General features: G+C 69.7%; 53 protein-coding genes and 9 pseudogenes (2 of these 62 running past the window's edge). 31 read left to right on the forward strand and 31 right to left on the reverse strand.

The window, feature by feature from the left end; genetic code table 11:
- From BN118_RS06945 to BN118_RS06955, 4 genes and pseudogenes are all read right to left on the reverse strand, one after another.
- Window positions 1-132, reverse strand: a pseudogene (locus tag BN118_RS06945) (IS481 family transposase); its annotated part reaches 816 nt to the left of the window's first position; the annotation flags it as partial.
- 95 nt (window positions 133-227) lie between these two features.
- Window positions 228-377, reverse strand: a pseudogene (locus tag BN118_RS20120) (DHCW motif cupin fold protein); the annotation flags it as partial.
- A 31-nt stretch (window positions 378-408) separates the two neighbouring features.
- A complete protein-coding gene (locus tag BN118_RS06950; protein WP_014905659.1) occupies window positions 409-957 on the reverse strand; it encodes a DinB family protein in 549 nt (182 codons plus the stop codon).
- A gap of 18 nt (window positions 958-975) precedes the next feature.
- Window positions 976-1461, reverse strand: a complete 486-nt coding sequence (locus BN118_RS06955; protein ID WP_003819814.1) for a GNAT family N-acetyltransferase — start codon at window positions 1459-1461, stop codon at window positions 976-978.
- A 177-nt stretch (window positions 1462-1638) separates the two neighbouring features.
- Here BN118_RS06955 and BN118_RS06960 point away from each other — a divergent pair, with 177 nt between their 5' ends.
- The 4 genes and pseudogenes from BN118_RS06960 (at window position 1639) to BN118_RS20720 (ending at window position 3887) form a co-directional block, all read left to right on the forward strand.
- Window positions 1639-2577 carry a DnaJ C-terminal domain-containing protein gene (locus BN118_RS06960; RefSeq protein WP_010930139.1) on the forward strand — a complete coding sequence of 313 codons (939 nt, stop codon included), beginning with the start codon at window positions 1639-1641 and terminating at the stop codon, window positions 2575-2577.
- 2 nt (window positions 2578-2579) lie between these two features.
- The gene (locus BN118_RS06965; protein ID WP_003809467.1) at window positions 2580-2897 is read left to right on the forward strand and encodes a chaperone modulator CbpM; all 318 of its coding nucleotides are present in this window, start codon (window positions 2580-2582) and stop codon (window positions 2895-2897) included.
- Window positions 2898-3020: 123 nt separating this feature from the next.
- A pseudogene (locus BN118_RS21345) lies at window positions 3021-3371 on the forward strand (AzlC family ABC transporter permease); the annotation flags it as partial.
- A gap of 156 nt (window positions 3372-3527) precedes the next feature.
- Window positions 3528-3887: an AzlD domain-containing protein gene (locus BN118_RS20720; protein ID WP_224019508.1), complete on the forward strand. Its 360-nt coding sequence runs from the start codon at window positions 3528-3530 to the stop codon at window positions 3885-3887.
- A 20-nt stretch (window positions 3888-3907) separates the two neighbouring features.
- Here the strand turns inward: BN118_RS20720 and BN118_RS06975 are convergent, their stop codons facing one another.
- Window positions 3908-5383: an inorganic phosphate transporter gene (locus BN118_RS06975; protein WP_010930140.1), complete on the reverse strand. Its 1476-nt coding sequence runs from the start codon at window positions 5381-5383 to the stop codon at window positions 3908-3910.
- A 184-nt stretch (window positions 5384-5567) separates the two neighbouring features.
- Here BN118_RS06975 and mog point away from each other — a divergent pair, with 184 nt between their 5' ends.
- The 3 genes from mog to BN118_RS06990 are packed head-to-tail and all read left to right on the forward strand — an operon-like array spanning window position 5568 to window position 7464.
- Window positions 5568-6218 (forward strand): molybdopterin adenylyltransferase, encoded by a 651-nt coding sequence (gene mog / locus BN118_RS06980; protein WP_010930141.1) that lies wholly within the window; start codon window positions 5568-5570, stop codon window positions 6216-6218.
- Window positions 6219-6271: 53 nt separating this feature from the next.
- Window positions 6272-6607 carry a hypothetical protein gene (locus BN118_RS06985; protein WP_003809479.1) on the forward strand — a complete coding sequence of 112 codons (336 nt, stop codon included), beginning with the start codon at window positions 6272-6274 and terminating at the stop codon, window positions 6605-6607.
- Window positions 6604-7464: a M23 family metallopeptidase gene (locus tag BN118_RS06990; protein ID WP_014905660.1), complete on the forward strand. Its 861-nt coding sequence runs from the start codon at window positions 6604-6606 to the stop codon at window positions 7462-7464. Before BN118_RS06985 ends, BN118_RS06990 begins: the two co-directional genes overlap by 4 nt.
- A 16-nt stretch (window positions 7465-7480) precedes the next feature.
- Here BN118_RS06990 and BN118_RS06995 read toward each other — a convergent pair whose 3' ends face one another.
- Window positions 7481-7762: a hypothetical protein gene (locus tag BN118_RS06995; RefSeq protein ID WP_003819817.1), complete on the reverse strand. Its 282-nt coding sequence runs from the start codon at window positions 7760-7762 to the stop codon at window positions 7481-7483.
- Window positions 7763-7835: 73 nt separating this feature from the next.
- Window positions 7836-8099, reverse strand: a complete 264-nt coding sequence (gene infA / locus BN118_RS07000; protein WP_003809486.1) for a translation initiation factor IF-1 — start codon at window positions 8097-8099, stop codon at window positions 7836-7838.
- A 243-nt stretch (window positions 8100-8342) separates the two neighbouring features.
- Here infA and BN118_RS07005 point away from each other — a divergent pair, with 243 nt between their 5' ends.
- Window positions 8343-9293, forward strand: coding sequence for an IS481-like element IS481 family transposase (locus tag BN118_RS07005; RefSeq protein ID WP_005012067.1), 951 nt, complete (start codon window positions 8343-8345; stop codon window positions 9291-9293).
- Here BN118_RS07005 and BN118_RS07010 read toward each other — a convergent pair.
- Complete coding sequence (locus BN118_RS07010) at window positions 9290-11155, reverse strand: sigma-54-dependent Fis family transcriptional regulator (RefSeq protein WP_010930768.1); 1866 nt, start codon at window positions 11153-11155, stop codon at window positions 9290-9292. The two genes, BN118_RS07005 and BN118_RS07010, sit on opposite strands and share 4 nt — an antisense overlap.
- A 257-nt stretch (window positions 11156-11412) precedes the next feature.
- Here BN118_RS07010 and exaC point away from each other — a divergent pair, with 257 nt between their 5' ends.
- Window positions 11413-12942 (forward strand): acetaldehyde dehydrogenase ExaC, encoded by a 1530-nt coding sequence (gene exaC, locus BN118_RS07015; RefSeq protein WP_014905661.1) that lies wholly within the window; start codon window positions 11413-11415, stop codon window positions 12940-12942.
- A 111-nt stretch (window positions 12943-13053) separates the two neighbouring features.
- Here the strand turns inward: exaC and BN118_RS07020 are convergent, their stop codons facing one another.
- Window positions 13054-13704, reverse strand: a complete 651-nt coding sequence (locus BN118_RS07020) for a flavodoxin family protein (RefSeq protein WP_003816959.1) — start codon at window positions 13702-13704, stop codon at window positions 13054-13056.
- Window positions 13705-13835: 131 nt separating this feature from the next.
- Here BN118_RS07020 and BN118_RS07025 point away from each other — a divergent pair.
- Window positions 13836-14760 (forward strand): annotated as a pseudogene (locus BN118_RS07025) (LysR substrate-binding domain-containing protein).
- Window positions 14757-16052 carry a DUF445 domain-containing protein gene (locus BN118_RS07030; protein WP_010930766.1) on the forward strand — a complete coding sequence of 432 codons (1296 nt, stop codon included), beginning with the start codon at window positions 14757-14759 and terminating at the stop codon, window positions 16050-16052. The pseudogene BN118_RS07025 and the gene BN118_RS07030 overlap by 4 nt, the downstream one beginning before the upstream one ends.
- Window positions 16053-16073: 21 nt before the next feature.
- On the opposite strand, the gene BN118_RS07035 is transcribed toward BN118_RS07030, so the two are convergent.
- Window positions 16074-16958 carry a LysR substrate-binding domain-containing protein gene (locus BN118_RS07035; RefSeq protein WP_010930765.1) on the reverse strand — a complete coding sequence of 295 codons (885 nt, stop codon included), beginning with the start codon at window positions 16956-16958 and terminating at the stop codon, window positions 16074-16076.
- Between the two features lie 98 nt (window positions 16959-17056).
- Here BN118_RS07035 and BN118_RS07040 point away from each other — a divergent pair, with 98 nt between their 5' ends.
- Complete coding sequence (locus BN118_RS07040; protein WP_014905662.1) at window positions 17057-17932, forward strand: PhzF family phenazine biosynthesis protein; 876 nt, start codon at window positions 17057-17059, stop codon at window positions 17930-17932.
- Here BN118_RS07040 and BN118_RS07045 read toward each other — a convergent pair.
- Window positions 17922-18278 (reverse strand): DUF1428 domain-containing protein, encoded by a 357-nt coding sequence (locus BN118_RS07045; protein WP_003816964.1) that lies wholly within the window; start codon window positions 18276-18278, stop codon window positions 17922-17924. The genes BN118_RS07040 and BN118_RS07045 overlap by 11 nt on opposite strands.
- Before the next feature lie 130 nt (window positions 18279-18408).
- Between BN118_RS07045 and BN118_RS07050 the strand changes: the two genes are divergently transcribed.
- Window positions 18409-19383, forward strand: a complete 975-nt coding sequence (locus tag BN118_RS07050) for a GlxA family transcriptional regulator (RefSeq protein WP_010930763.1) — start codon at window positions 18409-18411, stop codon at window positions 19381-19383.
- Window positions 19384-19512: 129 nt separating this feature from the next.
- On the opposite strand, the gene BN118_RS07055 is transcribed toward BN118_RS07050, so the two are convergent.
- Window positions 19513-19692: a DUF3008 family protein gene (locus BN118_RS07055; protein ID WP_003812228.1), complete on the reverse strand. Its 180-nt coding sequence runs from the start codon at window positions 19690-19692 to the stop codon at window positions 19513-19515.
- Window positions 19693-19834: 142 nt separating this feature from the next.
- Here BN118_RS07055 and BN118_RS07060 point away from each other — a divergent pair, with 142 nt between their 5' ends.
- Complete coding sequence (locus BN118_RS07060; protein ID WP_010930762.1) at window positions 19835-20314, forward strand: DUF302 domain-containing protein; 480 nt, start codon at window positions 19835-19837, stop codon at window positions 20312-20314.
- Window positions 20315-20324: 10 nt separating this feature from the next.
- On the opposite strand, the pseudogene BN118_RS07065 reads toward BN118_RS07060, so the two are convergent.
- Window positions 20325-21161 (reverse strand): annotated as a pseudogene (locus BN118_RS07065) (alpha/beta fold hydrolase).
- A 112-nt stretch (window positions 21162-21273) separates the two neighbouring features.
- Between BN118_RS07065 and BN118_RS07070 the strand changes: the two are divergent.
- Together BN118_RS07070 and BN118_RS07075 are read left to right on the forward strand one after the other, a co-directional pair.
- Window positions 21274-21645, forward strand: coding sequence for an ArsR/SmtB family transcription factor (locus BN118_RS07070; protein WP_003816971.1), 372 nt, complete (start codon window positions 21274-21276; stop codon window positions 21643-21645).
- Entirely contained in the window at window positions 21642-22193 is a 552-nt protein-coding gene (locus tag BN118_RS07075) for an SRPBCC family protein (RefSeq protein WP_010930760.1), read from the forward strand. The genes BN118_RS07070 and BN118_RS07075 overlap by 4 nt, the downstream gene beginning before the upstream one ends.
- Here the strand turns inward: BN118_RS07075 and BN118_RS07080 are convergent.
- From BN118_RS07080 to BN118_RS07090, 3 genes and pseudogenes are all read right to left on the reverse strand, one after another.
- Window positions 22180-23868 (reverse strand): annotated as a pseudogene (locus BN118_RS07080) (SulP family inorganic anion transporter); the annotation flags it as partial. The gene BN118_RS07075 and the pseudogene BN118_RS07080 sit on opposite strands and share 14 nt — an antisense overlap.
- Window positions 23869-23916: 48 nt before the next feature.
- Window positions 23917-24597: a GntR family transcriptional regulator gene (locus tag BN118_RS07085; protein WP_003816977.1), complete on the reverse strand. Its 681-nt coding sequence runs from the start codon at window positions 24595-24597 to the stop codon at window positions 23917-23919.
- 247 nt (window positions 24598-24844) lie between these two features.
- Window positions 24845-25309 (reverse strand): hypothetical protein, encoded by a 465-nt coding sequence (locus BN118_RS07090; protein ID WP_014905663.1) that lies wholly within the window; start codon window positions 25307-25309, stop codon window positions 24845-24847.
- Between the two features lie 169 nt (window positions 25310-25478).
- Between BN118_RS07090 and BN118_RS07095 the strand changes: the two genes are divergently transcribed.
- Window positions 25479-26408 (forward strand): zinc transporter ZIPB, encoded by a 930-nt coding sequence (locus BN118_RS07095; RefSeq protein WP_010930758.1) that lies wholly within the window; start codon window positions 25479-25481, stop codon window positions 26406-26408.
- 12 nt (window positions 26409-26420) lie between these two features.
- Here BN118_RS07095 and BN118_RS07100 read toward each other — a convergent pair whose 3' ends face one another.
- The 3 genes from BN118_RS07100 to BN118_RS07110 form a co-directional block, all read right to left on the reverse strand.
- Window positions 26421-27068: a hypothetical protein gene (locus tag BN118_RS07100; protein ID WP_019247659.1), complete on the reverse strand. Its 648-nt coding sequence runs from the start codon at window positions 27066-27068 to the stop codon at window positions 26421-26423.
- Between the two features lie 73 nt (window positions 27069-27141).
- On the reverse strand, window positions 27142-28959 hold the full coding sequence (locus BN118_RS07105; RefSeq protein ID WP_023997035.1) for an ABC transporter ATP-binding protein: 1818 nt from the start codon (window positions 28957-28959) through the stop codon (window positions 27142-27144).
- 83 nt (window positions 28960-29042) lie between these two features.
- Complete coding sequence (locus tag BN118_RS07110) at window positions 29043-29993, reverse strand: IS481-like element IS481 family transposase (RefSeq protein ID WP_005012067.1); 951 nt, start codon at window positions 29991-29993, stop codon at window positions 29043-29045.
- Window positions 29994-30010: 17 nt separating this feature from the next.
- Between BN118_RS07110 and BN118_RS07115 the strand changes: the two genes are divergently transcribed.
- Window positions 30011-30547 (forward strand): GNAT family N-acetyltransferase, encoded by a 537-nt coding sequence (locus BN118_RS07115; protein WP_049805771.1) that lies wholly within the window; start codon window positions 30011-30013, stop codon window positions 30545-30547.
- A gap of 98 nt (window positions 30548-30645) precedes the next feature.
- Window positions 30646-31596, forward strand: a complete 951-nt coding sequence (locus BN118_RS07120) for an IS481-like element IS481 family transposase (protein ID WP_005013747.1) — start codon at window positions 30646-30648, stop codon at window positions 31594-31596.
- Between the two features lie 18 nt (window positions 31597-31614).
- Here BN118_RS07120 and BN118_RS07125 read toward each other — a convergent pair whose 3' ends face one another.
- The 3 genes from BN118_RS07125 to BN118_RS07135 are packed head-to-tail and all read right to left on the reverse strand — an operon-like array spanning window position 31615 to window position 33844.
- Window positions 31615-31962: a GFA family protein gene (locus BN118_RS07125; RefSeq protein ID WP_003812199.1), complete on the reverse strand. Its 348-nt coding sequence runs from the start codon at window positions 31960-31962 to the stop codon at window positions 31615-31617.
- A gap of 28 nt (window positions 31963-31990) precedes the next feature.
- Complete coding sequence (locus tag BN118_RS07130; RefSeq protein WP_014905664.1) at window positions 31991-33430, reverse strand: DHA2 family efflux MFS transporter permease subunit; 1440 nt, start codon at window positions 33428-33430, stop codon at window positions 31991-31993.
- A gap of 18 nt (window positions 33431-33448) precedes the next feature.
- Window positions 33449-33844 (reverse strand): VOC family protein, encoded by a 396-nt coding sequence (locus tag BN118_RS07135; protein ID WP_014905665.1) that lies wholly within the window; start codon window positions 33842-33844, stop codon window positions 33449-33451.
- 174 nt (window positions 33845-34018) lie between these two features.
- Here BN118_RS07135 and BN118_RS07140 point away from each other — a divergent pair, with 174 nt between their 5' ends.
- Both BN118_RS07140 and BN118_RS07145 read left to right on the forward strand, forming a co-directional pair.
- Entirely contained in the window at window positions 34019-34627 is a 609-nt protein-coding gene (locus tag BN118_RS07140) for an LON peptidase substrate-binding domain-containing protein (RefSeq protein WP_003812191.1), read from the forward strand.
- A gap of 12 nt (window positions 34628-34639) precedes the next feature.
- Complete coding sequence (locus BN118_RS07145; RefSeq protein ID WP_010930753.1) at window positions 34640-35458, forward strand: ParB N-terminal domain-containing protein; 819 nt, start codon at window positions 34640-34642, stop codon at window positions 35456-35458.
- Here the strand turns inward: BN118_RS07145 and BN118_RS07150 are convergent.
- The 5 genes from BN118_RS07150 to BN118_RS07170 form a co-directional block, all read right to left on the reverse strand.
- Window positions 35410-36384 (reverse strand): AraC family transcriptional regulator, encoded by a 975-nt coding sequence (locus BN118_RS07150; RefSeq protein WP_010930752.1) that lies wholly within the window; start codon window positions 36382-36384, stop codon window positions 35410-35412. The two genes, BN118_RS07145 and BN118_RS07150, sit on opposite strands and share 49 nt — an antisense overlap.
- Before the next feature lie 28 nt (window positions 36385-36412).
- A complete protein-coding gene (locus BN118_RS07155; RefSeq protein ID WP_014905666.1) occupies window positions 36413-37480 on the reverse strand; it encodes an XdhC family protein in 1068 nt (355 codons plus the stop codon).
- On the reverse strand, window positions 37477-39693 hold the full coding sequence (locus tag BN118_RS07160) for a xanthine dehydrogenase family protein molybdopterin-binding subunit (RefSeq protein ID WP_014905667.1): 2217 nt from the start codon (window positions 39691-39693) through the stop codon (window positions 37477-37479). The genes BN118_RS07155 and BN118_RS07160 overlap by 4 nt, the downstream gene beginning before the upstream one ends.
- A gap of 13 nt (window positions 39694-39706) precedes the next feature.
- Entirely contained in the window at window positions 39707-40165 is a 459-nt protein-coding gene (locus tag BN118_RS07165) for a (2Fe-2S)-binding protein (protein WP_010930750.1), read from the reverse strand.
- A 157-nt stretch (window positions 40166-40322) separates the two neighbouring features.
- On the reverse strand, window positions 40323-40667 hold the full coding sequence (locus tag BN118_RS07170; protein WP_003812179.1) for an I78 family peptidase inhibitor: 345 nt from the start codon (window positions 40665-40667) through the stop codon (window positions 40323-40325).
- 156 nt (window positions 40668-40823) lie between these two features.
- Between BN118_RS07170 and BN118_RS07175 the strand changes: the two genes are divergently transcribed.
- Window positions 40824-41729: a LysR family transcriptional regulator gene (locus BN118_RS07175; RefSeq protein ID WP_010930749.1), complete on the forward strand. Its 906-nt coding sequence runs from the start codon at window positions 40824-40826 to the stop codon at window positions 41727-41729.
- Window positions 41730-41815: 86 nt separating this feature from the next.
- Entirely contained in the window at window positions 41816-42829 is a 1014-nt protein-coding gene (locus tag BN118_RS07180; protein ID WP_010930748.1) for a pyridoxamine 5'-phosphate oxidase family protein, read from the forward strand.
- A 7-nt stretch (window positions 42830-42836) separates the two neighbouring features.
- Here BN118_RS07180 and BN118_RS07185 read toward each other — a convergent pair.
- Window positions 42837-43974, reverse strand: a pseudogene (locus tag BN118_RS07185) (3-deoxy-7-phosphoheptulonate synthase).
- Window positions 43975-44059: 85 nt separating this feature from the next.
- Window positions 44060-44558, reverse strand: a pseudogene (locus tag BN118_RS07190) (LysE family translocator).
- A gap of 265 nt (window positions 44559-44823) precedes the next feature.
- On the opposite strand from BN118_RS07190, the gene BN118_RS07195 reads away from it, so the two are divergent.
- Window positions 44824-45840, forward strand: a complete 1017-nt coding sequence (locus tag BN118_RS07195) for an IS110-like element IS1663 family transposase (RefSeq protein WP_014905421.1) — start codon at window positions 44824-44826, stop codon at window positions 45838-45840.
- A 142-nt stretch (window positions 45841-45982) separates the two neighbouring features.
- Here the strand turns inward: BN118_RS07195 and gorA are convergent, their stop codons facing one another.
- Window positions 45983-47335: a glutathione-disulfide reductase gene (gene gorA, locus BN118_RS07200; RefSeq protein ID WP_010930747.1), complete on the reverse strand. Its 1353-nt coding sequence runs from the start codon at window positions 47333-47335 to the stop codon at window positions 45983-45985.
- Window positions 47336-47509: 174 nt separating this feature from the next.
- Here gorA and BN118_RS07205 point away from each other — a divergent pair, with 174 nt between their 5' ends.
- Both BN118_RS07205 and BN118_RS07210 read left to right on the forward strand, forming a co-directional pair.
- Window positions 47510-47806 carry a hypothetical protein gene (locus BN118_RS07205; protein WP_003812172.1) on the forward strand — a complete coding sequence of 99 codons (297 nt, stop codon included), beginning with the start codon at window positions 47510-47512 and terminating at the stop codon, window positions 47804-47806.
- 98 nt (window positions 47807-47904) lie between these two features.
- A complete protein-coding gene (locus tag BN118_RS07210) occupies window positions 47905-48855 on the forward strand; it encodes an IS481-like element IS481 family transposase (RefSeq protein WP_014905668.1) in 951 nt (316 codons plus the stop codon).
- A gap of 485 nt (window positions 48856-49340) precedes the next feature.
- On the opposite strand, the pseudogene BN118_RS21350 reads toward BN118_RS07210, so the two are convergent.
- A pseudogene (locus BN118_RS21350) lies at window positions 49341-50079 on the reverse strand (Crp/Fnr family transcriptional regulator).
- A gap of 122 nt (window positions 50080-50201) precedes the next feature.
- Here BN118_RS21350 and BN118_RS07220 point away from each other — a divergent pair.
- The 5 genes in view from BN118_RS07220 to BN118_RS07240 are tightly spaced (at most 31 nt apart) and all read left to right on the forward strand, a layout consistent with a single transcriptional unit that may run on beyond the window.
- Complete coding sequence (locus tag BN118_RS07220; RefSeq protein WP_003812044.1) at window positions 50202-51173, forward strand: tripartite tricarboxylate transporter substrate binding protein; 972 nt, start codon at window positions 50202-50204, stop codon at window positions 51171-51173.
- A gap of 3 nt (window positions 51174-51176) precedes the next feature.
- On the forward strand, window positions 51177-52031 hold the full coding sequence (locus BN118_RS07225; protein WP_014905669.1) for a polysaccharide deacetylase family protein: 855 nt from the start codon (window positions 51177-51179) through the stop codon (window positions 52029-52031).
- A gap of 18 nt (window positions 52032-52049) precedes the next feature.
- Complete coding sequence (locus BN118_RS07230; protein ID WP_003812040.1) at window positions 52050-52868, forward strand: alpha/beta fold hydrolase; 819 nt, start codon at window positions 52050-52052, stop codon at window positions 52866-52868.
- A gap of 31 nt (window positions 52869-52899) precedes the next feature.
- On the forward strand, window positions 52900-54348 hold the full coding sequence (locus BN118_RS07235; RefSeq protein WP_014905670.1) for an amidase: 1449 nt from the start codon (window positions 52900-52902) through the stop codon (window positions 54346-54348).
- A protein-coding gene (locus BN118_RS07240) for an SDR family NAD(P)-dependent oxidoreductase (protein ID WP_019247851.1) crosses the window boundary here: on the forward strand, window positions 54306-54656 show its start. 483 nt of this gene lie beyond the right edge of the window; the window shows 351 of its 834 coding nt (coding positions 1-351); it begins with the start codon at window positions 54306-54308; its stop codon lies off the right edge, out of view. The genes BN118_RS07235 and BN118_RS07240 overlap by 43 nt, the downstream gene beginning before the upstream one ends.

Below are 54656 nucleotides of genomic sequence, written 5' to 3' on the forward strand. Positions count from 1 at the left end.
TTTGCGCACAGTCGGCGCGGTGACCCCATAGGCGCGGGCCGCTTCAGGCACACAAACTTGATGGGCGATCAATTGCTGGACCATTTCGAGTCGACGTAGGAAGGTCAATCGGGCATGCTTATGGGTGTTCATCCGGCCGGGCTCCTTGAGTGAACTGGGGGGGTGGCGATTTCCAGTTTCTCAAATCCGGTTCGGATGAACCATGCATACAACCTATTGAATCTTCACAGGTAGCCGGGCGTGTATTCGACCACGCGCACCCGGATGTCGCCGAACTGGCGGGTGCGCCACAGCGCCTTGCCGGATTCGCCCGGATGTTCGGTCTCGGGCACGGTCGACCAGTCGGTGGTGCCGAAGGGGATGTCGTGCATTTTCATGGGCATCAAGTCCTTTGCGATGAGAGGGGATTCAGGCCGGGGCATCGCCGGACGCGGGCACGCGCAACACGAGGTCGGTGGCGCCCATGTCGATGCCGGCTTGCGACAGCAGGGTGGTGGCCTGGCCGCGGTGGTGGGTCTGGTGGTTGAAGAAGTGCAGGACCAGGCCGCCGAACGGGCGCCGCGCGGCTTCGCCGGCCAGGCTGGTGTACGCCAGTTCGCAGGCCAGGTCGTCCGGGCGCAATTGCGCGGCCCAGTCGACGATGCACCGGTCCAGCCAGGCGCGGTGCGCGGCCAGCGGCCCCAGCGCCGGGTAGAGGACCTCGTCCAGCCGCGCCGGGGTGGGCAGCGCCAGCACGGGCTGCAGGGCGGCCGGGCGCGCGGGGTGCGCGGCGAAGCGCTGCAGCCAGACGCGGTCGCTCACCGCCACGTGGTTGAGCGTGCCCAGCAGCGAGCCGAAGTAGGCGCCGCGCTCGCGGGCCAGCTCGTCCGGCGGCAATTGCGCGGCACAGGCATACAGGCGCTGGTTCATCCACTGGTTGTAGTCGGCGAGCAACTGCAGGTCGGCGGGGGTGGGCATGCGGGCTCCGGAGGGTGTTCAGGCGCTCAGCTTCTTCTGCCAGAACATGGCGCGGCCGGTATCGGCCGCCAGTTCGTAGCCGGCGTAGCCGAGGCGGCGGTACAGCGCCTGGGCGCGCGTATTGCCTTCCAGCACCTCCAGTGTCACCTTGCAGCAGTCCAGCCGCGCCGCCAGGGCTTCGAGCGCCTCCAGCAGGCGCGTGCCCACGCCCTGGCCGCGGAAGCGTTCGGCCACCGCCAGGTCGTGCAGGTTGAGCAGGGGGCGGCAGGCAAAGGTGGAAAAGCCTTCGATGCAGATGGCCAGCCCGGCCGGCTCGCCGTCCTGCCAGGCCAGCAGCGCGCGGGCATGGGGCCGGCGCGCCAGCTCGGCCACCAGGTTGGCGCGCGCATGGGCCGACAGCGGTTCGCCGCCGCCCATGGGGCCGCGGGCGTACTCGTCGAGCAGGGCGATGATGGCCCGGGCATGGGCGGCGTCGTTGAAATCGGCTTCGATGATTTCCAGCACGGAGTGTCCTGTAGGGATGCGTGAATGCGGCGCGCAGCGCGCAAACGATCATTATGCCGCGCCCGTTCGGGGCCTTTGCGCCGGCGCATTGAAAAAAGGGGTGCCAGCGCCTATCTTTAACCTATTCGACCGGCCGCGGCGCGTACCCGGCCGTCCCATCCCCTACGAGGCCGGAATATGGAGTTCAAGGACTACTACAAGATTCTCGGCGTGCAGAGCGACGCCCCCGAAGACGAGATCCGGCGCGCCTATCGCAAGCTGGCGCGCAAATACCATCCGGACGTCAGCAAGGAAAGCGACGCGGAAACGCGCATGCGCGACGTCAACGAAGCCTACGACGTGCTGGGCAACCAGGAGAAGCGGCAGGCCTACGACAACCTGGCCGCCGGCGTGGCGCCCGACGGCGGATTCCAGCCGCCGCCAGGCTGGGACCAGGGCTTCGAGTTCCACTACGCGCGCGATGGCGAGGGCGACCAGCAGTTCAGCGATTTCTTCTCGTCGCTGTTCGGCGGCCAGGCGCGCCGCCGCGCCGCGCAGCAGGATTTCCGCGCGCGCGGCGAAGACCACCACGCCGCCATCGAGGTCGATCTCGAAGACGCGCTGCGCGGCGCCACGCGCGACATCAGCCTGCGTTCCATGCAGCCCGACGAGCACGGCCAGCCGCAGGTGCGCACGCGCACGCTGAGCGTGCGCATCCCGGCCGGCGTGCGCGAGGGCCAGTACATCCGCCTGGCCGGGCAGGGCATGCCCGGCTACGGCGGCGCCGAGAACGGCGACCTGTACCTGGAGGTGCGCTTCAAGCCGCATCCGCGCTACCGCGCCGAGGGCCGCGATCTCTACATGAACCTGCCGGTGGCGCCCTGGGAGGCGGCGCTGGGCGCGCAGGTCGAGGCCCCCACGCCGGGCGGCGCGGTCGAGGTCGCGGTGCCGCCCGGTTCGCGCAATGGCCGCAAGCTGCGGCTGCGCGGCCGCGGCATTCCGGGCGACCCGCCCGGCGATCTGTACCTGGTGCTGGACCTGGTGCTGCCGCCGGCCGATTCCGAGGCCGCGCGCGAGGCGTACCGCAAGATGGCGCAAGACCTGGCGTTCGATCCGCGCCGCAATTTGGGAGTCTGAACATGAGCAAAATCGTGGTGACCCAGGCGACCGTGATCGGCAAGACGCGCGCATTGAGCGCCGAGGAACTGGCCCATGCCTGCGACGCGGAAGTCGAGTGGGTGGCGCGCCTGGTCGAAGTGGGCATCGTGCCGGCGCGTGGCCGCCAGCCTGCCGAATGGCGCTTCTACAGCCTGGACCTGCGGCGCGCCCGCGAGGCGCGCCGCCTGGAGCGCGACATGGGCGCCGGGCTGGATGCCGCCGCGCTGATCCTCGACCTGTGCCAGGAAGTGCGCCAGTTGAAGGCGCGGCTGCGCGCGCTGGGCGAGCCGCCGGCATAGGCCTGCGTACAATCGTCAATCCGTCACTCTCTTGCTACCCATGCCATGCGCAGCAAGCCTATTGACGCGCCCGGCACGCCGGGCGCGCCCGTTTCCGCCGGCCTGAAGGCCTGCGTCCCCGTCATGATCGGCTACTTCCCGGTGGCCGTGGCCTTCGGCATCGCGGGGCTGGCCGCCGGCCTGCAGCCCTTGCAGGTCATCCTGATTTCGGTGTTCGTCTACGCGGGCGCCAGCCAGTTCCTGCTGCTGGCCTCGATCAAGGCCGGCACGCCCTGGCTGTGGGTCGTGGCGCTGTGCTCGCTGCTCAATGCGCGCCACCTGCTGTACGGCCCCTTGCTGGCGCGTTTCCTGCCCGAGTCCTTGCGCGAGCGGCTGAGGATCGCCTTCCTGTTGACCGACGAGGTGTTCGCCACGGCCTTCAACCGCCTGGGCGCGGTCGAACCGGCCAGCCGCGGGCGCTGGATCACCGGGCTGGGCCTGGGCGCCTGGGCGACCTGGATCGCCGGCACCGCGGTCGGCGTCTATGCGGGCGAAGGGCTGGAGCGCCATTACCCGGTGCTGTCGCAGGTCATGCGTTTTGCGCTGCCGGCGCTGTTCCTGGCGCTGGTGTGCCAGAGCATGCAGCCCGGCATGCGGCGGCCGGTGCTGGCCGCGCTGGTGGTGGGCGGCGCGCTGGCGGCGGCCGCCATGGCGGTGATCACTTTTCTCACGCGCGCGCTGCCGTTCATGCTGTCGACGCGCAGCTGCCTGTTGCGGCGCCTGTCGGAGGAAGGTTCGGCGCTCGCGGCGCTGGGGCCGTCGCTGCTGGCCGGCATCGCCGCGGCGGTGATCGTGCCCGACCTGGTCGGCGCGCAGGCCGTGGACGGGCGCGGCGCCTACATAGGCGGCCTGGTGGTCACCGCCGTGGCCGCCCGGCTGGTGGGCAACAGCGGCGCGGCGGTGATCCTGGGACTGGCCGGTTACGGCCTGCTGCTGGCGCTGGGCCTGTAGACGGCCCGGGCGCGCGCGGCCTACGCGGCGAGCAGCGTGCCCACCCAGAACAGGCCGGCCGACAGCAGCATCGAGGCCGGCAGCGTCAGCACCCAGGCCATCAGGATGGTGCGCACGGTGCCGCCCTGCAGGCCGCTGTTGTTGGCGACCATGGTGCCGGCCACGCCGGACGACAGCACGTGGGTGGTCGAGACCGGCAGGCTGAACACGTTGGCCAGGCCGATGGCGCCGACCGCGGTGACCTGGGCCGCCATGCCCTGGGCGTAGGTCATGCCCTGCTTGCCGATTTTCTCGCCCACGGTCAGCACCACGCGGCGCCAGCCCACCATGGTGCCGATGCCCAGCGCCAGCGCCACCGCCACGATGACCCACAGCGGCGCGTATTCGGTGGTGGTGGTGAGATCGCCGCGCAATCGCTGCAAGTCGGCGCGCTCGCGCGCCGGCAGGCCTTCCAGCCGCGCGACCTTCTTGGCCGTGTCGTCCAGGCACAGCAGGTAGCGCCGCACATCGATGCGCTTGTCGGCCGAGAGATCGGCGTAGTTGGTCACGCCGCGCAGGTCGTCCTGCAGGGCGGCGATGGTGGGCATGGTTAGCTTGGGATCGCAGCGGAACGTCTTGGGCAGGTCGGCGCCGTTGCCGCCGCGCGACAGGGCCAGGAACTCGCCCAGCGTGGCTTCGTTGCGGTGGTAGAACGCGCTCAGGTGGCTGGCGGCATCGCGGGTGCGGTCGATCTGGTAGGTGGTGCTGTTGACGTCGAGCACGAACTTGGCGGGCACGATGCCGATCAGCACCAGCATGATCAGCCCGATGCCTTTCTGGCCGTCGTTGGAACCGTGCACGAAGCTGACGCCCATGGCCGACAGGACCAGCACCAGGCGGTTCCAGAAGGGCGGGTGTTTCTTGGCGTCGATGGCGCGGCGCTGCTCGGGCGTCTTGTGCATTTTCGACAGCGGCAGCCAGCGCTTGAGCAGCAGCAGGATGCCGCCGGCCACCATGAACCCGGCCACCGGCGAGACCACCAGCGACAGGCCGATATCGATCGCCTTGCCCCAGTTCACGCCTTCGGCCAGCGAGATGTCGGTCAGCAAGGCGTTGGCCATGCCCACGCCCAGGATCGAGCCGATCAGGGTGTGCGAGCTGGAGGCCGGGATGCCGAAATACCAGGTGCCCAGGTTCCAGGCGATGGCCGCCGACAGCATGGCGAAGACCATGGCCAGGCCGCGCCCGGTATCGACGTTGATCAGCAGTTCGACCGGCAGCAGGTGCACGATGGCGTAGGCCACGCCCACCCCGCCCAGCAGCACGCCGAGGAAGTTGAAGATGCCGGAGAGAATGACGGCCAGGTGCGGCGGCATGGCCTTGGTGTAGATGACCGTGGCCACCGCATTGGCGGTGTCGTGAAAGCCGTTGATGAATTCGAAGGCGAGAACGAATGTCAACGCCAGGACGAGGCTGAGACCTACCCAGAGGTCTAGGCCGGAGAAAAGGTGGAGCATGGGAGCCAGGAGAGGGGTGTCGTGTGGCGGAATTATTGCAGATTTGTGACCCGCCCCGGGCGCGCCGCGCGGCGCGTTAGAATGCCGCGAGAGATCCTCCGGCGCGGCCGTCCCGGGGCCGGCCTGCGGCGGCCCGGCCCGCGCGGCCCGTTCCGTTCCCCCGCCGCCGCCCGCGATACCCGCCATGTCCACGTCTACCTCCCCTTCGGCCCCGCTTGTCCGCAGCCATCCCGACGAACTGCTCATCGGCCTGGTGTCGATTTCCGATCGCGCTTCCACCGGGGTCTACCAGGACCAGGGCCTGCCGTCGCTGCGCGACTGGCTGGGCACGGCCCTGACTTCGCCCTGGCAGGCCGTCGAGCGCCTGATTCCCGACGAACCCGCCGCCATTTCGGCCGCGATGGTCGACCTGGTGGACGGCTGCGGCTGCGACCTGGTGCTGACCACCGGCGGCACCGGCCCGGCGCGGCGCGACTGCACGCCGGAAGCGACCCTGGCCGTGGCCACCAAGGAGATGCCCGGGTTCGGCGAGCAGATGCGCCAGATCAGCCTGCGCTTCGTGCCCACCGCCATCCTGTCGCGCCAGGTGGCGGTGATCCGCGAGACGGCCGGTCATGCCGCGCTGATCATCAATCTGCCCGGCCAGCCCAAGGCGATCCGCGAAACGCTGGAGGGCTTGAAGGACGCCGACGGCGCCGTGCTGGCGGCGGGCGTGTTCGCCGCCGTGCCCTATTGCATCGACCTGATCGGCGGGCCGTACGCCGAAACCGATCCGGCCGTGATCAAGGCGTTCCGGCCCAAGTCGGCGCTGCGCCAGCCCGCCGCCCGGCAATAGGGCGTGCGCTATAGTGGGCGCGCCGTTTTTCAGATTTTCAGGAAGAAGCCTCGATGAAAGCCCGTTTTGCACTGCTGGCCCTGGGCCTGGCGCTGGCCGGTTGCGCCAATGTGAAGGATATCCGTGACCGCGAGCCGGCCTTCTACGGCTCGCCCCAGCGTTCCGCCCAGGAGTACGCGGCCTGCGTCAGCGCGGCCTGGAAGGGGCTGGGCGTGCCGGTCGAGCAGCGCGAGATCCGCAACGGCTATGAGCTAGTGTCGCGCGGTAGCCTGGGCGTGGATGCGGTGCTGACCACCACCACCTGGCAGGGCAAGACCGACGCAAGCCTGTCGACCCGCCTGCCGCAAAGCGGCCAGCAGCTGGTCGACGCCGCCAACCTGTGCCTGTGAGCGCGGCCGCCCGCCTGTGGCGCGGCGCCTGGCTGGCGCTGGCCCTGCTGGCCGCCCAGGGCGCGCAGGCACAGGGCTACATCAGCCGCAAGCTGAGCGCGCCGGTGCCCGGCGGGGTGGCCGTGGTGGACCTGGGGCAGGCCGCCCAGGCGCCGGAGGTCACGTACCGCGGCCGTCCCGTCATGGTGCTGCGCGAAGCCGACGGCCCGTGGATCGCCGTGGTCGGCATTCCGCTGGCGGCCAGGCCCGGCAGCGAGGCGATCTCGGTGCGGGGTTCCGGCGGCGCGGTGCGCAGCATTGCATTCGATATCGGCGCCAAAAAGTACACGGCCCAGCACATCAAGCTGAAGAACCAGCGGCAGGTCACGCCCAATCCGGACGACCTCAAGCGCATCGAGCGCGAACTGGCCGAGCAGACGGACGCCTATCGCATCTTCCGGGCCGGCGTCACGCCCAGCAACGTGCTGCTGGACCGCCCGGTGCCGGGCCGGCTGTCCAGCCCGTTCGGCCTGCGGCGCTTTTTCAACGGCCAGGAGCGCAACCCGCATTCCGGGCTGGATTTCGCCGTCGCCGCGGGCACGCCGATCAAGGCGCCGGCGGCCGGGCGCGTCGTGCTGGTGGGCGATTACTTCTTCAACGGCAGGACGGTGTTCGTCGACCACGGGCAGGGCTTCATCAGCATGTTCTGCCACATGTCGGAGATCGACGTGAAGGTGGGCGACGAAGTGCCGCGCGGCGGGGTGGTGGGCAAGGTGGGCGCCACCGGGCGCGCCACCGGGCCGCATCTGCACTGGAACATCAGCCTGAACGACGCGCGCGTCGATCCGGCCATCTTCATCGGGGCGTTCAAGCCCTAGGCGCGGGCAGGGCCGCTCAGGCGGTCTGCTCCAGCTCGGCCAGCAACTGGCGGTGCAGGCGTTCGGCGTATTGCAGTTCGTGGATGGCCTGCTGGTGCAATTGCTGCTGCTCGTCCAGGCAGTTGTCGTACTTGACCTGGGCCTGGGCGTAGGTGAGGCCGGTGTTGCGCAGGCTGTTGATGAATGCCTCGCGCGAGCGGCGCAGCAGGCGCAGGCCGTCCTCGCCGAGGCCGAACGCGCGCCGGGCGCTGTTCAGCCGGTCGGCGGCGTCTCGCAGGGTTTCATGCTTGTCCGTCATGGCGCCATTTTTTCATGTCTGGCGCTTTGCTGCACGACGGCAGGCGGGCCGGTATGCAACGGCCCGCGGGAAATCAGCGGCGGTGCTGCGGCGGACGGCTGGGCGGGCCCGAGCGCTCGTCCTTGTGGCGGAAGTTGATACGGCCCTTGGTCAGGTCGTAGGGGGACATTTCCAGCGTCACGCGGTCGCCGGCCAGGATGCGGATGCGGTGCTTGCGCATGCGGCCAGACGCGTAGGCGCCGACTTCGATGCCGTTGTCCAGTTTGACGCGATAGCGGCTGTCGGGCAGCACTTCGTCCACGATGCCATTCAGTTCGATCAGTTCTTCTTTCGCCATCAGGTACTCCTCGTCAAAGGCGGGCGCCGGTGGGCGCCATATGCGTAAGGCTCCCGCGCGGCGGCGCAGGCCGGTCCGACTGGCACGGGTACGGGCCACGAGAAGCCCCGGCAGGGGCACGATAGGCAGGTACTCACGCCGCTAGGTGTGAAGATTCAATAGGTTGTATGCATGGTTCATCCGAACCGGATTTGAGAAACTGGAAATCGCCACCCCCCCAGTTCACTCAAGGAGCCCGGCCGGATGAACACCCATAAGCATGCCCGATTGACCTTCCTACGTCGACTCGAAATGGTCCAGCAATTGATCGCCCATCAAGTTTGTGTGCCTGAAGCGGCCCGCGCCTATGGGGTCACCGCGCCGACTGTGCGCAAATGGCTGGGCCGCTTCCTGGCTCAGGGCCAGGCGGGCTTGGCCGATGCGTCCTCGCGCCCGACGGTCTCGCCCCGAGCGATTGCGCCGGCCAAGGCGCTGGCTATCGTGGAGCTGCGCCGCAAGCGGCTGACCCAAGCGCGCATCGCCCAGGCGCTGGGCGTGTCAGCCAGCACCGTCAGCCGCGTCCTGGCCCGCGCCGGTCTGTCGCACCTGGCCGACCTGGAGCCGGCCGAGCCGGTGGTGCGCTACGAGCATCAGGCCCCCGGCGATCTGCTGCACATCGACATCAAGAAGCTGGGACGTATCCAGCGCCCTGGCCACCGGGTCACGGGCAACCGACGCGATACCGTTGAGGGGGCCGGCTGGGACTTCGTCTTCGTGGCCATCGATGACCACGCCCGCGTGGCCTTCACCGACATCCACCCCGACGAGCGCTTCCCCAGCGCCGTCCAGTTCCTCAAGGACGCAGTGGCCTACTACCAGCGCCTGGGCGTGACCATCCAGCGCTTGCTCACCGACAATGGCTCGGCCTTTCGCAGCCGCGCCTTCGCCGCGCTGTGCCATGAGCTGGGCATCAAGCACCGCTTTACCCGACCTTACCGCCCACAGACCAATGGCAAGGCCGAACGCTTCATCCAGTCGGCCTTGCGTGAGTGGGCTTACGCTCACACCTACCAGAACTCCCAACACCGAGCCGATGCCATGAAATCCTGGCTACACCACTACAACTGGCATCGACCCCACCAAGGCATCGGGCGCGCTGTACCCATCTCCAGACTCAACCTGGACGAATACAACCTATTGACAGTTCACAGCTAGCCGCGCTGGCGCGCCAGGTGGCGGTACAGCGTGCTGCGATGGATGCCGAGTTCGTGCGCGGCCCCGGCGATATTGCCGCCGTGGCGGGCCAGGGCCTGGTCGATCCGGTGCAGGCCGGCGTCGCGCAGCGTGGCGGCCGCGGGCGGGGCCACCACGCTCGGGGGCGGCGCGGCGCCGTCGGCCGCGTGGACGGCGGGCGCGGCGATGGCGGCGGGCAGGTGGTGGCGATGGATCAGGCTGCCGGGCGGATGGAACAGCGCCAGCGTGCGCAGCACCGAGCGCAGCTGCCGGTAGTTGCCCGGCCACGCATAGGCGGCCAGCGCGTCGAGGGCGTCGTCGGCCAGCGTCAGGCCGGCGGGCGTGTCGTCCAGCGCGCGCAAGGCGGCGCAGATAAAGGGGCGCAGATCGTCGCGCTCGCGCAGCCGCGGCAAGGGGACCGCATAGTCGTGCAGGCGGTAATAGAGGTCGGCGCGGAACTCGCCGGCGGCGATCATGGCGTCCAGGTCGCGGTGGGTGGCGCTGACCAGGCCGAAGTTGACCGGCACCGCCTTGTCGGCGCCCAGCGGCTGCACCATGCGCTCCTGCAGGGCGCGCAGCAGGCGGGTCTGCAGGGCCAGCGGCATGTCGCCGATTTCGTCCAGGAACAGCACGCCGCCGTCGGCTTCGCGCAGCCGGCCGCGCGCGCCCAGCCGCCGCGCGCCGGTATAGGCGCCCGGCTCGTAGCCGAACAGTTCGGCCTCGATCAGGCTTTCGGGCAGGGCGCCGCAATTGACGGCGACGAATGGACCGTCGCGCCAGATGCTGCGGCGGTACAGGTGCTGTGCGTAGACTTCCTTGCCGGCGCCGGTTTCGCCTTGCAGCAGCACCGACAGGCCGCCGTCGAGCGCGCGCCGGGCGCGTTCGAAGCCGGCCTGCAGCGCCGGCGCCAGCGCCGGCAGCGTTTCCTCGGGCGCCTGTGCCGGCATGGCGCGCGGCGGGCGCGGCGGCGCGGGCAGCGAGCGCGCATGCCCGCCCTGGCGCAGCACGGCATGGAAGGGTGCGCCTTGCGGCGTATGGACGCGGCCGGGCGTGCGCGCGACGGCGCGCCAATCGACCAGCCAGCCGTCCAGCGGCTGGTCCAGCAGCGCGGGCCAGGTGGCGCCCAGCAGCGCGACGGCGGCATCGTTGGCGCCGACGATGCGTTCGTCCTCGATCAGCAGCAGCCCACGTTCGACCGAATCGAGCAGCGAGGCCTGCTTGTGGAAGACCAGGTACAGGCAGCGCTCGCCGGCCTGCTCGATGACGCGGTTGGCAACCTGGCGCGCGCACATGCTGGCCAGGCTCAGCGCATAGGCGTGCATGCGCCCGGCGTCGCCCGAGATATCCAGCACGCCGAGGATCTCGCCGCGCGGCGAACGGATCGGCGCCGCGTGGCAGCTGAGGATCTGGTTGCGCCGCAGGAAGTGTTCGGCGCCGTGCACGCGCAGCGCGGCGGCTTCGATCAGCGCCGTGCCGATGGCGTTGGTGCCGCGATGGTTTTCGGCCCAGCTGACCCCGGGCCGCAGCGCCACGTGGTCGGCGCGCTGCAGGAACCCGGTATTGCCGCTTGCCTGCAGGATCACGCCGCTGGCGTCGGCCAGCAGCACCAGGCTGGAGGCGCTGGCCACCATGCCGGCCAGGGTTTCGATTTCGGGCTGGGCGGCGCGCAGCACGCAGGCGTGCTGCTCGAGGCGTTCCTGCAGGTCGCCGTGGCGCAGGGCGACGGGGTCGTCGTGCAGGTCGGCGGCGGCGCTGGCGCAGCGCTCCCAGGAGCGCACGATGGGAGCGGCGGCCTGCGTGGACGGCAGGTGCTGGCCGGATGCGGAAAGCTGGTAGCCGGGCATGCGGTGTCTCCTTGCGTGTCGCGCGCCGCGACGCGATGTCGCCGCCGGCAACGCCGGCCTGTCGCAAGATGCGACAAGCCGCTGTTTTTTATAGGGAAATTATGCATGAAAAGCGCGTGCGCGCTGGCCGTCCAGAGGTAACAGCTCGTCGCCGCGGGCTGGCACGGCGTTTGCATGAGCCTGAACGGCGCCCCATGCGCCCGCCGCGCGACGGCAAGCAATCGTCACGGCGCCACAACGACATCAGGAGACAAACCATGGATCTATCCGACCTGAAAAAATTGGGCCTGGATGTGGCCTACCCGTTCAAGGAACAGTACGAGAACTACATCGGCGGCCAATGGGTGGCTCCGGCAGGCGGGGAGTACTTCGACAATCTGTCGCCCATTACCGGCCAGCCGTTTTGCCGCGTGCCGCGCTCGGGCGCGGCCGACGTCGAACTGGCGCTGGACGCGGCGCATCGCGCGTGCGCCGCGTGGGCGCGCACCTCGCCCGCCGAGCGGGCCAACATCCTGCTGCGCATCGCCGACCGCATCGAGGGACAGTTGCCCATGCTGGCGGTGGCCGAGTCGATCGACAACGGCAAGCCGCTGCGCGAGACCACCGCGGCCGACCTGCCGCTGGCGATCGACCATTTCCGCTATTTCGCGGGCTGCATCCGGGCGCAGGAGGGCGCCATCTCGGAGATCGACGCCAACACCGTGGCCTACCACTTCCACGAACCCATCGGCGTGGTGGGGCAGATCATTCCCTGGAACTTCCCGCTGCTGATGGTGGCTTGGAAGCTGGCGCCGGCGCTGGCGGCGGGCTGCGTGGTGGTGCTCAAGCCGGCCGAACAGACGCCGGCCTCGATCCTGGTGCTGGCCGAACTGATCGGCGACCTGCTGCCGCCGGGCGTGCTCAACGTGGTCAACGGCTATGGCAAGGAGGCCGGCCAGGCGCTGGCCACCAGCAAGCGCATCGCCAAGATCGCCTTCACCGGGTCGACGCCGGTGGGCAAGCACATCCTGCACGCGGCGGCCGACAACCTGATCCCCGCCACGGTGGAGCTGGGCGGCAAGAGCCCCAACATCTTCTTCGACGACGTGATGGACCACGACGACGAGTTCCTGGACAAGGCGCTCGAGGGCCTGGCCATGTTCGCGCTCAACCAGGGCGAGGTCTGCACCTGCCCGTCGCGCATCCTGATCCAGGAGTCGATCTACGAGCGCTTCATCGAGAAGGCCATCGCGCGGGTGCAGTCCATCAAGACCGGCCATCCGCTCGATGCCGGCACCATGGTGGGCGCACAGGTCTCGCAGGTGCAGATGGACAAGATCCTGTCCTATATCGATATCGGCCGCCAGGAGGGCGCGCAATGCCTGACCGGCGGCGCGCGTAACGACATGCTGCCGGGCGGGCTGGACCAGGGTTTCTATGTCCAGCCGACCATGCTGCTGGGCAAGAACAGCATGCGCATCTTCCAGGAGGAAATCTTCGGGCCGGTCGCGGCGGTGGCCACCTTCAAGGACGAGGAAGAGGCCATCGCCATGGCCAACGACACGTTCTACGGCCTGGGCGCGGGCGTCTGGAGCCGCGACGGCGCGCGGGCCTACCGCGTGGGCCGCGGCATCGAGGCCGGCCGGGTGTGGACCAATTGCTATCACCTGTATCCGGCGCATGCCGCCTTCGGCGGCTACAAGCAGTCCGGCATCGGGCGCGAGACGCACAAGGCGGCGCTGTCGAATTACCAGCAGACCAAGTGCCTGCTGGTGAGCTACAGCGCCAAGGCCCTGGGCTTCTTCTAACCCGGGTGCCTGTCCCCACAGGGGGTCTGGCACCTGCCGACTTCTGGGGTGCCTGTCCCCGCAGGGACAGGCACCAGCATCCCCGCTGGGACAGGCACCCCGGCGCCGCGTTCACGCCGGCGCGCCGGGCCAGACCTGGTGATCGCGCGGGCTGTCGATGCGATAGTCGGAGTAGGGCAGCGACAACAGGTCGTGGCCCAGCCGGTGCGCGGCTTGCAGCGGACGGCGCGGATCGTGCGCCACTTCGCCTCGGCGGTTGCCCGCCCCGTGCACCATGCCGACGAACTGCGAGTGGGTGTAACGCGTGAACTCCTGCAACTGGTGCACGATGCCCAGGGCCGCGCCGGGGTAGGTTTCCTCGGAGGATACGGCCAGCGCCAGCCGCTTGCCCGTCATGCGCCGCAGCACCTCGGCGTGGCGGGGATGGCTGGCCGAGTAATAGGTGAAAGAGCGGTCGAAGAAGGCCTTGGCCTGGGCCGACATGCCGTACCAGTACACCGGCGTGCAGAGCACCACGGCGCGCGCGGGCAGGAAGTGGTCGAAGAACAGTTCGCCGTAGCGGTCGTCGGGGCGCCGCGCATCGGCCTCTTTCTCGTCCGTCAGGAAGCCCGCGATGTAGTCGTCGAGAAACAGCAGCGTGGCGGCGGCGCCGGACTGGCGCGCGCCCTCGGCCACGGCCTGGGCGAGCAGGGCGCTGTTGCCGTCGCGGCGCGGACTGCCGACCAGCACCAGCACGGGGTTGGGGACTTGAGATGAATCCATTTTCATTCCTCGCTAAGCGTATGGGTGGGATGAGCGTTGGTGCATGGAAAATTTACGGCTTGATTGCCTGGCTTGGCGAGTGACGATGCCTGCATTAAGATGAATTGAATTCATCTATCTCGTGGCCCCGCATGTTTCATGATCTACCGCTGGGCGCGCTGCGCGCCTTCGAGGCCGCGGCGCGCCTGCTCAGCTTCAAGGGCGCCGCCGCCGAGCTGCATGTCACGCCCACCGCCGTGTCGCACCAGATCCGCGCGCTCGAGCAGCGGCTGGGCTTTGCGCTGTTCGAGCGCCTGCCGCGCGGGGTGCTGCTGACGCCCAAGGGCGGACGCCTGTTCCAGTGGGTGCATGGCATGCTGCTGGATCTGGCGCAGACGCTGGACGCGCTGCGTCCGCGCCCGAGCACGGGCGGCCTGACGGTGTCGACCACGCATTCGTTTGCCGCGCTGTGGCTGGTGCCGCGGCTGGGGCGCTTCTACCAGGCGCATCCCGGCTACGAGGTGCGGCTGGACGCGACCAGCCGCCTGGTGGATCTGCTGCAGGACGCCAGCGTGGACGTGGCGATCCGCTATGGCGGCGGCGACCGCTCGGGGCGCCACCGCGGCGTGCAGGCCGGGGCCGTGCTGCCCGAGCGCTTCGCCGTCTATGGCGCGCCCGCCGCGGTGGCCAGCGCGGCGCGGCGGCGGCCCGCGCTGATCTCGGTGCAATGGCGCGATTCCACCGTGTACGAGACCGGCTGGCGGCAATGGTGCGAGGCGGCCGGCGTGAGCTGGCTGGCGCGCCGCGCCGCGCAGCTATGAAGAGGAAAACTACGCCCTGCAGGCCGCCATCGCCGGCCAGGGGCTGGTGCTGGCCAGCTCGGCCATGGTGTCCGACAGCGAGGCGCGCGGCCTGCTGGCGTGCTTCCGTCCGGACATCAGCGTGCCCGGGCTGCGCTATACCGCGCTGTCGGCGCCGGGCCGCCAGCGGCACCCGCCGGTGCGCGCCTTCCTGGACTGGCTGGCCGGCGAGTTCGAGAGCGCCGCGGCGCGCAGGCGCCCGGGGCTGGCCCCATGAGCGCGCCGGCCGATCCGCGCCTGGCGCAATTGCGCCGCATGCAGCGCTGGGCGCTGGCGCTGCTGGCGGCCATGATCGCCGGCTTCGTCACCAGCCACCTGATGGGCGGACAGGGCGCCTGGGCCTGGGTACGGGCGTTCTGCGAGGCCGCCACGGTCGGCGCGCTGGCCGACTGGTTTGCCGTGGTGGCGCTGTTTCGCCGCCCGCTGGGGCTGCCGATTCCCCATACCGCCATCATCCCGGCCAACAAGGCGCGTATCGGCGACAACCTGGCGCTGTTCGTGCGCGATCATTTCCTCGATCCCGCGACGCTGCTGGAAAAGCTGCGCGTGTTCGATCCGGCCGCGCGCCTGGGCCATTGGCTGGCCGACCCGCGCCAGACCCGCAGCCTGGGCCAGGGCGCGCGCCAGGTGGCGCTGCAGGCGCTGGACCTGCTCGATGAGCAGGCTGTCAGCCGCGCCATCCAGGGCTTCGCCGTGGCGCAGTTGCGCCGCTGGGACGCGGCGCGCACGGCCGGCGAAGTGCTGGCCCTGCTGACCCGCGACGGCCGCCACCAGGAATTGCTGGACGCCGCGCTGCACCGGCTGGGCGACTACCTCGGCGAAGAGGATATCCGCCAGCGCGCCTCCGCGCTGCTGGTGAAGTTCGCCCGCAAGGAATGGCCGCGCATCATCGCCGCGGTGGATGTCATCGGCTCGGTGGAGGGCATTGCCGACAACCTGGCCGATCGCATGGCGCGTGCCCTGGTCGACGAGCTGCGCGATGTGCTGTCGCGCCCGGATCATCCCGTGCGGCGCAACTACGAGGCGTGGGTGGCCGACTATATCGCGCGGCTGCGCGACGACCCCGAGCTGGCCGGCCAGGTCGAGGCCCTGAAGCAGCGCCTGATCGACGACCCGCGCGTACAGGAGTACGCGCTGGGGCTATGGCGCGACATCCATGCGGTATTGCGGCGCGACCTGGAGGCCGAGGATTCGGCGCTGGCGCGCCACCTGGAGGACGCCCTGCAGGCGCTGGGCCAACGGCTGTCGCGCGACCCCGAGCTGCGCCGGGCGGTCAACGAGCATGTGCTGGACAGCGCGCGCAAGCTGACCGACAGCCTGCGCAGCGGCGTGACCGAGCATATCTCGCGTACCGTCAAGAACTGGGACGAGCGCCACCTGGTGCGCGAACTCGAACTGAGCGTGGGCCGCGACCTGCAGTACATCCGCTTCAACGGGACGCTGGTGGGCGGGTTGATCGGCCTGGCCCTGCATGCCGGCGTGCTGCTGGTGCAGCGGGCCGGCGGCTGAGCCGGCGCGACGCGGGCGCACTCAGGCGGCGGCCGCGTAAGCCGGCCGGCGCTCCTGGTAGGCCTGGCGAATATGGCGCGCCATTTCCTCGACGGCCTGTGAGCGCTCGCCGGGTGCGATGTACAGATTGATGGCGTAGTCGGGCAGGGCCGGCAGGCCGCTGGCCGCGTCGAGCACCTGCAGGTCGGCGGGGGCCACCGACAGCAGGCTGGCTGTGACCGCCAGGTCCAGGCGCACGGTGGTCAACGTGGCGTCGGCATTGCCGTTCTCGAATACGCTGCGCCAGGGAATGCGTCCGCCGTCCAGCGCGTCGGCCAGCACCGGCCGGAAGGCGCAGGCATCGCTGACCAGCGAGACCGGCAACGGGTTCTTGCGCCACGCCTGGCCGCCCGGGGCGGCCAGCCACACCACGCGGTCGACGGCCAGGCGCTCGCCGCCCGCCGCCGCGCCGATGGGTTCCTCGGCCAGCGTCAAGTCCAGCTTGCGGCGCCGCACCTGCTCCAGCAGTTCGGGCGAGGTCGCCGAGATCAGCGAAATGTCCACATCGGGATAGCGCAGCGAATAGGCGCGCAGCAGGCCCGGCAAGTGCGTGCCGATCAGGTCGTGCGGCACCCCCAGCCGCACCGCGCCGACGCAGCCGGCGCCGGTCATGTGCTGCATCAGTTCGTCGTTCAGGCGCACCATTTCGCGCGCGCGGCCCAGCAGGCGCGCGCCGTCGCCGGTCAGCGCCGCGCCGCTGCGGCGCCGTTCCAGCAGGGTGCGGCCGAACAGGGCCTCCAGCCGCTGCAACTGCTGGCTGACCGCGCTCTGGGTCAGGTGCAGCAGGGCGGCGGCGGCGGTCAGGCTGCCGGTATCGTGGACGGCCAGGAAGGCGCGCAGCAGCGCGGTGTCGATATTGCGGCTCATGATTTATTAGGATTCGTGATACTGGGGATTATAAGAATTCGATATCCTAAATTGATGCGTGTGGCTATCGTACCTCTCATCGCTTTGTGGAGATAGCCATGCAAACCACGACATCCCTGATTGCCTCGGTGCGGCGCATCGCCGCCTTTTCCGACGGCGCGCGCGGCGGCAACCCGGCCGGCGTCCATGTGGCCGAGGTGCTGCCCGACGCCATGACCATGCAGCAGATGGCCGCCGAGATCGGCTATTCCGAAACCGTGTTCGCCGCGCCGGCCTATGGCGGCTGGCGGGTACGCTATTTCGCGCCGGAAGCGGAAGTGCCATTCTGCGGCCACGCCACGATCGCGCTGGGCGCCGTGCTGGCCGAGCAGGAGGGCGACGGCGTGTTCGCCCTGACGACCAACCATGCCAACATAACGGTGGAGGGGCGCCGCCAGGGCGGCCTGTACAGCGCCGCGCTGCAATCGCCGCGCACGCGCAGCGCGCCCTTGGAGGCGGCCGTGCGCGACGAGGCGCTGGCCCTGTTCGGCTACACGCCCGCCGACCTCGACAGCCGGCTGCCGCCCGCCTACGCCGAGGCCGGCGCCGCCCACCTGATCCTGCCGCTGAACAGCCGCGAGCGCCTGGCGGCGATGCGCTACGACCTGGCCGCCGGCCGCGCTTTCATGAAGCGCACGGGCGTGGTGACGATCGCCTGGGTCCACGCCGAGTCGGCCACGCTGCTGCACGCGCGCAATGCATTTGCGGCCGGCGGCGTGTACGAGGATCCGGCAACCGGGGCGGCCGCCGCCGCGCTGGCTGGCCATCTGCGCGACAGCGGCTGGCTGCGCGCCGGGGCCATCGAGATCCTGCAGGGCTTCGACATGGGCGTGCCGGCGCGCCTGCGGGCCGAGTACGGCCCCGAGCCGGGCAGTTCGGTGCGGGTGGCCGGCACGGCGCACGCGCTGGCGCGCCAGCCCGCCCTCATAGATTGACCAGCGTCTTGAACCCGCCGTAGGCCATGCGCTTGCAATCGAACACGCCGTCGACGCACTGCTCCTTCAGGCGCGGGTCGGCCATGACCGCCGCATTGATGCGGTCGCGCTCGGCCCGGCTCGGGTAGACGATCCAGGCGAACACCACGGTTTCGCCCTCGCGCGCCGCGGCCGAGGTCTTGAACGACACCATGCCTTCGATGTCCAGGTCGTCGCCCGTGCATTCGCAATAGGCCAGCGCGCCATGCTCTTTCCAGATCGCGCCGGCCTTGGTGGCCATCTGCCGGTAGGTGTCCAGCTTGTCGTTGGGCACCGACAGCAGGAAACCGTCTACGTATTGATCCATGGCACTGCTCCTGGGTGGCAGGGGCCCCGCGGCCCCCTGGTTGGAATTGGCACTGTAGCGGGAAAGCAGGGGGTTGCCGACGGGGGATTGCGACATTGTTGCGGGTGGATCGCGACAGGCTGGCCGCAGTATGCTGGGCGCTATGAAACGTCTTGCCCTGCTGGTGCCCGAACGGGCCAACATCGCATCGCTCGAGAACGCCCGCCAGGGGTTTCTGGCGGCCAACGGCTTCTTGCGCGAGCGCGGCCGCGCGCCGAGCTTCGACGTGCGCCTGGTGGCGGCCACGCCGCAGGTGCGGCTGGATCACGGCCGCATCACCGTGCAGGCCGACACCGTGCTCGAGGCGGTGGGCGAGGTCGACCTGTGCGTCGTGCCGCCGATCCAGGGCGATCCGCAGCCGGCGCTGCAGGAGAACGGCGCATTGATCGACTGGCTGGCCGGCTACTACAAGAACGGCGGCGAGGTCGCCAGCCTGTGCGTGGGCGCCGCGCTGCTGGCCGCCGGCGGCGTGCTCGACGGACAGCGCGCGGTGGTGCATTGGGCGGCGCAGAGCGACTTCGGCCGCCTGTTTCCGGCGGTGCGCTGGGTCAGCGACCGGGTCGTGCTGGAGGCCAACGGCATCTACACCAGCGGCGGCGCGTTCTCGGCCGCGCACCTGGTGCTGCACCTGGTCGACAAGTACACCGATCGCGAGACGGCGATCTGGTGCGCCAAGCTGTTCCAGCTGGACTGGAGCCGCCAGAGCCAATTGCCGTTCGTGGTGTTCGTGGGGCAGAAAACGCATGGCGATGGGGTGGTGCGGCAAGTGCAGGAGCACATCGAGGCCAACTACACCGAGCGCCTGACCGTGGAGCAACTGGCGCAGCGCGTGGCGCTGGGCCGGCGCACGCTGGAGCGGCGCTTTCGCCATGCCACCGGCAACAGCATCGTCGAGTACGTGCAGCGCATCCGCATCGAGGCGGCCAAGAAGCAGCTCGAAAGCTCGCGCAAATCGGTCGCCGAAGTGATGTACGAGGTCGGCTACAACGACACCAAGGCCTTTCGCGACATCTTCAACAAGTACTGCGGCATGTCGCCGCTGATGTACAAGGAAAGATACCTATGACACAGGAGCCTGTCCCGACGGGGACAGGCTCCTGCCGAATCCTTCCGTACGCCGGGGTGCCTGTCCTCGTCGGGACAGGCACCCTTGCCGCAGGTGTCGCTGCCCATGCGGGGACGGTCTCCCGGAGAGTCACTTATGGTACGGCTTGCCCTTGCGGGCGGTGCCGGCCATGTGTTCGAGCTCGCGCTCGCTCATCGAGTCGTACATGTCGCGCGAGGCGCCCTTGAGGTCGCTCACCCTGGATTCGCCGCGCTTGGCCGCGAGCGCCGCGCCGGCGGCCATTTGCTGGGCTTTGGATTTGGCTGGCATGATGTACCTCCTTCCAGAAATGTCGATGCGGGAACGGTGATTTCAGCGTAGCAACTCCGAGCAAGGGGAGCTGCAACGAGGGGTAGCAGCGTGCAAGATGCGATGTCCCGCGTTTCCGGGTCGTTTCTTCAGGAGTTCCCGCATGCAGATTTCCCGCCGTTTTCCGCTCCTGGCCCGCCGCGCCGCTCTGGCGCTATGCCTGGCCGGCGCCGTCCAGGCCCATGCCCAGGAGGCCGCCGTGCAACGCAAGAGCGATTACCCCTTTGCCGCCACCGTGGCGCGCCTGCAGGATGCCTTGCGCGCCAAGGGAATGACGATCTTCGCGGTCATCGACCACCAGGCCGCCGCGAAGCAGGCGGAGCTGGACATGCCGCCGACCCAGGTGGTGGTGTACGGCAATCCCAAGGCCGGCACGCCGCTCATGCTGGCCGCGCCCGATTTCGCGCTGGAGCTGCCCTTGAAAGTGCTGGTGCGCGAGACCGCCTCGGGCGAGGTGCTGGTGGTCTACCATCCGGCCGGCACGCGCGAGGGCATGCTGGGCCTGCCCGCCGGGATGGCGCAGCAACTGGCCGGCGCCGAGCGCATCGTCGACGCCGCGGTGCGGCGCGCGCCGGCCGACTGAGCCGGGCGCGTCACGCCGGGCGCCGCAGCCCGCCCACGAATCCGGCCAGCGCGCGCGTCACCAGCTCGGGCTGGTCCTTGTGCGGCGAGTGGCCGCAGTCCTGGATTTCCAGCAGGCGGGTCTGCGGCGCCAGGCGGCGGATGCCGCGGATCTGTTCCAGCGTGCCGTATTCGTCGTCCACGCCCTGCATGGCCAGCACCGGGCAGGTGATGGCCGGCAGGTAGGCCTCGATGTTCCATTGCCGGAAGGCCGGGTCCAGCCAGGTGTCGGTCCACGATGCGAAGGTCGAATCGACATCGTCGTGGTAGCGGGCCAGGCGGTCGCGCAGCGTGGTTTCGCGGTAGGCGCGCAGCGCCACCGCGATGTTGGCGACGGTAATGTCCTCGACGTAGATGTGCGGCGCGGCTACCGCGATCCCGGCCACGGCGTCCGGGCACAAGGCGGCATAGAGCAGCGCAATGCTGGCGCCGTCGCTGTGGTCGAACAGGACCGGCTTGTCGCGCCGCGCGTCGATGCCCAGCGCCGCGAACAGCGCGGGCAGGGCTTGCGCGGCCTGCTGGTGCAGGTAGTCGATGGGCCGGCTCTCATCCAGCGGACGGACGGTCGAGCGGCCGTAGCCGTAGCGCGAATAAACCAGCCCGCGGCATCCGGCCGCATCGCAGACGCGCCGCGGTCAGTCGCGCCACATGGCCAGCGACCCCAGCCCTTCGTGCAGGAATACCAGCAGGGGGGCATCGCGCCGCTCAGGCGCGAGCAGCGCATACTCGATGCGCATGGGACGGTCGGCGTAATGCACGTCGGCGTATTGCGCGGGCGCGGCGGCGGAAGAGCGGGCGGGCGGCGTCATGGCAGGGTTTTCCGGTGCTGAGGCTTGCGCTCCATTGTGCCAGTGCCGCCGCGGTTACAAAAAACATAACCATTTGGTTGAATAAGACGGCGGGTTTCTCTAATATAACCAAATGGTTGAATATCAAGCTCCCGCCCTGGACCGCGTCTTTCACGCCCTGTCCGACCCCACGCGCCGCGCGATGCTGCGCCGCCTGGCCGACGGGGAACACAATATCCGCGCGCTGGCCGCGCCGTTCGCCATGTCGTTCACGGCCGCCTCCAAGCACCTGAAGGTGCTGGAAAGCGCCGGGCTGGTCAGCCGCCGCGTGCAGGGGCGCTCGCACCTGTGCCGCATCGATGCCGCGCCGCTGGCCGCCATCGACGCGTGGCTGAAGTTCTACGAGCGCTTCTGGAATGCCAGGCTGGACATGCTGGAGACCTTGCTGCGCGCCGACGCGGCATCGTCCGTTCCCTCCCACCCCGACCAGGACCCGACTCCATGACCTCCCCATCTTCTGCTTCCCCCGATGGCCACGGCGCGCGCCTGGACGCGCAAAGTATCCGCTTCGAGCGGCTGCTGCCCGGGCCCATCGAACGCGTCTGGGCCTGGCTGGCCGACGCCGACAAGCGCGCGCGCTGGCTGGCCGGCGGCGAATTGCCGCGGCAGCCCGGACAGACCTTCGAGCTGCATTTCAATCACGCCGCGCTGACGGCCGAAACCGCGCCGGCGCGCTACGCGCAATACGACCGGCCCATCGTCGCGCACCACACGCTGCTGCGCTGCGAGCCGCCGCGCGTGCTGGCGCTGACGTGGGGCGGCGCCGCCGGCGAGGCGCCGTCCGAGGTGTTGTTCGAGCTGAGCGAGGCCGGCGAGCAGGTGCGCCTGGTGCTGACCCACACCCGGCTGGCCGACCGCGCCGCGATGCTGGATGTGGCGGGCGGCTGGCATGCGCACCTGGCGGTGCTGGCCGGCAAGCTGGCCGGACAGGCGCCGCCGCCGTTCTGGACCACGCTGGCGCAGGCCGAGCAGGACTACGAGCAGCGCCTGTAGCGGCCGGCGCGCGGCAGGACAGCACCGCGTCCTCGAAGCGGTCGAATACATTGTCGGCGCCGGCCAGGCCCACCAGGCCGGCCCGATGCAGCTTGGCCTTGACCCGCGGGTTGGCGCCGCTGAGGATGACCCGCACGCCGCGGCGCTGCAGGTCGGTGATGACCTCTTCGAGCGCCTGCAGGCCGGTGATGTCGATGAACGGCACCCAGCGCAGGCGGATGATGAGCGTGCGCGGATCGGTGTGCGTGGCCGCCAGGGCGCGCTCGAAGTTCTCGGCGGCGCCGAAGAACAGCGGCCCTTCGACCGCGTAGACCAGCACGTCGTCCGGCAGCGGCCCGTAGCCGCGGTGGCCCAGTTCGTCGCCCAGCTCGGCCGGGCTCTGCGCCTGCACTTGCACGCTGGACGCCATGCGCCGCAGGAAGTGCAGGATGGCGATCACCACGCCGATGTTGACCGCCACCACCAGGTCGGCGAACACGGTCAGCACGAAGGTGACCAGCAGGATGGCGACGTCGGCGCGCGGCGCGCGCTTGATCATCCTGACGAAGTGAGGCGCGTCGCTCATGTTCCAGGCCACCACGAACAGGATGGCGGCCAGCGCGGCCAGCGGCACGTTTTCGGCCAGCGGCGCCAGCAGCAGCACCATCAGCAGCAGGGTGATGCAATGCACGACCCCGGCCAGCGGGCTGGTGCCGCCGTTGCGGATGTTGGTGGCCGTGCGCGCGATGGCGCCGGTGGCGGCAAAGCCGCCGAACAGCGGCGCGACGATATTGGCCAGGCCCTGGCCGACCAGTTCCTGGTTGGAATCGTGGCGGGTGCCGGCCATGCCGTCGGCCACCACGGCCGACAGCAGGGATTCGATGGCGCCCAGCATGGCGATGGCGAAAGCCGGGCCGATCAATTCGATGACGCGCGACACGGTGATCTCGGGCCACTGCCAGCTGGGCAGGCCCTGCGGAATGCCGCCGAAAGCGCTGCCTATGGTGGCTACGCCGTCCAGGCCCAGCGCGGCCTGCAGCGTGGTGGCCACCACGAGCGCCACCAGCGGACCGGGCACGCGGCGCAGGTAGGGCAAGCGGTTGTTCAGCAGCAGCAGCGCCAGCGACAGCGCGGCCAGTGCGGTGGTGGCCAGGTGCAGCTGCGGCAGGCTGTGCACGAGCTGCCACAGTTTTTCATGGAAGTGCGTGCCGGCCGGGGAGGGCAGGCCGAAGAAATCCTTCCATTGGCCTACCCAGATGATGACGCCGATCCCGGCGGTGAAGCCCACGATGACCGGCGCTGGGATGTACTTGATGATGGCCCCCAGCCGGGCCGCGCCCAGCGCCAGCAGGATGCAGCCGGCCATCAGGGTGGCCAGCTGCAGGCCCGCCACGCCATGCTGGGCGGTGATGCCGGCCAGGATGACGATGAAGGCGCCGGTGGGGCCGGCAATCTGTACGCGGCTGCCGCCGCACAGCGAGACCAGCAGGCCCGCCACGATGGCGGTGTACAGGCCTTGTTCGGGTTTGGCGCCGCTGGCGATGGCAAAGGCCATGGCCAGCGGCAGCGCCACGACCCCTACGATCAGGCCGGAGACAATATTGGGCAGCCAATGGGCGCGTCGCAGCAGGCCGGCGCGCTTGGCTTCGAGCAGGGCGATCACACGAAGGTCCAGGCAGGCAACAGAATGCGGCATAGTAGCCCTTCGCGCACGCTTGGGCCATGATCCGGCGCAAATGGCCGCTCAACTGAGCAGGGCGGCCACCAGATCGCGGTTGGGCGCGGGCGCGCCGTCGAAGTCCAGCGCGGTCTGCAGATGCAGCAGGTGCTCGTCCATCAGGGCGCAGGCGCGCTCGGCGTCGCCGTCGCGCGCGGCCGCCAGGAAGGCGTAGTGTTCCTGCGACGAGCAACTGGCGTCGTGGGCGCTCTGGTACATCACCGTGATGACGGCGGTGCGCGCCAGCAGTTCGTGCAGCATGGCGGTGAGCACCGAGTTGCCGACGATCTCGGCCAGCTGCAGGTGAAAGCCGGCCAGCAGCTGATTGCGCCGCTGCACGTCGCCCTCGTGGATGGCTTCGCGTTCCTGGTGCAGATGCTGTTCGAGCCGTTCGTAGTCCTGCGGCGCGGCGCAGGCGACGAACTCGCGCGCCAGCGCGGCCTCCAGGATGCGCCGCACGGCATAGACCTCGCGCGCTTCGTGGGCGTCCGGCTTGCTGACGAAGGCGCCCTTGTCGGGCACGATCTGGATCAGCTTGTCCTTGGACAGCATCAGCAAGGCCGCCCGGATCTTGGTGCGGCTGACCTTGTACACGCTGGCCAGCGCTTCCTCGCGCAGGCGCGTGCCCGGCGGCAGGCGGTGCGACACGATGGCCGCGGCGATCGCCTGGGAGATGCCCTCGGCGCTGAGGTCGGTGGAGCTGCGCATCGTCGGTGCTCCTCACATGCGCAGCGCGCGAGGCGTATGCGCATCAGGAATGGGCCTGGACACCCGGGGCCCGGGGGCTCGCGCTCGGCGAGCGGCCCGCGCCGCCAGGAAAGCCGCCATCGCCCGGGCCGCCGCCCGGCATGGGCCGGGCGGCGGTTCGAAGGACGAAGGATGTTGCTATTAAACGTGATAGCCCAAAATTTGTGTACAAATTTGTCGTGCGCCGGCCCGGAGTGTGGCGCGCCCGCTAATTCCACACGTAGCCGTGATTGGCATCGAAAGCGGCGTAGCCGTCGGCGCAGCGGTACAGCCGGTAGCGGCCGGCCGCACCGTCCTGGTGCAGGGAAGCCGGCCAGCCCGGCAAGGCCAGGGCCGGCGACGGCAGCCGGCCGCTGGCCGGCGCGCAGCCGGGCGGCTCGATGCGGGCGCCGTCGGGCAGCACGAAGCGGGCCGCGCGGCGGTTGGTGTCGAGGTCGTGCGCCTCGGTGATGGCGCCGGTGCGCGCGGGCAGCCATGCCGGCAGCCAGCCGCGTTGTATCGCGCCGGCCGCGCGCGCCTCGTCGAGGTCGCGGTATTGCGTTTGCACGGCATCGGAGCAGGCGGCAAGCAGCAGAGGCAGGATCAGGACCAGGGGCAGGGCGTACGCCCGGGCAGGCAGCGAGGTTGGCATGGCAGGCAACGGGGCAGTGGCGTGACGGGTACGAGTGTGCAACAGGCCCGCACCGCCATCCAGCGGCCATTCTCAATGGTTGTCGGTGGAAATATCCCTGCCTGCGCGGCGCGCCGATACCGCGGCTCAATCGGCGCGATTGAAAAGCATGCCTTGGGACCGGCCGCGGGGGTCTGGCAATATACCCATACCTCCGTCACGGGCCATCGCCATGAATCAACCCTCGTCGCTTGCCGCCGACCTGCGCGGCGCCTGGCACGCGCAGGCGCAGTCGCATCCCCTGATCACCCTCGGGTTGGCCGCCTCGGCCGCCGGCGTGGTCTTGCTGCTGGTCGCGGGCATCGTCAACGCGCTGACCGGCGAGAACCGCGTCCACGTGGGCTACGCGGTGCTGGGCGGCACGGCGGGCTTCGCCGCCACGGCGCTGGGCGCGCTGATGGCCCTGGGGCTGCGCGCGATCTCGGCCCGCACGCAGGACGCGATGCTGGGTTTTGCCGCCGGCATGATGCTGGCGGCCAGCGCGTTCTCGCTGATCCTGCCTGGCCTGGACGCGGCCGGGACCATCGTGGGCCCGGGGCCGGCCGCCGCGGCGGTGGTGGCCCTGGGCCTGGGGCTGGGCGTGCTGCTGATGCTGGGCCTGGACTACTTCACGCCGCACGAGCACGAACGCACCGGCCACCAGGGGCCCGAGGCGGCGCGCGTCAATCGCGTCTGGCTGTTCGTGCTGACCATCATCCTGCACAACCTGCCCGAGGGCATGGCCATCGGCGTCAGCTTCGCCACCGGCGACCTGCGCATCGGCCTGCCGCTGACCTCGGCCATCGCCATCCAGGACATCCCCGAAGGGCTGGCGGTCGCGCTGGCGCTGCGCGCGGTCGGCCTGCCCATCGGGCGCGCCGTGCTGGTGGCGGTGGCGTCGGGGCTGATGGAGCCGCTGGGCGCGCTGGTGGGCGTGGGCATTTCCAGCGGCTTTGCGCTGGCGTATCCGATCAGCATGGGCCTGGCCGCCGGGGCGATGATCTTCGTGGTCTCGCACGAAGTGATTCCCGAGACGCATCGCAACGGGCATGAGACCATCGCCACGGTGGGCCTGATGGCCGGTTTCGCGGTGATGATGTTCCTGGATACCGCGCTGGGCTGAAGCCGCGGGGCGTCAGCCGCGCCCGGCCAGGCAGGCCGACAGGGCGCGCTGGTACGAGTCGACCGAAACGCCGGTGGTCCAGGCCGAGGGCGTGGCCGGATCGTAGCCGCTCTGATTCATGGCTTCGCGCCGGCAGGCCGCCTCGCCGGTCGGCTGGCGGCTGGCGGTGCGTGCGATGCCGGCGCCTTGCGGGGCCACCGGGTAGCCGGCCACCGTGCCATCATCGTAGGCTGGCTGGCCATGGCCGGCCGGCGCGTAACCGGCGTCGTCGTAGGCCGTGGGCGGGTCGTAGCTGGGCGGGTCGTACACCGTGCTGTCGTAGGGGCTGGCCGCGTAACCGCCGGGGGTGGTGTAGGTGATGCCGCCGGCGCTGTACTGCGCGGCCGGCGCGTAGCTGGGCTGCGAACTGACGGCGAGGTAGGTGCCGGCCGCCACCAGCGCCAGCGCGCCGGCGATCCACCAGCCATCGGATGAACTGCCGTGCGAGTGGCCGTAGCCGCCGTAGTACCCATGGTGGCCGTGGTGGCCGCCGCCGGCCACCGCCTGGCCGCAGGCCGCCGCCATCATCAGCGCGGCGCCGGCCAACTGTAAACGTCTGGACTTCATGTCTTGCTCCCGAACCGCCCGGTGGGCGCGCAACGGCGCGCGCAGGAACGGCATTGATACTGTAACGGCTGGCGCGCGGGCGGAGCGCACGAAAGTGGTGTCCAGACGTTAGGCCGGTTTCAGCCGGTCACAGCAGCGATACGCCGGCTTCGGGGCCGCGGCCGGCGGTATCGGGCTCGGACTGCGGTTCGGGGGCGCGTACGGCCGGCCGTTCGCCGATCTGCTGGCGCCACATGGCGTAATACAGGCCCTTGCCGGCCAGCAGTTCGGCGTGGCTGCCTTGCTCGACCACGCGGCCTTTCTCCAGGACGAAGATGGTGTCGGCGTGCATGATGGTGGACAGCCGGTGGGCGATCAGGATGGTGATCTGGCCGGCGCGCCGGGACACGTCGCGGATCGTCTGGGTGATCTGCTCTTCGGTCAGCGAGTCCAGCGCCGAGGTGGCTTCGTCGAAGATCAGCAGCCGGGGCTGGCGCACCAGCGCGCGGGCGATGGACAGGCGCTGCCGTTCCCCGCCCGACAGTTTGACGCCGCCTTCGCCGATGGTCGTGTCCAGTCCGGCGGGCGAGCGCGCCAGCACGTTGGCGCAGGACGCCTGGCGCATGGCGGCGACGATTTCCTCGTCGGTGACATCGGGCTTGACCAGCTGCATGTTCTCGCGCAGCGTGCCGGAGAAAAGATGGGTTTCCTGCGTGACGAAGCCGATCTGGCGCCGGGTCGGATTGAAGCGCAGGTCGCGCGTCGAGACGTCGTTGTAATAGACTTCGCCGTGGTCGGGCGCATACAGGCCCACCAGCAGCTTGAACAGGGTGGATTTGCCCGAGCCCGACGGCCCCACGAAGGCCACGGTGTCGCCCAGGCGCGCCTCGAACGACACGCCGTCCAGCGCGTTCTCGGCGGCGCCCTGGTGGCGGAACCGCACCTCGCCGAAGCGCACGCGCTGGATCGGTCCGCTGTCCTGCGCCGATTCGGGATTGCGTTCGACCGGCCGGGCCATCAGGGCGGCGTAGTGGTTCAGCGAGGCGTCGGCCTCGCGGTACGCGAGGATGAGGTTACCCAGTTCCTGCAAGGGCGCGAAGATCGCGACCGAGATGAACTGCATGGCGATCAGTTCCCCGGTGCTCAGCACGTCGCGCAAGATCAGCCACAGGAGGGCAAACAGCACCGACAGCTTGAGCACGCTGAGTATCATGCCCTGCAGGAACGACAGCAGGCGGATGCGTTTGATCTTCTGCATTTCGAGCGCGAAGATCTGCTGGGTCTGCGCCTGCAGGCGGCGGATCTCGGGGTAGGTCAGGCCCAGGCTCTTGATCAGTTCGATGTTGCGCAGCGACTCGGTGATGAAGCCCGAGTTGCGGTTGGTTTCGCGCATGATGGAGCGTTGCTGGCTGCGGATCTGGCGGCTGAGCAGCCCGGTCAGCCCGCCCAGCAGCAGCACGCCGACGAAGAACACCGGTACCAGCAGCCAGTGGCGCGTGACCGAGTACCAGCACAGGAAGGCCACGCCGACGCCGGCGGCGAACGCCGTGTTGATGAAGGCATTGATGAAGCGTTCGCTGTCGCTGCGCACTTTCTGCAGCAGCGACAGCGTTTCGCCGCTGCGCAGCTCCTCGAATTCCTGGAAGCGCAGCCGCATGACCTGGCGCAGGCCATCATTGAAGATCTGCGTGCCCAGTTTCTGCACCACCAGGCGCGTGACGTATTCCTGCAATGCCTTGGCCAGCCGCGACAGTATCGCCACGGCCAGCGCCAGCGCCAGCAGGCCCAGCACGCCGGCGAGCAACTGGTCGCCGGTCTTGCCGGCGCGGCCGATGGCGTATTCGTCGATGATGCGGCCGAAGATGATGGGGTCGATCAGCGCCAGCACCTGGCTGGCGGCGGCCAGCAGCAAGGCCAGCAGCGCCAGGCCGCCATGGGGCCGCAGGTAGGTCCAGAGCATGCGCATTGTCGGGGTCTCGCGGGCGAAAGCGGGCCCCCAGTATCCCGGCAAGCGGGGCGCGGCGCAACGGCGGGCGCGCGGCGGCGCGGCTAGCTGTGAACTGTCAATAGGTTGTATTCGTCCAGGTTGAGTCTGGAGATGGGTACAGCGCGCCCGATGCCTTGGTGGGGTCGATGCCAGTTGTAGTGGTGTAGCCAGGATTTCATGGCATCGGCTCGGTGTTGGGAGTTCTGGTAGGTGTGAGCGTAAGCCCACTCACGCAAGGCCGACTGGATGAAGCGTTCGGCCTTGCCATTGGTCTGTGGGCGGTAAGGTCGGGTAAAGCGGTGCTTGATGCCCAGCTCATGGCACAGCGCGGCGAAGGCGCGGCTGCGAAAGGCCGAGCCATTGTCGGTGAGCAAGCGCTGGATGGTCACGCCCAGGCGCTGGTAGTAGGCCACTGCGTCCTTGAGGAACTGGACGGCGCTGGGGAAGCGCTCGTCGGGGTGGATGTCGGTGAAGGCCACGCGGGCGTGGTCATCGATGGCCACGAAGACGAAGTCCCAGCCGGCCCCCTCAACGGTATCGCGTCGGTTGCCCGTGACCCGGTGGCCAGGGCGCTGGATACGTCCCAGCTTCTTGATGTCGATGTGCAGCAGATCGCCGGGGGCCTGATGCTCGTAGCGCACCACCGGCTCGGCCGGCTCCAGGTCGGCCAGGTGCGACAGACCGGCGCGGGCCAGGACGCGGCTGACGGTGCTGGCTGACACGCCCAGCGCCTGGGCGATGCGCGCTTGGGTCAGCCGCTTGCGGCGCAGCTCCACGATAGCCAGCGCCTTGGCCGGCGCAATCGCTCGGGGCGAGACCGTCGGGCGCGAGGACGCATCGGCCAAGCCCGCCTGGCCCTGAGCCAGGAAGCGGCCCAGCCATTTGCGCACAGTCGGCGCGGTGACCCCATAGGCGCGGGCCGCTTCAGGTACACAAACTTGATGGGCGATCAATTGCTGGACCATTTCGAGTCGACGTAGGAAGGTCAATCGGGCATGCTTATGGGTGTTCATCCGGCCGGGCTCCTTGAGTGAACTGGGGGGTTGGCGATTTCCAGTTTCTCAAATCCGGTTCGGATGAACCATGCATACAACCTATTGAATCTTCACAGCTAGCCGCGGCCGCCCACGGCGTCGCGGATCTTGCGGTCGGTATGGCCATGAGCGAGCAGGACCACCGGGCCTGGATCGCGGCCGGCACCAGCTGGGTGGCCGAATGCCCCGGCGCCGGATTGGCGGGCTTCCTGGTCGCGGAGCGCACCGCCGATGCGCTGCATGTCTGGGAGCTGGCGGTGCGGCGCGAAATGCAGGGCCGCGGCATCGGCGGGCGGCTGGTGCGGGCCGCCATCGACGCCGCGGCGGCGGCCGGCCTGCCCGCCATCACGCTGACCACCTTCCGCGACCTGCCCTGGAACCAGCCCTTCTACGCGCGCCTGGGTTTCGCCACGCTGCAAGCGGACGGCCTCAACGTGCGCCTGCAGGCCATCCTGGCGCGCGAGGCCAGCCTGGGCCTGCCGGCGGCGCGCCGCTGCGCCATGCGGCGCGAGATCGCGGCGGCGCGCCGCTAGCTGTGAAGATTCAATAGGTTGTATGCATGGTTCATCCGAACCGGATTTGAGAAACTGGAAATCGCCACCCCCCCAGTTCACTCAAGGAGCCCGGCCGGATGAACACCCATAAGCATGCCCGATTGACCTTCCTACGTCGACTCGAAATGGTCCAGCAATTGATCGCCCATCAAGTTTGTGTGCCTGAAGCGGCCCGCGCCTATGGGGTCACCGCGCCGACTGTGCGCAAATGGCTGGGCCGCTTCCTGGCTCAGGGCCAGGCGGGCTTGGCCGATGCGTCCTCGCGCCCGACGGTCTCGCCCCGAGCGATTGCGCCGGCCAAGGCGCTGGCTATCGTGGAGCTGCGCCGCAAGCGGCTGACCCAAGCGCGCATCGCCCAGGCGCTGGGCGTGTCAGCCAGCACCGTCAGCCGCGTCCTGGCCCGCGCCGGTCTGTCGCACCTGGCCGACCTGGAGCCGGCCGAGCCGGTGGTGCGCTACGAGCATCAGGCCCCCGGCGATCTGCTGCACATCGACATCAAGAAGCTGGGACGTATCCAGCGCCCTGGCCACCGGGTCACGGGCAACCGACGCGATACCGTTGAGGGGGCCGGCTGGGACTTCGTCTTCGTGGCCATCGATGACCACGCCCGCGTGGCCTTCACCGACATCCACCCCGACGAGCGCTTCCCCAGCGCCGTCCAGTTCCTCAAGGACGCAGTGGCCTACTACCAGCGCCTGGGCGTGACCATCCAGCGCTTGCTCACCGACAATGGCTCGGCCTTTCGCAGCCGCGCCTTCGCCGCGCTGTGCCATGAGCTGGGCATCAAGCACCGCTTTACCCGACCTTACCGCCCACAGACCAATGGTAAGGCCGAACGCTTCATCCAGTCGGCCTTGCGTGAGTGGGCTTACGCTCACACCTACCAGAACTCCCAACACCGAGCCGATGCCATGAAATCCTGGCTACACCACTACAACTGGCATCGACCCCACCAAGGCATCGGGCGCGCTGTACCCATCTCCAGACTCAACCTGGACGAATACAACCTATTGACAGTTCACACCTAGCGCCGCCAGGCGCCGGCGCTATGCCGCGCGGCCGTCGTACTGATGCACGGCGACCGCGTCCAGGTCCACGTCGTCCAGGCAGCGGATATTGATCGCCGCCATCGCCCGGCCTTGCTGGTCGACGCCTTCGCCATGGGTGTGGATGCCGCACGTGGGACAGAAGCGGTGCTTGATCAGGTGGCGGTTGAAGGTATAGGTGGCGATCTGTTCGTCGGGCGTGGCCAGCCGCAGGTGGCCGCGCGGCACGAACCACAGCAGCGCGCCCTTGCGCCGGCATATCGAGCAATTGCAGGACATGGCGCCTGTCAGTTCGCCTTCCACGTCGAATCGGATGGTGCCGCAATGGCAACTGCCGTGATAGTGCATGGTGCGGGGCTCCTGTGCGGGTAAGGGATCAATGCGCGTCGGCGGCCGGGGCGCTCGCGCCGGGCTGCGGGCGGCGCAGCAGCACGCCGGCCAGCAGCGCGGCCAGGGCGGCGAACACGGCGCCCACCGCGAAGGCAGCGTGATAGCCGCCGTTGAGCGCCGTCAGCACGTCGGCGCCGCCGGCGCGCAGGCTGGCGCTGCGGCCCGCCGCCAGGCTGGCCAGCACCGCCAGGCCCAGGGCGCCGCCCATCATGAACGAAGTGTTGACCACGCCGGATGCCAGGCCCGCTTCGCTGGGGTCCACATCGCTCATGGCGGCCAGCAGCACGGGGTTGAACGCGATGCCCGCGCCCAGGCCCAGCAGCAGCATGCCCGGCAGCACGTCGACGGCGAACGAGCCTGCGACCGGCGCGCGCGCGAACAGCGCCAGCCCCAGCGCCGCCACCAGCAGGCCGCACACCAGCGGCGCGCGGATGTCGAAGCGCATCACCAGCCTGGCCGACAGCCCCAGCGAGAACGCCGCCATGATGATATTGGCCGGCAGGAAGCCCAGCCCCACCTGCATGGCCGTGTAGCCCAGCACCAGCTGCATGTAGAGCGCCGAGATGAAGAACCAGGCGAACATGGCCGCGGCCCACAGCACGCCGACGATGTTGGCGGTGGCGACGTTGCGCAGCGCGAACAGCGACAGCGGCATCAACGGCGCCGGTACGCGCGCCTCGATGCGCAGGAACAGCGCCAGCAGCGCGACCGCCAGCGCCAGCAGCCCGAGCGATTGGGGCGAGGTCCAGCCGGCCTCGTTGCCGTTGACCACCGCGTAGACGGCCAGCATCAGCGAGGCGGTGATGGCTGCCGCGCCGGCCAGGTCCAGCCGTGGATGGCCCGTCGGGCCCTGGCTGGCCGGCAGCAGCGGCAGGCACAGCGCGTAGACCAGCGCCCCGATGGGCAGGTTGACCAGGAAGATCCAGTGCCAGCTCAGCGAGCTGGTCAGCAGGCCGCCCAGCAACACGCCGATGCTGCCGCCGCCGGCGCAGACGAAACCGTAGACGCCCATGGCGCGGGCGCGCTCGGCCGGCTCGGTGAACAGCGTCATGATCAGCGACAGGGCCACGGCCGAGACGACCGCGCCGCCCAGGCCCTGCACCGCGCGCGCGGCCACCAGCATGGCCTGCCCCTGGGCCATCCCGCAGGCCAGCGAGGCCAGCGTGAACAGCGTCAGGCCGGCGAGGAACATGCGGCGCTGGCCCAGCAGGTCGCCCAGCCGTCCGCCCAGCAGCAGGAAGCCGCCGAAGGTCAGCATATAGGCGTTGACCACCCACACCAGCGACGCTTCGGTAAAGCCCAGGTCGGCCTTGATGGACGGCAGGGCGACGTTGACGATGGTCGTGTCCAGCACGATCATCAGCACGCCCAGGCACAGCACCATGAGGGCCAGCCAGCGCTTGCGTTCGTCGAGAGTGTGGGGCATGGATGCGATTCCTGGAGGTCAGCTGTTCATCTGGCCGCCGCTGATCATCCACGCCGTGCCGTGGCGGTCGACCAGCACGCCGAAGATTTCGGCCCAGAAGGTTTTCTGCAGCGGCATGGTGACCTGGCCGCCCTCGGCCAGCGCGTTGAAGATGCGCTGCGCGTCGGAGACGGTCGGGTAGACGAGCGACAGCGAAAAGCCTTTCTTGCCTTCGTACGGGCATTGGCTGTTGCTGTCGGAGGCCATCAGCAGCTGGTCATCGAGGCGCAGGCGCGCGTGCATGATCAGATCGCGGTCCTGCGGCTTGCAGGGCATCTCGGGCGGGCTTTCGCCGTAGGTGATCAAGGCGTCCAGCTTGCCGCCCAGGATGCGCTCGTACAGGCGCATGACCTCGGCGCAATCGCCGTCGAACATGAGATACGCGGAAATTTACGGCATGGTGTCATCCTCCGGAAGGTGGCCACGTCTCGTGGGGCGGGCCTTTTGAAGTGCTAATTTAATACAGGTTAGTCCTAAATTGCTAGTAATTTCAGGACGGCAAGCGGCGCCGCGGCGCACGTGGCGGGGCGATCGTGTCATCATAGGCCCATGGCCGAGATTCCATTATTTCCATTGAGCAACGCCTTGTTTCCTGCGGGCGTGCTGCGCCTGCGGGTGTTCGAGATCCGTTATCTCGACATGGTCAGGCGCTGCATCGCCGACGGCTCCGAGTTCGGCGTCGTGGTGCTGGAGCAGGGCACCGAAGTGCGCCGCCCCGATGGCCGCGAGGTGCTGGCGCGCGCCGGCACCATGGCGCGCATCGACCATTGGGAAGCGCCCATGCCGGCGCTGCTGGAACTGGCCTGCACCGGTACCGGGCGATTCCGGCTGCACGCTTGTACCCAGGGCAAGTACGGCCTGTGGACCGGCCAGGCCGAGCCGGTGCCCGACGATGCGCCGCTGGAAGTGCCGCCGGAACTGGCGCGCAGCGCCTCGGCGCTGGGGCGCCTGATCGCCCGCCTGCAGCGCGAGGGCGTGCCGCCTCACATCATGCCCATGGCCGCGCCGTTCCGGCTCGACGACTGCGGCTGGGTGGCCGACCGCTGGGCCGAGATGCTGTCGCTGCCGCCGGCCGACAAGGCGCGTCTGCTATTGTTGCCGCCGCTGGACAGGCTGCGCGAGATCGACGCGGTGCTGGCCGCCGACGGGCACGCCTGAGCCAGGCCCAACATGACGGGAACCATGACTATCCGGATCGACGAAGAACTGCGGGCCTACATCGACCCGCTGACGCCTGACGAATACGCGGCGCTGGAGCAAAGCCTGCTGGCCGAGGGCTGCCGCGACGCGCTGGTGCTGTGGGGCGACCTGCTGGTCGACGGCCACAACCGCCACGCCATTTGCAGCAAGCACGGTATCGCTTTCAATACGGTGCAGAACACGCGCCTGCAGTCCATGGACGATGTACGGCTATGGATGATAGACAACCACCTGGGGCGGCGCAGTGTGTCGGACTTCCAGCGCGGGGTGCTGGCCCTGCGCAAGAAGGAGATCCTGGAAAGCCGGCGCCAGGCCGGCGAAGGGGACGCCGCGCCGGCCGGCGGCGACGGGCCTGCGCCGCTGACGCGCCAGACGCTGGCGCGCCAGGCGCGCCTGAGCAGCGCGACCCTGGGCCAGATCGAGAAAATCCGCCAGCAGGCCGCGCCCGAACTGGTGCGCGCGGTGCAAAGCGGCGAGATTTCCATCAATGCCGCCGCGGCGGTGGCGACCTTGCCGGCGCCGCAGCAGGCGGCCGCGGCCGCGGGCGGGCGCGGCGAGCTGCGCGCCGCCGCGCGCCAGGTGCGCGAGGCGCGCCTGCCGGTACGCCGGGCGCCCGAAGCCGAACCGGCGCCCGCGGCCGAGCTGCGCGTGGTGGACGACTATCCCGCCGAGGTGGCGCGGCTGGACCGCCTGGTGGCGCAACTGGCCGAAGAGCGCGACGCTCTGAAGAAGAAAGTGGTTCAGCTGACCGTGGCGCTGGCCGAGGCGCGCGCCAAGCCGGGCGACTGAGCGTCGGCTGGGGCCGTGCCGCGCAAGCGCGCCGCGTCGCGCAGCGGCGGCGCGCCGCACAGGCGGCTGTATTCGCGGCTGAATTGCGACGCGCTTTCGTAGCCGACCCGGTGGGCGGCCGCGCCGGCGTCCAGGGTTTCGGCCACCATCAGCCGGTGCGCCTCGTGCAGGCGCAGCTGCTTCTGGTATTGCAGCGGGCTGAGCGCGGTGACGGCCTTGAAATGGTGATGCAGCGACGACACGCTCATGTTGACGGTCGTGGCCAGGTGTTCCACGCGCAGCGGCTGCGCGTAGTGCCGGCGCAGCCAGTCGATGGCGCGCGCGATCTGCAGCGCCGTGCCCTCGGCGCGCGCGATGTGGCGCAGCCGCCCGCCCATCGGACCGGACAGCAGGCGGTAGTGGATTTCGCGCTCGATCAACGGGGCCAGCACCGGGATGTCGGCCGGCGTGTCGAGCAGGCGCGCCAGGCGCAGCACGGCGTCGAGCAAGGGCTCGGTCAGGCGCGCGAGCGTCAGGCCGCGGCGCAGCGGCTGGCCGGCCGGCGGGGCGCCCAGCTCGCTGATCAGGCCGGCGATGCGGTGCGGATCCAGGTCGAGCGCAAAGCACAGGTAGGGCGTGCCCGGGGTGGCCAGCGTGACGCGCGAGGCCACCGGCAGGTCGAACGAGGTCAGCAGGTAGTGCGAGGTGTCGTATTCGTAGACGTCGTCGCCCAGCTGCACGCGCTTGGCGCCCTGCGCCAGCAGCGCCAGCGACGGCCGGTAGAAGCTGACGTTCAGTTCGGTCGGGCTGGACGAACGGTAGAAGTTCAGGCCCGGCAGGGCGGTCGCGGTGCTGCCGTCGGCCGGCGTATGCCGTTCGATCAGGCTGGCCAGTTCGTCGTGGCGCGGCGGCGGGCTGGCGGATGGGGAGTCGGGCAGGGCGCTCATCGGTGGGGGGCGGGCTGGACTGGCATGCCTATAGCGTAGCGCACAGGCCCGCCTGGATCACGCCGGCGCCGCCGGGCTGGCGGGCCTTGCCGGCGGCCACGCTGGCGGCGGGCGGCAGCGGCGCGCCGTTCTTGCCGGCGACGATCTCGGCCATGATGGACAGGGCGATCTCCGGCGGCGTGCGGCTGCCGATGTAGATGCCGGCCGGGCCGCGCAGGCGCGCCAGTTGCGCCGGCGTCAGCCCGAAATGTTCGCGCAGGCGCGCCACGCGCCGCGCATGGTTGGCGCGCGAGCCCAGCGCGCCGACGTAGAAGGCCGGCGTCTGCAGGGCGTCGATCAGCGCCAGGTCGTCCAGCTTGGGGTCATGGGTCAGCGCGATGACGGCGGTGCGCGCGTCGGGCCGCGCGGCGATCACCATGTCGTCGGGCATCGCCGTGGTCAGCGCCACGCCCTCGACCTGCCATCCGGCGCGGTACTCCTGGCGCGGATCGCTGACCGTGACGTCGAAGTCCAGCGCGATCGCCATTTCGCACAGGTAGCGCGACAGCTGGCCGGCGCCGACGACCAGCAGCCGGTGGCGCGGCCCGAGCACGCTGGCAAAGCCCGCGCCGTCCAGGCGCGGCTCGGCGTCGGCGGCGGCAGGCTCCAGCGTGACCGCGCCGTCGGCCAGGCGCACGCTGCGCCGCACGGTCTGGGTCTGGTGCGCGCGCAGTCGGGCCAGCAGGTCCGCGAGCCGGCTGTGCGCGCCCAGCGGCTCGAGCACCAGCTGCAGCGTGCCCCCGCAGGGCAGCCCGAAGCGGCGCGCCTGCTCGCCGTCCACGCCGTAGGTGGCCAGCGCCGGGCGGGCGCCGGGGCACAGCGCGGCGATGCCGCGCTGGCGGATCTGGTCGATCAGGTCGTCCTCGATGCAGCCGCCCGACACCGAGCCGGCCACCGCGCCATCGGCGCGGATGGCCATCATGGCACCGGGCGGGCGCGGCGATGAGCCCCAGGTGCGCGCCACGGTCAGCAGCACGGCGGCCTGGCCGGCGTCCAGCCAGGACTGGGCGGTCTGCAGCACGTACAGGTCGGCGGCTTGCATGGCGATGCTCCTCATGCCTTGACGGTGGTGCCCAGCGGCAGCGTGCGCAGGCGCTGGCCGGTGGCCTGGGCGATGGCGTTGGCCAGGGCCGGCGCCAGCGGCGGCACGCCCGGCTCGCCCACGCCGGTGGGCGGCTGCGTGGACGGCGCGATATGCACTTCGACGGCCGGCATTTCGGCCAGGCGCAGCACCGGGTAGTCGTGGAAGTTGCTCTGCTCGACCGCGCCGTCCTTCAGCGTGATGGCGCCGTGCAGGGCGGTGGACAGGGCAAAGCCGATGCCGCCTTCCATCTGCGCGCGCACCACGTCCGGATTGACGGCCAGGCCGCAATGCACGGCGGCGCATACGACCCGGTCCACCTTGAGCGCGCCGTCGGCGGCAATGGTCACTTCGACCACCTGCGCCATCACCGAGCGGAACGATTCATGCACCGCCACGCCGCGGCCGCGGCGCGTGCCTGGCGCGCCGGCCGCCAGCGGTTCGCGCCAGCCGGCGCGGGCGGCCGCCAGTTGCAGCACTTCGCGGTGGCGCGGGTGCGCGGCCAGCAGGGCCAGGCGATAGGCCACCGGGTCCTGGCCGGCCGCCACGGCGGCCTCGTCGATCAGGGTTTCGGCGGAGAACGCCGTATGCGTGTGCCCCACCGAGCGGTACCACAGGACCGGCACGGGCACATCGGTGGGCGTATGCAGCTCCACCTGCAGGTTGGGCACCGCGTAGGCGAGGTCGGACAGGCCCTCGACCGAGACCGGGTCGACGCCGTCGCGCACCCAGTCCGCCAGCGGCGTGCCCAGCAGGATCGATTGGCCGGCCATGCGCACGTGCACCGCCTGCAGCGCGCCGTCGGCGCCGAGCGCCAGCCGCGCGCGGTGCAGGTTGAGCGGCCGGTAGTAGCCGGCGCGCATGTCGTCCTCGCGCATCCACACCAGCTTGACCGGCGCGTTCAGGCCCTGGGCGCGCGCGGTGCGCGCGATGGCGACCGCCTCCAGCAGGTAGTCGGCATGCGAGCTGGCGCGGCGGCCGAAGCTGCCGCCGGCGTACAGCTGGGTCAAGGTGATGCGCTCGGCCGGCATGCCGAGATACTGCGCGATGGCGCGCTGGTCGGCCGTCTGGAACTGCTCGCCGTTCCAGATCTCGCAGCGTTCGTCGTCCAGCCGCACCAGGCAGTTCAGCGGCTCCATGGCCGCATGCGCAAGATACGGATACGTGTATTCGGCCTCGATGACCTTGGCCGCGCCCGCGAAGGCGGCGTCGATGTCGCCCTTGCGCGCCGCCATGCTGCCGGGCCGGCCGACGGCCTCGCGGTACCGGGCCAGGATGTCGGCGCTGCCCTGGCGGTAGGCCGGGCCCTCGTCCCACTCGATCCGCAGCGCATCGCGCCCGGCCCGCGCGGCCCAGGTATTGGTGGCCAGCACGGCCACGCCGGCGTGGCGCAGCGCAGCGCCGCCGAAGCGGACCACGGCGCGCACGCCGGGCACCGCCCGGGCGGCGGCGTCATCGACGCGCGCCACCGCCGCGCCCAGGCGCGGCGCATGCGCCACCACCGCCACCAGCATGCCGGGCAGCTTCATGTCCTGCGTGTAGAGGGCGCTGCCGTCGCTCTTGGCGGCGCTGTCGACGCGCGGCAGGCGATGCTTGCCGATCAGCCGGAAGCGGGCCGGGTCCTTGAGCGGCACGTCCTCGGGCACGGGCGAGCGCGCGGCGGCCTCGGCCAGCTCGCCGAAGCCGGCGCGGCGTCCCGAGGCCGGGTGGCTGAGCACGCCCTCGGCCACCTCGATCGTGTCGGCCGGCACTTGCCAGCGCTGTGCGGCGGCTTGCACCAGCATGGCGCGCGCGGTGGCGCCGGCGCGCCGCATGGGTTCCCACGAATCGAACATGGCGGTGCTGCCGCCGGTGCCCTGCAGGCCGCCCAGCGCCTGGTTGCCGTAGCGCGCGCTGTCGGCCGGGGCGCCCTCGACGCGCACCTGGCGCCAATCGGCGTCGAGCTCCTCGGCCAGCAGCGTGGCCAGGCCGGTATAGGCTCCCTGGCCCATCTCCAGGTGCTTGGCCAGGACGGTGACCCGGCCGTCGGCGCCGATGCGCACGAAGGCGTTGGCGGCGAAACCGTCGCCCGCCTGCGGGCCGGCGGCCATGGCGCGGCGGGCCAGCGGCGGCAGCGACAGGCCCAGCAGCAGGCCGCCGGCGCCTTGCACGAAACGGCGCCGGCTCAGGTTCTGGATGGCGATGCGCATGATGATTGCTCCCTCAGGCCAGGGCCGCGGCGGCGGCGTGGATGGCGGCGCGGATGCGCACGTACGTGGCGCAACGGCAGATATTGCCGTTCATGGCGTCGTCGATGTCGCGGTCGGTGGGGGCGGGATTGGCGCGCAGCAGGGCGGCGGCGGACATGATCTGGCCCGACTGGCAGTAGCCGCACTGGGCCACATCCAGTTCGCGCCAGGCCTGCTGCACGGCCTGGCCGGTGCGGTCGGCGGCCACGCCTTCGATGGTGACGATGCGGCGGCCGGCGACCGCCTGCACGGGCGTGATACAGGCGCGGATGGGCTGGCCGTCGGCGTGCACGGTGCAGGCGCCGCATAGCGCCATGCCGCAACCGTACTTGGTGCCGGTCAGGTCGGCCACATCGCGCAGGGCCCACAGCAGCGGCATCTCGCCGGGGGCGTCCAGTACGGTGTCCTTGCCATTGATATTGAGCGTCGGCATTGGGGGTTTCCTTCCGATGAGCGGGGGCGCGCCCTGGCGGCGCGCACGACCCGCAAAGAATAGGAAACCGAGGCCCGTGGCGGCAATGCCGATTGCTGCAGGATTCTTGCCTGATCCTGCGAGAGTGCGGCCCCGGCGGCGCCGGGGCCCGCGGGCATCAGCCGCAGCGCAGGGCGCTGATGCTGCCGTTGCCCTCCAGGATGATGTTCAGGCGGCGCGCGTTGTATTCCATGGTCATGACCTGGCCGGGCTTGAGCAGGCGCATCGACCCCGAGTTCGAGCGCCGCAGCGCGTCGTTGCCGACCGAGTCCGAATATTTCTGCCCCACCAGGTTCTGCACCGGCTGGGCGTCGCAGTCCGGGCCGCTGGGCGTCGTTGCCGACCCGGGCGCGGCGCTGGAGGAAGTCTGGCTGGAGGCCGGCGGGCTGGAGTCCGTCCGGGTGCCGGAGGCGCAGGCGGTCAGGCCGGCCAGCAGTGCAATGGGGATCAACTTCCAGATCATGGGCAACTCCTTAAAACTGGGAACAGACGGAATGTCCATGATAGTTGAGGCCGGGCACGGTTGGGGCGCGCGCCGCGCGCGGGCGCCGGGCCGGCTGGACGGCGCGGCGCCGACGCGGGATGATGCGCGCTTTGGGGCGCAGCCGGAGAAGGCGCAGTGGACAAATTCCAGGAGGTAAGCCTGTTCCTGGCCGTGGCCGAGGCGCGCAGCTTCGCCGCCGCGGGCCGGCGGCTGGGCCTGTCGGCCTCGACCGTGACGCGCGCGGTGGCGGCGCTGGAGGCGCGCCTGGGCATCCTGCTGCTGGTGCGCACCACGCGCCACGTACGCCTGACCGACGCCGGCGAACAGTTCGCGCACGATTGCCGCGCGGTGCTCGACAGCCTGGCGCAGGCCGAGGAGGCGGCCGCCGGCGGGCGGGTCCAGCCGCGCGGCGAACTGTCGGTGACGGCGCCGGCGCTGTTCGGCGAACTGCACGTGATGCCGGCCATCGTCGATTACCTGCGCCAGCACCGGCAGGTGCGGCTGCGCGCCTTGCTGGTCGATCGCGTGGTGCGGTTGCTCGACGAAGGCGTGGATGTGGCGGTGCGCATCGGCCGCCTGCCCGACTCCAGCCTGACCGCCATCCATGTGGGCGACGTGCGCCGCATCGTGTGCGCGGCGCCGGATTTCCTGGCGCGCGCCGGCGTGCCGTCGCATCCGGACATGCTGCCGCGCTATTGCACGGTCAGCGTGGTGATGGAAGGGCAAATGGACCGCTGGCGCTTTGTCTGTGACGGCCATGCCCGCGACCTGGACGTGCAGGCGCAACTTACCGTGACGTCGTCGCAGGCCGCGGTGCGCGCCGCTGTGCAGGGCTGGGGCCTGGCGCAGGTGGTGTCCTACCAGGCCGCCGGTGCGCTGCGCGAGGGCGCGCTGCAGGTGGTTCTGCGCGAATTCGAGCCGCCGCCCCTGCCGGTGCATGTGGTGTATCCGGAAGGGCGCAAGGGCGCCGCCAAGGTGCGCAGCTTCGTGGAATTCTGCGTGGAGCGCCTGCGCGCCGAACTGGGCGAGCTGCCGGCCTGACGGCGCTGCCGTACCAGCGGGCACGGCATTGCGGCGGCTGCAACACTGTTTTGCGCCGGCGCCGCGCGGGCCGCGCGGCGGGCATCATGGCGGTTGTTCGATACGACATTCCCGGTGCCTTGATGAGCGATTCGCTGGTTTTCCATACCGATCTCCCTGGCCTGGCCGACGGCCCCTGGCATGGCGGCGAGCTGGCCATGCAGGAGCGCGCCGGCGCGCGCGAACGCATGGCGCAATTGGGGCCGCGCGTCATCCGCGACTACATGCCGCAGCAGCATCGCGATTTCTTTGCCCAGCTGCCGTTCATGCTGCTGGCCACGGTCGATGCGCAAGGCGACCCCTGGGCCAGCGTGCTGGAGGGGCCGCCGGGTTTCGCGCACAGCCCCGACGAGCGCACCTTGCGCCTGGATGCCTGGCCCGCCGGCGACGACCCCGCGCGCGCCGGCCTGGCGCATGGCGCCGGCGTGGGCATGTTGGGCATCGAGCTGTCCACGCGGCGGCGCAATCGCGTCAACGGCCATGTCGCCGCGCTGGACGGACAGGGGTTCTGCGTGGCGGTGACGCAGTCGTTCGGCAACTGCCCGCAATACATACAGACCCGCCATGCGCGCCAGGCCGCGCCCGCGCCGCAGCCGGCGCGCTGGCTGGCGGGCCTGGACGCGGCCGCGCGCACGCTGGTCGGGCAGGCCGATACGCTGTTCGTGGCCAGCTACGCGCGCCAGGCCGGCCCGCACGCGGTGGACGTGTCGCATCGGGGCGGGCCGCCCGGCTTCGTGCACCTGCGCGGCGATACGCTGACGATGCCGGATTTCTCCGGCAATCGCTTCTTCAATACCCTGGGCAATCTGCTGGCCAATCCGCGCGCCGGCCTGGTGTTCGTGGATTTCGCGCGCGGCGACCTGCTGCAGCTGTGCGGGCGCGCCGAAGTGCTGGCCGAGGCCGGGGCGCCCGCGGCGTATCCGGGCGCCCAGCGCCTGTGGCGCGTCCACGTGGAGCGGGCAGTGCGCCGGCCCGCGGCGCTGGGGCTGCGGGCCGGGTTCGGCGAGTATGCCGCGCAGCTGGCGGCCGTGGGGCAATGGGCCGGCGAGCCGCCGGCCTGAGGCAGGCTCAGCCTTTGCGGCGCTGGCGCACGGCCTGGGCCAGCTCGGCCAGCACCGGCTCGGCCAGCACCGGCTCGGTCTGGGCCCAGCTCAGGCAGGCGTCGGTGATGGACACGCCGCGCTTGAGCGGCACGCCGGGCTTGAGATCCTGGCGGCCTTCCTCGAGGTTGCTTTCGATCATGATGCCGATGATGCGGCGGTCGCCGCCGGCCAGTTGCCGGGCCAGGTCGCGCGCCACGTCGACCTGGCGCGCGTGCGACTTGTTCGAATTGGCGTGCGAGCAGTCGACCATGACCTGCTCGCGCAGGCCGGCCTTGGCCAGCGCCGCACAGCAGGCGTCGATGGCGGCCGCGTCGTAGTTGGGGCCTTGCTTGCCGCCGCGCAGGATGACGTGGGTGTCGTCGTTGCCGCGCGTCTCGAAGATGGCGGCGGTGCCCATCTTGGTCATGCCCATGAAGGCATGCGGGGCGCTGGCGGCCACGATGGCGTCGGCCGCCACCTGGATGCCGCCGTCGGTGCCGTTCTTGAAACCCAGCGGGTAGCTCAGGCCCGAGGCCAGTTGCCGGTGGCTGGGGCTTTCGGTGGTGCGCGCGCCGATCGCGCCCCAGGCGATCAGGTCGGCGATGTATTGCGGGCTGAGCAGGTCCAGGAATTCGGTGGCGATGGGCAGTCCCAGGGCGCCGATTTCCAGCAGCAGGTGGCGCGCGCGGCGCAGGCCTTCGTTGATGCGGAAACTGCCGTCCAGGCGCGGATCGTTGATGTAGCCCTTCCAGCCCACGGTGGTGCGCGGCTTCTCGAAGTACACGCGCATGACGATGAGCAGGTCGTCGGCCAGCGTGTCGGCCGCCTCCTTGAGCTGGCGCGCGTACTCCATGGCCTGTTCGTGGTCGTGGATGGAGCAGGGGCCGACCACCACCACCAGCCGGTCGTCGCGGCCGTGCAGCACGTCGGCGATGCGCGCGCGGCTGTCCTCCCTCGACCAGCGCCTGCAGCGGCGCCGATACCGGCAGTTCGTCCTGCAGCAGGGCGGGCGAAATCAGGGGACGCACGGCGCCGATGCGCACGTCGTCGATGCGGGTGGTGTCTTGCGTCGCGTCGGCCTGGCCGGCTTCGCGATCGTGCAGCGGGTCATCGATACGGGTCAAAGCAATTTCTCCGGTGCGCCCCGGCGGCGCAACAGGCAATTATCGCACTTTGCCGCGCGGCGCCGCGGCGCCACGGTTTGGGGAATCAGCGGCGGGCGTCCAGGGCCATGCGCACCGCCAGGCCGGCCAGCACCGAACCCATCAGCCAGCGCTGCGCCACCATCCACATGGGCCGGCGCGCCAGGAATACCGCGATGGCGCCGGCCATGACGGTGAACAGCGCGTTGACGCAGATGCTGATGCCGACCTGGGTGAAGCCCAGGGCCAGCGACTGGGTCAGGACGCTGCCTTGCTGCGGGTCGATGAACTGCGGCAGCAGCGACAGGTACAGCACGGCGATCTTGGGATTGAGCAGGGCGGTGAACAGCCCCATGGCGAACAGGCGGCGCGGCGGGCTGGGCGCCAGGGCGCGCACCTGGAATGGCGACTGCCCGCCCGGGCGCAGCGCCGGCCAGCGAAACCAGCCCGGCGCGGTAGCCCTGCGACAGCGAGCGCGACACCAGGTACATCATGTTGGGGCCGGGCGTGAGCGTCATGCCCAGGCAGATCAGGGCGAAGGCAAGCAGTTGGGTCGGTTCGGGCATGGCGGCACGCAAGGTGGACGCGCGGATGGCGCGCGGTTATCACTCTAGCGCAGAACTGTTGCGTAACAGGGGGAATTTTTGGTGCCTTGTATCTTTCCTCCGGTGGTGATTAGCTATCACCACCGCACGCCGATGACCGCGAGTTGGTGCCCAAAGCGAGGACTTTGTGGGACAGATAGCGGCTCGGCAGCGCACTGCTGGGCCGGCGAGACACTGGACGGTATCGTAGGGCGAGGACCCTGTATGTACAAGGCAAGTGGGCGCAGTGGCTGACAGCAGTTTGTTATCTGCAGGAGGCCAAGTCCATGTTTTCATAGGTATTGATGTATCAAAGGCCAAGCTGGATTGCACGTTGCTGACGGCTGAGGCTGACAAGCATAAGACTAAGGTGGTGGTCAACACCGCCGCGGGCGTACAAGCCCTGCTGGCGTGGTGCGCCAAACACGGCGCACAGCCGGCGCAGTTGCACGCCATCCTGGAGCCTACGGGTCTGTATCACGAGCAAGCGGCCACGGCGCTGCCCCAGGTCCGGGTCTCTTTGGTCAATCCCGCCCAGGCCCGGGACTTTGCCAAGGCCTTGGCGCTGCGCTCCAAAAATGATGCGCTCGACAGCTACGTGCTGGCTCGCTATGGACAGACGCTGAGCCCGGCGCTGTGGCACCCGGCGCCCTTGCATGCGCGTCAACTGCGCGCCTTGTTGACGCGACGCGAGGCGCTGAGCAAGGATCTGTTGCGTGAGCTCAATCGCAAAGAGAAGAGCCAGTTCAGCCCCTCGGCGCCCTTGGTCGATGGTTCCATCGACAAGGCCATCGCGTTCTTGCGCGAACAGATCAAACAAATCGAGCGGGCGATCGATCAGCACATCGACAACCACCCCGACCTCAAGCAAGACTGCGAGCTGCTGAACTCCATCCCCGCCATCGGGCCTCAGGCCGGCAACGCCATCCTGGCCGTCATGCACAATCGGCATATCGACTCCGCCCAGAGCCTGGCCGCCTATCTCGGGGTGGTCCCTGTGCAGCGCCAATCCGGCAGCAGTCTGAACAGCTGCGCACGCCTGTCCAAAGCCGGCCCCTCCCAGGTGCGCGCCACGTTATACATGGCGGCCCTGGTTGGGACCCGCCACAACCCCCACATCCGCGCCCTTTACCAGCGCCTGCTCAAAGCAGGAAAAAGCAAAAAGGCCGCGCTGGGCGCGGCCATGAGAAAACTGGTGCATCTGTGCTTCGGGGTCCTCAAAAACCGCATCCCCTACCAGCCCAATTACGCCATGAACGGTTGACTGCCAAGACGGTATCTGTCCCCGCGGGGACAGGCACACGCACGGGCAGACGCCATGAAATCTTGCGGGTGCCAGTCCCCCAGTGGGGACAGGCAAGCAATTGGCGGGTGCCAGTCCCCCTGTGGGGACAGGCACCCGGGGGTTAGGTTGCCGTTCTCATCGTGACGAATTCCTCGGCGGCGGTGGGGTGGATGCCGATGGTGTCGTCGAAGACCTGCTTGGTGGCGCCGGCCTTGAGGGCCACGGCCAGCCCCTGGACGATTTCGCCGGCGTCCGGGCCTACCATGTGGCAGCCCAGCACTTTCTGGCTGTCGGCGTCGACCACCAGCTTCATCAGGGTCTTTTCCTGGCTCTGGGTCAGGGTCAGTTTCATGGGCCGGAAGCGGCTTTCGTAGCGGGTGACCCGAAATCCGCGTTCGAGGGCCTGCTCGGTGGTCAGGCCGACCGTGCCGATGTTGGGCAGGCTGAAGACGGCGGTGGGGATGAGGTCGTAGTCGACCTTGCGGTACTCCTGCGGGCGGAACAGGCGGCGCGCCACGGCCATGCCTTCGGCCAGCGCCACGGGGGTGAGCGGCACGCGGCCGATCACGTCGCCGATGGCGAGGATGGACGGCTCGCTGGTGCGGTATTCGTCGTCCACCTCGATGTAGCCGGACTCGGCCAGCCGCACGCCGGTGTTCTCCAGGCCCAGGTCGTCGAGCATGGCGCGCCGGCCGGTGGCGTAGAAGACGCAATCGGTTTCGAGCACCGAGCCGTCGGACAGCGTGACCGCCAGCACGCCATCGGCGCGCTTGTCGATGCGTTCGACGTCGGTATTGAAGCGCAGGTCCAGGCCTTTCTTGACCAGTTCGTCGCGCAGGTGCTCGCGCACGCTGCCGTCGAAGCCGCGCAGGAACAGTTCGCGCCGGTAGACCTGCACGGTCTGCGCGCCCAGGCCATCGAAAATGGAGGCGAATTCCACCGCGATGTAGCCGCCGCCCACCACCAGCACCCGGCGCGGCAGCTCGGGCAGGAAGAAGGCGTCGTTGGACGTGATGGCGTGTTCCTTGCCCGGGATGTCGGGCACGAACGGCCAGCCGCCGGTGGCCACCAGGATGTGTTGCGCGCTGTGGCGCTGCCCGTTGATTTCGACGGTGTGCGGGTCGACGATGCGGGCGTGGCCTTCGTGCAGCGCGACGCCGCTGTTGACCAGCAGGTTGCGGTAGATGCCGTTCAGGCGTTCGATTTCGCGGTTCTTGTTGGCGATCAGCGTGGGCCAGTCGAACTCCGGGCGGCCCGGGTTCCAGCCGAAGCCGGCCGCCTGCTCGAAGTCTTCGTGGAAATGCGCGCCGTAGACCAGCAGCTTCTTGGGCACGCAGCCCACGTTGACGCAGGTGCCGCCCAGGTAGCGGCTTTCCGCCACCGCCACGCGGGCCCCGTAGCCGGCCGCGAAGCGCGCCGCGCGCACGCCGCCGGAGCCGGCGCCGATGACGTACAAATCGAAATCAAATGCCATGTCTGTCGGTCCTTCCGCGGCCGTCCGAGGCGGCCGCGCGTGTAAACATCTGGAAGCCGTATTAAACAACCAACCGGGCCGCTCTGCTTGGCGGGCGCGCCGAATCGGATATAACAGCAGTCAGCGCGGCTGGATGGCCGGCCGCCATGCACGACGCACGCGTCACGGAACGAGATGCAGAACGAAGACAGTTTTTTCGGCTCGCTGGGCGCCATGCTGGGCGCGGTGATACGCGCCATCGTCGATGGCCTGCGCTATGTGTTCGGCGGGCTGGGGCGGGCTCTGGGCGATTTCTTCGGTGGCCTGGCCTCGGCGCTGGGCATGAGCCCGTCGGTGTTCAATTTTGCCTTGCTGGTGCTGGGCCTGCTCCTGCTGTGGACCGCGGTGCGCGCCTTCATGGGGCGCGCCATCGTGGCCGGGATCTTCTGGCTGGTGCTGGCGATGCTGCTGCTGGGCGGCCTGATCGGCTAGTTGTGAAGATTCAATAGGTTGTATGCATGGTTCATCCGAACCGGATTTGAGAAACTGGAAATCGCCACCCCCCCAGTTCACTCAAGGAGCCCGGCCGGATGAACACCCATAAGCATGCCCGATTGACCTTCCTACGTCGACTCGAAATGGTCCAGCAATTGATCGCCCATCAAGTTTGTGTGCCTGAAGCGGCCCGCGCCTATGGGGTCACCGCGCCGACTGTGCGCAAATGGCTGGGCCGCTTCCTGGCTCAGGGCCAGGCGGGCTTGGCCGATGCGTCCTCGCGCCCGACGGTCTCGCCCCGAGCGATTGCGCCGGCCAAGGCGCTGGCTATCGTGGAGCTGCGCCGCAAGCGGCTGACCCAAGCGCGCATCGCCCAGGCGCTGGGCGTGTCAGCCAGCACCGTCAGCCGCGTCCTGGCCCGCGCCGGTCTGTCGCACCTGGCCGACCTGGAGCCGGCCGAGCCGGTGGTGCGCTACGAGCATCAGGCCCCCGGCGATCTGCTGCACATCGACATCAAGAAGCTGGGACGTATCCAGCGCCCTGGCCACCGGGTCACGGGCAACCGACGCGATACCGTTGAGGGGGCCGGCTGGGACTTCGTCTTCGTGGCCATCGATGACCACGCCCGCGTGGCCTTCACCGACATCCACCCCGACGAGCGCTTCCCCAGCGCCGTCCAGTTCCTCAAGGACGCAGTGGCCTACTACCAGCGCCTGGGCGTGACCATCCAGCGCTTGCTCACCGACAATGGCTCGGCCTTTCGCAGCCGCGCCTTCGCCGCGCTGTGCCATGAGCTGGGCATCAAGCACCGCTTTACCCGACCTTACCGCCCACAGACCAATGGCAAGGCCGAACGCTTCATCCAGTCGGCCTTGCGTGAGTGGGCTTACGCTCACACCTACCAGAACTCCCAACACCGAGCCGATGCCATGAAATCCTGGCTACACCACTACAACTGGCATCGACCCCACCAAGGCATCGGGTGCGCTGTACCCATCTCCAGACTCAACCTGGACGAATACAACCTATTGACAGTTCACACCTAGCCGTGGGCCTGGACCGGCCAGGCCTTGCTCGGGAAGGGCGTCAGGCGCGAGGCGCGCGCGTTGGAGAGGGCAGGAAGCGGGCGCGCGCAGGCGTGCGCGCGCCTGGCCGGGAGGCGTCTGGACAGCATGGCTGGCGGCATGGCCGCCACGGCTGGTGACCGATATCCCATTGCATCCCCCGCGTTCTGGTCATGTTCATGCAAGCTGACTGCATGGCAGCTTGCAAGGCATACGTGTGCATTGATGTTTTGCGGAAGTCTAGGTCGGGATGAACGGGCGGGGAATTGGGGTTTTCCTTAGCAAGATTGCATCAATAGTATTTACTTATAGGGCTATTGAGTGCGATGATGGTTTGCCGGCGTGCCGTTGTCCGGCTTGGCCGCCTGTGCCATGTCGGATTTGCTTTAGTGGAAAACAGCCTTGAAAATGTACACGTATGCACTTGTGTGCATGCGTCATCGACGGCCGCGCGGCGGCGGCCTGGTTCAGGGTTGGGCGCCGCGTTCGTGCCAGAGCCGTTTGAGGCGTTCCAGGTCCCGCACCCAGATTTCCCCGTAACCCAGTCCGACCAGGCCCTGGTTCGCCAATTGCCTGAGTTCGCGGTTGACCGCATGGCGCGACACGCCCAGCAGGGTGGCCAGGGCGTCCTGGGTCTGCGCCACGGCGATGCCGCGTTCGTCGTCGCCGGGGCCGCCCGGCCGTCAGGGCGCCCAGCAGGCGCGGCAGCCGTTGCGGCAGGCTGCGCAGCGCCAGTTCGTCGATGATGGCATGGGCGGTGCGTATGCGGCTGCACAGCAGCTTGACGAAGTAGCGATACAGTCCGGGGTCGCCGTCCAGTATGTCCAGGAAGGCCGCGCGCGGCAGCAGCAGGATGTCGGTCTGCTGGTAGGCCCGGCTGTCGCGCAGCATCCCGCCGCCGTCCAGTACCGCCGCGACGCCCCACAGGCCGTCGAATTCCAGCATCGACAGCGCGAACTCGTGGCCGTCGTCGGAAAACGAGCTGGTGTGGATGGCGCCCTTGAGGATGATCACCACGCCGGGGGCGGGCGTGCCGCGTCCGGCCAGCAGTTCGCCATGGTCCAGCCGGCGCCATTGGGCGATGGCGGCGAACGCGGCCAGCGTCGGTTCGGCCATGTGCCCGAAGCAGGTATTGGCGCGCAGTTGCGCCAGGATCGCCGGCGGGTCCCAGGCGGGGAGGGCGGTCGGATTGGCTGCCTGGCTCATTGCTTGACTGTGATGGCGCCGCCGCAGGGGCGCGGGAATGTAATGTAGATCATATTCGTGGCCCGGGGCGCCTCCTAGAATCATGGCGCATCAGACATCAGACCCTAGTCGCGAGGATATACATGAAGATCAAGAGCATGCTGCTTGCCGTGCTGGCGGTATCGATGGCCGGGGTATCGGCCGCCGCGCTGTCCCAGGGCTTTCCCGAACGGGCGCTGCGCGTCGTGGTGCCCTATCCGCCGGGCGGCACCACCGATGTGCTGGTGCGCCTGCTGCAAAAGCCGGTGGCCGACGCCGCGGGGCAATCGGTGGTGGTCGACAACCGGCCGGGCGGCGCGTCGGTCATCGGCACCTCGCACGTGGCGCAAGCGGCCCCGGATGGCTACACCGTGCTGGGCGGCGACCTGTCGATGCTGGTCAACCCTTCGCTGATGAAAGACCTGCCGTATGACACTTTGCGGGATTTCCGCGGCGTCACGATGCTGGCGCGCGCGCCGCTGGTGCTGCTGGTGCACCCGTCGGTGCCGGCCAACACCCTCGACGAGCTGATCGCGCTGGCCAAGGCCAAGCCGGGTACGCTGAACTTCGCCTCGGGCGGCTACGGCACCTCGACCCACATGGCGGGCGAGATGTTCCGCCGCGCCGCGGGCATCGATGTCGTGCATGTGCCGTACCAGGGCGTGGCGCCGGCCATGTCGGCGCTGCTGGGCGGGCAGGTGCAGATGTATTTCGGCGGCACCACGACGGGCCTGCCGCATATCCAGTCGGGCAAGCTGCGCGCGCTGGCGGTGACGGGCGAGGCGCCCAGTCCGCTGCTGCCCGAGGTGCCGACCTTCGTGTCGCGCGGCATCCAGGGCGTGAACGCCGATACGTACTGGGGCGTCTACGCCCCGGCCAGGACGCCCGATGCGGTCATCGAGAAGCTGAATGCCTATTACACCGGCGCCCTGCGCGACCCCGCCGTGCAACAGCGTACCCGCGACCTGGGCCTGACCCTGATCGGCAACAGCGCCGCCGAGCATACGGCGCAGATGAAGACGATGATTGGCGATTGGGGCGCCTTCGTCAAGGAAGCGGACATCCGACTGGAGTAAGCCATGGCCGCCAAACAATCCCTGGTTTGCCTGACCTTCGATTTCGACGCGATCTCGGTGTGGCTGGCGCGCGGCATGGACAGTCCGACGCCGGTGTCGCGCGGCGAGTTCTGCGCCGTGGCGGCCGACCGCGTGCTGGACTTGCTCGAACGGCTGGGCCTGCCGTCGACCTGGTTCATCCCCGGCCATACCTTGGCCAGCTATCCGGAGCATTGCCGGCGCGTGCACGAGGCCGGCCATGAAATCGGCCACCACGGCTGGACGCACGTCGCGCCCAACCTGATGACGCGCGAGGAAGAGCTCGACGGCCTGGTGCGCGCGAACGAGGCGATCCGCACGCTGACGGGGCGGGTCGCGCGCGGCTACCGCTCGCCATCGTGGGACCTCAGTCCGCACACCCTGGCGCTGCTGCTCGAGCACGGCTTCGACTACGACAGCAGCATGATGGGGCACGACTATCAGCCGTATCCGGTGCGCCAGGGAGACAGTTTTCCCCTGGACGAACCCGCGGTGTTCGGCGCGCCCACCCGCCTGATCGAGGTGCCTGTCAGCTGGTCGCTGGACGACTATCCGCACTTCGAGTTCGTGCGCGCCGGGCAGAGCGTCATCCCCGGCCTGATGAATGCCAACAGCGTGATGGACAACTGGATCGAGGACTTCCTGTACCTGAAGGAGAACTTCGACTGGGGCGTCATCACCTACACCTTCCATCCTTTCGTGATCGGCCGCGGCCACCGCATGCGCATGCTCGAGCGCCTGCTGCGGCGCCTGATCGACGAGGGCGCGACGTTCGTGCGCATGGAGGAAGCGGTGGACGCGTACCGGCAACGGCAGGCGCTGGCCGCCGGCGCCGCATGACCAACGAGGGAAAGGACGATGATGCAGCACTACTATGAGCGCGACGGCGTGCGCTTGAGCTATTACCTGGACGACTATACCGACCCCTGGACGCAGGCACCCACCTTGCTGCTGCTGCACGGCGCCATGGCCAATGCCCAGCGCTTCTACTCCTGGGTGCCCGGCCTGAGCCGCGATTACCGCGTGGTGCGCGCCGACCTGCGCGGGCATGGGCTGTCCGACGTGCCGCCGGCGGACAAGCCCTTGGACCTGCAGGTGCTGACCGAGGACATCCTGGCCTTGCTCGATCACCTGGGCTGCGAGCGCGTGCACCTGGCCGGCAATTCGGCCGGCGGCTACGTGGGCCAGCATCTGGCCATGCAGCACCCGCAACGCATCGAGACCCTGGCGCTGTTCGGTTCGGCGCCAGGCCTGCGCAACAGCCAGGCTTCGACCTGGCTCGAACGAGTGGCCGAAAAGGGCTTGCGGCAATTCCTGGCCGACACCATCGACGATCGCTTCCCTCCGGAGCTGGTCGGCACGCCGCGCTGCGAGCAGTTCCTCGATGCGCTGTCCGATCACGACATGGCCTATATCGGCAGGTTCGTCGGCTACATGGCGCAACAGGAGTGGGGCGATCAATTGCACCGCATCACCTGCCCGACGCTGGTGGTGATTCCGGGGGCCGGCCGCATCGGCGCCATGGACGCCTACCAGCCCATGCGCGACCACCTCAAGCGGGCCGAGATCCTGGTCTACGAAGGCGAGCGGCACAGCATCTGCGAGTACCTGCCGCAACGCTGCGTGGCGGACCTGCGCAGCTTCCTGGCCCGCCACGGCGGACCGGCCTGGCCTTGACCCATCGCGCTCGTCGACCTTGGCGTCTGTCATGAACATCGAACAATACGTGCAGCAGGACGGCCTGGCGCTGTCCGCGCAATTGCGGGCCGGCGCCACCGACCCGCAGGCCCTGATGCAATGCGCGATCACGCTGGCCCGGCAGCGCGCCGAGCTCCTGAACGCCCTGTGCTATCCCGACTACGACGCGGCGCTGGCGCGCGCGGCGGCCTGGCGGCCGACGGGCGTGTTCGGCGGCCTGCCGTTCCTGTTGAAGGACTCCGGCCTGGCCTGCGACCGCCTGCCCTCGAGCATCGGGCTGGCGCTGTGCAAGGACATGCGTTTTGCCGGCAACGCCATGCTGGTGGAACGCTTCGACGCCGCCGGCCTGTTGCCCTTTGCCCGCACCACCGTGCCGGCGCTGTGCATGGCGCCCACCACCGAGGCGCTCGTCAACGGCGGGCCCGCCCGCAACCCCTGGGCGCCGCAGCGTTCGGCCGGCGGCTCCAGCGGCGGCGCCGCCATCGCGGTCGCCACCGGCGTGGTGCCCCTGGCCCACGGCAGCGACGGCGGCGGGTCGATCCGCATTCCGGCGTCGTGCTGCGGCGTCTTCGGCCTGAAGCCCAGCCGCGGCCTGGTGCCCCTGGGGCCGGCGCGCGGCGAGGCATGGGGCGGCATGGCGGGCGATGGCGTGCTGAGCCGCAGCGTGCGCGACACCGCCGCCGCGCTCGATGCGATCGCCGGCATGGAGCGCGGCGCTCCCTATGCGGCGCCGGCGTCGCCGGCACGCGGCTACCTGGCCGCCCTGGACCAGCCTTTCGAGCGGCCATTGCGCATCGGCGTGTGGCAGCATGCCTGGGACGGCATCGAGGTCGATCCGGCGTGCTCGGCGGCGCTGGCGCAGGCCGAGGCCCTGTGCCGGCAATTGGGCCACGCCACCGAAGCCATCGCCGCGCCGCCCATCGACTACCAGGCCTTCGTGCGGGCGCATATCGGCATTCTGTGCACGCATATCGCGCTGGCCGTCGACGCCCGCCTGGCCGTCCTGCGGCGCGGCCTGCGCGACGACGACCTGGAGCCGGCCATCCTGGACGGCTATCGGCGCGCGCGCGGCATTTCCGCCACCGACTACGCCGGCATGATCCAGGCGCTGCACGCGGTGGGCCGCGCCATGGCGGCCTGCATGCAGGGCTACGACCTGCTGCTGTCGCCCACCCTGACGCGCCCGCCGGTGCCGCTGGGCGAAATCAGCATGGCGGACGACTTCGTATCGTTTCGCCAGAAGGCGGCCCGCTACACGACCTTCCTGGCCGTCATCAACGCCTCGGGGCAGCCGGCGGCCAGCGTGCCCCTGCATATCGACGGGCAGGGGCTGCCCATCGGCGTGCAGCTGATCGGCGCCCTGGGCCGCGACGACCTGGTGCTGCGCCTGGCCGCGCAGCTCGAGCGCGCCGCGCCGTGGGCGGGACGGTTCCCGCCTGCGGCAGGCGCAGGGGCCTGAACACGGCAGGCCGCACCGATTGCGCGCCGGCGGCCGGCAGGCTGGCCGGGCGGGTCGCCCTGATCACCGGCGCGGCCGGCGGCATAGGCAGCGCCGCTGCGCTGCGCTTCGCGGCCGAAGGCGCCGCGCTGGCGCTGCTGGATCGGCGCCCCGACGCCATCGAGCAACTGGCCGGCCGGATCTGCGGCCAGGGCGGGCAGGCGATAGGCGTGGCCGCCGACGTGACCGACGACGACAGCGTGCGCCAGGCCGTACGGCGGGCAGTCGAGCATTTCGGCAGGATCGATACGCTGTTCAACTGCGCCGGC

This window comes from Bordetella pertussis 18323 (assembly GCF_000306945.1).
Lineage (GTDB): Bacteria > Pseudomonadota > Gammaproteobacteria > Burkholderiales > Burkholderiaceae_B > Bordetella > Bordetella pertussis.

Bases quoted from the DNA above. Each gene is read 5' to 3' on its own strand.
- BN118_RS07055 (WP_003812228.1), bottom strand. From the start codon at position 19,692: ATGCCAGCCAAATCCAAAGCCCAGCAAATGGCCGCCGGCGCGGCGCTC.
- BN118_RS07020 (WP_003816959.1), bottom strand. From the start codon at position 13,704: ATGGATTCATCTCAAGTCCCCAACCCCGTGCTGGTGCTGGTCGGCAGT.
- BN118_RS07035 (WP_010930765.1), bottom strand. From the start codon at position 16,958: ATGAGCCGCAATATCGACACCGCGCTGCTGCGCGCCTTCCTGGCCGTC.
- BN118_RS07140 (WP_003812191.1), top strand. From the start codon at position 34,019: ATGGCCGAGATTCCATTATTTCCATTGAGCAACGCCTTGTTTCCTGCG.
- BN118_RS06965 (WP_003809467.1), top strand. From the start codon at position 2,580: ATGAGCAAAATCGTGGTGACCCAGGCGACCGTGATCGGCAAGACGCGC.
- infA (WP_003809486.1), bottom strand. From the start codon at position 8,099: ATGGCGAAAGAAGAACTGATCGAACTGAATGGCATCGTGGACGAAGTG.
- BN118_RS07225 (WP_014905669.1), top strand. From the start codon at position 51,177: ATGGCCGCCAAACAATCCCTGGTTTGCCTGACCTTCGATTTCGACGCG.
- BN118_RS07100 (WP_019247659.1), bottom strand. From the start codon at position 27,068: ATGCCGTTCCTGCGCGCGCCGTTGCGCGCCCACCGGGCGGTTCGGGAG.
- gorA (WP_010930747.1), bottom strand. From the start codon at position 47,335: ATGGCATTTGATTTCGATTTGTACGTCATCGGCGCCGGCTCCGGCGGC.
- BN118_RS07040 (WP_014905662.1), top strand. From the start codon at position 17,057: ATGCAAACCACGACATCCCTGATTGCCTCGGTGCGGCGCATCGCCGCC.
- BN118_RS07130 (WP_014905664.1), bottom strand. From the start codon at position 33,430: ATGCCCCACACTCTCGACGAACGCAAGCGCTGGCTGGCCCTCATGGTG.
- BN118_RS07135 (WP_014905665.1), bottom strand. From the start codon at position 33,844: ATGTTCGACGGCGATTGCGCCGAGGTCATGCGCCTGTACGAGCGCATC.
- BN118_RS07070 (WP_003816971.1), top strand. From the start codon at position 21,274: ATGGTTGAATATCAAGCTCCCGCCCTGGACCGCGTCTTTCACGCCCTG.
- BN118_RS06995 (WP_003819817.1), bottom strand. From the start codon at position 7,762: ATGACGGACAAGCATGAAACCCTGCGAGACGCCGCCGACCGGCTGAAC.
- BN118_RS07165 (WP_010930750.1), bottom strand. From the start codon at position 40,165: ATGCCGACGCTCAATATCAATGGCAAGGACACCGTACTGGACGCCCCC.
- BN118_RS06950 (WP_014905659.1), bottom strand. From the start codon at position 957: ATGCCCACCCCCGCCGACCTGCAGTTGCTCGCCGACTACAACCAGTGG.
- BN118_RS07230 (WP_003812040.1), top strand. From the start codon at position 52,050: ATGATGCAGCACTACTATGAGCGCGACGGCGTGCGCTTGAGCTATTAC.
- BN118_RS07210 (WP_014905668.1), top strand. From the start codon at position 47,905: ATGAACACCCATAAGCATGCCCGATTGACCTTCCTACGTCGACTCGAA.
- BN118_RS07125 (WP_003812199.1), bottom strand. From the start codon at position 31,962: ATGCACTATCACGGCAGTTGCCATTGCGGCACCATCCGATTCGACGTG.
- mog (WP_010930141.1), top strand. From the start codon at position 5,568: ATGTCCACGTCTACCTCCCCTTCGGCCCCGCTTGTCCGCAGCCATCCC.
- BN118_RS07095 (WP_010930758.1), top strand. From the start codon at position 25,479: ATGAATCAACCCTCGTCGCTTGCCGCCGACCTGCGCGGCGCCTGGCAC.
- BN118_RS07220 (WP_003812044.1), top strand. From the start codon at position 50,202: ATGAAGATCAAGAGCATGCTGCTTGCCGTGCTGGCGGTATCGATGGCC.
- BN118_RS06975 (WP_010930140.1), bottom strand. From the start codon at position 5,383: ATGCTCCACCTTTTCTCCGGCCTAGACCTCTGGGTAGGTCTCAGCCTC.
- BN118_RS07145 (WP_010930753.1), top strand. From the start codon at position 34,640: ATGACGGGAACCATGACTATCCGGATCGACGAAGAACTGCGGGCCTAC.
- BN118_RS07075 (WP_010930760.1), top strand. From the start codon at position 21,642: ATGACCTCCCCATCTTCTGCTTCCCCCGATGGCCACGGCGCGCGCCTG.
- BN118_RS07045 (WP_003816964.1), bottom strand. From the start codon at position 18,278: ATGGATCAATACGTAGACGGTTTCCTGCTGTCGGTGCCCAACGACAAG.
- BN118_RS06985 (WP_003809479.1), top strand. From the start codon at position 6,272: ATGAAAGCCCGTTTTGCACTGCTGGCCCTGGGCCTGGCGCTGGCCGGT.
- BN118_RS07205 (WP_003812172.1), top strand. From the start codon at position 47,510: ATGCAGAACGAAGACAGTTTTTTCGGCTCGCTGGGCGCCATGCTGGGC.
- BN118_RS07010 (WP_010930768.1), bottom strand. From the start codon at position 11,155: ATGCCCGGCTACCAGCTTTCCGCATCCGGCCAGCACCTGCCGTCCACG.
- BN118_RS07160 (WP_014905667.1), bottom strand. From the start codon at position 39,693: ATGCGCATCGCCATCCAGAACCTGAGCCGGCGCCGTTTCGTGCAAGGC.
- BN118_RS07085 (WP_003816977.1), bottom strand. From the start codon at position 24,597: ATGCGCAGCTCCACCGACCTCAGCGCCGAGGGCATCTCCCAGGCGATC.
- BN118_RS07060 (WP_010930762.1), top strand. From the start codon at position 19,835: ATGCAGATTTCCCGCCGTTTTCCGCTCCTGGCCCGCCGCGCCGCTCTG.
- BN118_RS07050 (WP_010930763.1), top strand. From the start codon at position 18,409: ATGCTGGGCGCTATGAAACGTCTTGCCCTGCTGGTGCCCGAACGGGCC.
- BN118_RS07235 (WP_014905670.1), top strand. From the start codon at position 52,900: ATGAACATCGAACAATACGTGCAGCAGGACGGCCTGGCGCTGTCCGCG.
- BN118_RS07170 (WP_003812179.1), bottom strand. From the start codon at position 40,667: ATGATCTGGAAGTTGATCCCCATTGCACTGCTGGCCGGCCTGACCGCC.
- BN118_RS20720 (WP_224019508.1), top strand. From the start codon at position 3,528: ATGCGGCGGCCGGTGCTGGCCGCGCTGGTGGTGGGCGGCGCGCTGGCG.
- exaC (WP_014905661.1), top strand. From the start codon at position 11,413: ATGGATCTATCCGACCTGAAAAAATTGGGCCTGGATGTGGCCTACCCG.
- BN118_RS07150 (WP_010930752.1), bottom strand. From the start codon at position 36,384: ATGAGCGCCCTGCCCGACTCCCCATCCGCCAGCCCGCCGCCGCGCCAC.
- BN118_RS07105 (WP_023997035.1), bottom strand. From the start codon at position 28,959: ATGCGCATGCTCTGGACCTACCTGCGGCCCCATGGCGGCCTGGCGCTG.
- BN118_RS07030 (WP_010930766.1), top strand. From the start codon at position 14,757: ATGAGCGCGCCGGCCGATCCGCGCCTGGCGCAATTGCGCCGCATGCAG.
- BN118_RS07110 (WP_005012067.1), bottom strand. From the start codon at position 29,993: ATGAACACCCATAAGCATGCCCGATTGACCTTCCTACGTCGACTCGAA.
- BN118_RS07155 (WP_014905666.1), bottom strand. From the start codon at position 37,480: ATGAGGAGCATCGCCATGCAAGCCGCCGACCTGTACGTGCTGCAGACC.
- BN118_RS07005 (WP_005012067.1), top strand. From the start codon at position 8,343: ATGAACACCCATAAGCATGCCCGATTGACCTTCCTACGTCGACTCGAA.
- BN118_RS07180 (WP_010930748.1), top strand. From the start codon at position 41,816: ATGGCGGTTGTTCGATACGACATTCCCGGTGCCTTGATGAGCGATTCG.
- BN118_RS06960 (WP_010930139.1), top strand. From the start codon at position 1,639: ATGGAGTTCAAGGACTACTACAAGATTCTCGGCGTGCAGAGCGACGCC.
- BN118_RS07120 (WP_005013747.1), top strand. From the start codon at position 30,646: ATGAACACCCATAAGCATGCCCGATTGACCTTCCTACGTCGACTCGAA.